Origin of the sequence: Streptomyces sp. RB17 (assembly GCF_009604455.1) — a bacterium.
Taxonomy (GTDB): Bacteria; Actinomycetota; Actinomycetes; order Streptomycetales; family Streptomycetaceae; genus Streptomyces.
This window is the reverse complement of the sequence record NZ_WEGL01000005.1, coordinates 336,218-390,637: the sequence shown is the minus strand read 5'-3', so window position 1 is coordinate 390,637 and position 54,420 is coordinate 336,218. Positions and strand designations below refer to the sequence as shown.

The 54,420-nt window shown below is 71.6% G+C and carries 58 protein-coding genes and 2 pseudogenes (1 of these 60 running past the window's edge); 30 read left to right on the top strand and 30 right to left on the bottom strand.

The genetic code is table 11. The annotated features are described in order from the left end of the window. Positions 1–35: 35 nt before the first annotated feature. Positions 36–341, bottom strand: coding sequence for a hypothetical protein (locus tag SRB17_RS23560; RefSeq protein ID WP_194294109.1), 306 nt, complete (start codon positions 339–341; stop codon positions 36–38). 111 nt (positions 342–452) lie between these two features. On the opposite strand from SRB17_RS23560, the gene SRB17_RS23555 reads away from it, so the two are divergent. From SRB17_RS23555 to SRB17_RS23545, 3 genes are all read left to right on the top strand, one after another. Further along, on the top strand, positions 453–905 hold the full coding sequence (locus SRB17_RS23555; RefSeq protein WP_153541917.1) for a YbhB/YbcL family Raf kinase inhibitor-like protein: 453 nt from the start codon (positions 453–455) through the stop codon (positions 903–905). A 14-nt stretch (positions 906–919) separates the two neighbouring features. Further along, positions 920–1,153, top strand: coding sequence for a hypothetical protein (locus SRB17_RS23550; RefSeq protein WP_153541915.1), 234 nt, complete (start codon positions 920–922; stop codon positions 1,151–1,153). A gap of 193 nt (positions 1,154–1,346) precedes the next feature. Then, positions 1,347–1,568, top strand: coding sequence for a hypothetical protein (locus tag SRB17_RS23545; protein ID WP_153541913.1), 222 nt, complete (start codon positions 1,347–1,349; stop codon positions 1,566–1,568). On the opposite strand, the gene SRB17_RS23540 is transcribed toward SRB17_RS23545, so the two are convergent. Then, positions 1,549–1,938 carry a DUF2267 domain-containing protein gene (locus tag SRB17_RS23540; RefSeq protein WP_153541911.1) on the bottom strand — a complete coding sequence of 130 codons (390 nt, stop codon included), beginning with the start codon at positions 1,936–1,938 and terminating at the stop codon, positions 1,549–1,551. The two genes, SRB17_RS23545 and SRB17_RS23540, sit on opposite strands and share 20 nt — an antisense overlap. Positions 1,939–2,192: 254 nt before the next feature. Here SRB17_RS23540 and SRB17_RS48520 point away from each other — a divergent pair. The 3 genes and pseudogenes from SRB17_RS48520 to SRB17_RS46510 form a co-directional block, all read left to right on the top strand. Further along, positions 2,193–2,720: pseudogene (locus tag SRB17_RS48520) on the top strand (alpha/beta fold hydrolase); the annotation flags it as partial. 55 nt (positions 2,721–2,775) lie between these two features. After that, on the top strand, positions 2,776–2,979 hold the full coding sequence (locus tag SRB17_RS46515) for an alpha/beta fold hydrolase (RefSeq protein WP_228396204.1): 204 nt from the start codon (positions 2,776–2,778) through the stop codon (positions 2,977–2,979). A 22-nt stretch (positions 2,980–3,001) separates the two neighbouring features. Then, complete coding sequence (locus SRB17_RS46510) at positions 3,002–3,520, top strand: hypothetical protein (protein WP_228396203.1); 519 nt, start codon at positions 3,002–3,004, stop codon at positions 3,518–3,520. Positions 3,521–3,876: 356 nt separating this feature from the next. On the opposite strand, the gene SRB17_RS23530 is transcribed toward SRB17_RS46510, so the two are convergent. Beyond that, positions 3,877–4,752 carry an NmrA/HSCARG family protein gene (locus tag SRB17_RS23530; RefSeq protein WP_153541907.1) on the bottom strand — a complete coding sequence of 292 codons (876 nt, stop codon included), beginning with the start codon at positions 4,750–4,752 and terminating at the stop codon, positions 3,877–3,879. A 22-nt stretch (positions 4,753–4,774) separates the two neighbouring features. Then, positions 4,775–6,229, bottom strand: coding sequence for an MDR family MFS transporter (locus tag SRB17_RS23525; protein WP_153541905.1), 1,455 nt, complete (start codon positions 6,227–6,229; stop codon positions 4,775–4,777). Positions 6,230–6,293: 64 nt separating this feature from the next. On the opposite strand from SRB17_RS23525, the gene SRB17_RS23520 reads away from it, so the two are divergent. After that, positions 6,294–6,983, top strand: coding sequence for a TetR/AcrR family transcriptional regulator (locus tag SRB17_RS23520; protein ID WP_153541903.1), 690 nt, complete (start codon positions 6,294–6,296; stop codon positions 6,981–6,983). Between the two features lie 58 nt (positions 6,984–7,041). Here the strand turns inward: SRB17_RS23520 and SRB17_RS23515 are convergent, their stop codons facing one another. Beyond that, the gene (locus SRB17_RS23515; protein ID WP_153541901.1) at positions 7,042–8,211 is read right to left on the bottom strand and encodes an acyl-CoA dehydrogenase family protein; all 1,170 of its coding nucleotides are present in this window, start codon (positions 8,209–8,211) and stop codon (positions 7,042–7,044) included. 345 nt (positions 8,212–8,556) lie between these two features. On the opposite strand from SRB17_RS23515, the gene SRB17_RS23510 reads away from it, so the two are divergent. The 5 genes from SRB17_RS23510 (at position 8,557) to SRB17_RS23490 (ending at position 12,917) form a co-directional block, all read left to right on the top strand. Next, entirely contained in the window at positions 8,557–9,825 is a 1,269-nt protein-coding gene (locus tag SRB17_RS23510; RefSeq protein WP_323376143.1) for a beta-ketoacyl-[acyl-carrier-protein] synthase family protein, read from the top strand. Continuing rightward, positions 9,822–11,054: a ketosynthase chain-length factor gene (locus SRB17_RS23505; protein ID WP_153541899.1), complete on the top strand. Its 1,233-nt coding sequence runs from the start codon at positions 9,822–9,824 to the stop codon at positions 11,052–11,054. The genes SRB17_RS23510 and SRB17_RS23505 overlap by 4 nt, the downstream gene beginning before the upstream one ends. An 82-nt stretch (positions 11,055–11,136) precedes the next feature. Further along, positions 11,137–11,397, top strand: coding sequence for an acyl carrier protein (locus SRB17_RS23500; protein ID WP_194294107.1), 261 nt, complete (start codon positions 11,137–11,139; stop codon positions 11,395–11,397). A 92-nt stretch (positions 11,398–11,489) separates the two neighbouring features. Further along, complete coding sequence (locus SRB17_RS23495; protein ID WP_153541897.1) at positions 11,490–12,440, top strand: aromatase/cyclase; 951 nt, start codon at positions 11,490–11,492, stop codon at positions 12,438–12,440. 60 nt (positions 12,441–12,500) lie between these two features. Further along, entirely contained in the window at positions 12,501–12,917 is a 417-nt protein-coding gene (locus SRB17_RS23490; RefSeq protein WP_323376142.1) for a PPOX class F420-dependent oxidoreductase, read from the top strand. Positions 12,918–13,003: 86 nt separating this feature from the next. Here SRB17_RS23490 and SRB17_RS23485 read toward each other — a convergent pair whose 3' ends face one another. From SRB17_RS23485 to SRB17_RS23465, 5 genes are all read right to left on the bottom strand, one after another. Continuing rightward, complete coding sequence (locus tag SRB17_RS23485; protein WP_153541895.1) at positions 13,004–14,041, bottom strand: LLM class flavin-dependent oxidoreductase; 1,038 nt, start codon at positions 14,039–14,041, stop codon at positions 13,004–13,006. Between the two features lie 101 nt (positions 14,042–14,142). Further along, positions 14,143–14,868, bottom strand: coding sequence for an SDR family NAD(P)-dependent oxidoreductase (locus tag SRB17_RS23480; protein ID WP_153541893.1), 726 nt, complete (start codon positions 14,866–14,868; stop codon positions 14,143–14,145). A 46-nt stretch (positions 14,869–14,914) separates the two neighbouring features. Then, positions 14,915–15,745 (bottom strand): TIGR03619 family F420-dependent LLM class oxidoreductase, encoded by an 831-nt coding sequence (locus tag SRB17_RS23475; RefSeq protein ID WP_153541891.1) that lies wholly within the window; start codon positions 15,743–15,745, stop codon positions 14,915–14,917. An 18-nt stretch (positions 15,746–15,763) separates the two neighbouring features. Next, positions 15,764–16,627, bottom strand: a complete 864-nt coding sequence (locus SRB17_RS23470; protein WP_153541889.1) for a DUF6081 family protein — start codon at positions 16,625–16,627, stop codon at positions 15,764–15,766. A gap of 124 nt (positions 16,628–16,751) precedes the next feature. After that, the gene (locus SRB17_RS23465; RefSeq protein ID WP_153541887.1) at positions 16,752–17,537 is read right to left on the bottom strand and encodes a 3-oxoacyl-ACP reductase; all 786 of its coding nucleotides are present in this window, start codon (positions 17,535–17,537) and stop codon (positions 16,752–16,754) included. Positions 17,538–17,746: 209 nt separating this feature from the next. Between SRB17_RS23465 and SRB17_RS23460 the strand changes: the two genes are divergently transcribed. Genes SRB17_RS23460 through SRB17_RS23450 form a run of 3 tightly spaced genes read left to right on the top strand, consistent with a single transcriptional unit; the run spans position 17,747 to position 19,787 of the window. After that, positions 17,747–18,184, top strand: coding sequence for a nuclear transport factor 2 family protein (locus SRB17_RS23460; RefSeq protein WP_153541885.1), 438 nt, complete (start codon positions 17,747–17,749; stop codon positions 18,182–18,184). After that, complete coding sequence (locus tag SRB17_RS23455) at positions 18,184–19,035, top strand: hypothetical protein (RefSeq protein ID WP_153541883.1); 852 nt, start codon at positions 18,184–18,186, stop codon at positions 19,033–19,035. Before SRB17_RS23460 ends, SRB17_RS23455 begins: the two co-directional genes overlap by 1 nt. Then, positions 19,032–19,787, top strand: a complete 756-nt coding sequence (locus SRB17_RS23450) for a 4'-phosphopantetheinyl transferase family protein (RefSeq protein ID WP_153541881.1) — start codon at positions 19,032–19,034, stop codon at positions 19,785–19,787. The genes SRB17_RS23455 and SRB17_RS23450 overlap by 4 nt, the downstream gene beginning before the upstream one ends. Here the strand turns inward: SRB17_RS23450 and SRB17_RS23445 are convergent, their stop codons facing one another. Next, the gene (locus tag SRB17_RS23445) at positions 19,788–20,606 is read right to left on the bottom strand and encodes an AfsR/SARP family transcriptional regulator (protein WP_323376141.1); all 819 of its coding nucleotides are present in this window, start codon (positions 20,604–20,606) and stop codon (positions 19,788–19,790) included. A 154-nt stretch (positions 20,607–20,760) separates the two neighbouring features. Continuing rightward, positions 20,761–21,369, bottom strand: coding sequence for a response regulator transcription factor (locus SRB17_RS23440; protein WP_153541879.1), 609 nt, complete (start codon positions 21,367–21,369; stop codon positions 20,761–20,763). Positions 21,370–21,616: 247 nt separating this feature from the next. On the opposite strand from SRB17_RS23440, the gene SRB17_RS23435 reads away from it, so the two are divergent. Beyond that, positions 21,617–22,549, top strand: coding sequence for an MBL fold metallo-hydrolase (locus tag SRB17_RS23435; RefSeq protein ID WP_323376140.1), 933 nt, complete (start codon positions 21,617–21,619; stop codon positions 22,547–22,549). A 104-nt stretch (positions 22,550–22,653) separates the two neighbouring features. Here SRB17_RS23435 and SRB17_RS23430 read toward each other — a convergent pair whose 3' ends face one another. Together SRB17_RS23430 and SRB17_RS23425 are read right to left on the bottom strand one after the other, a co-directional pair. Beyond that, a complete protein-coding gene (locus tag SRB17_RS23430; RefSeq protein ID WP_153541877.1) occupies positions 22,654–23,166 on the bottom strand; it encodes a flavin reductase family protein in 513 nt (170 codons plus the stop codon). Positions 23,167–23,338: 172 nt separating this feature from the next. Next, positions 23,339–24,676, bottom strand: a complete 1,338-nt coding sequence (locus SRB17_RS23425; protein WP_153541875.1) for a sensor histidine kinase — start codon at positions 24,674–24,676, stop codon at positions 23,339–23,341. A gap of 536 nt (positions 24,677–25,212) precedes the next feature. Between SRB17_RS23425 and SRB17_RS23420 the strand changes: the two genes are divergently transcribed. The 3 genes from SRB17_RS23420 to SRB17_RS23410 are packed head-to-tail and all read left to right on the top strand — an operon-like array spanning position 25,213 to position 27,983. Continuing rightward, positions 25,213–25,422: a ferredoxin gene (locus SRB17_RS23420; protein ID WP_153542390.1), complete on the top strand. Its 210-nt coding sequence runs from the start codon at positions 25,213–25,215 to the stop codon at positions 25,420–25,422. Further along, complete coding sequence (locus SRB17_RS23415) at positions 25,412–26,767, top strand: NAD(P)/FAD-dependent oxidoreductase (protein ID WP_323376139.1); 1,356 nt, start codon at positions 25,412–25,414, stop codon at positions 26,765–26,767. The genes SRB17_RS23420 and SRB17_RS23415 overlap by 11 nt, the downstream gene beginning before the upstream one ends. A 31-nt stretch (positions 26,768–26,798) precedes the next feature. Further along, the gene (locus tag SRB17_RS23410) at positions 26,799–27,983 is read left to right on the top strand and encodes a cytochrome P450 (RefSeq protein WP_153541873.1); all 1,185 of its coding nucleotides are present in this window, start codon (positions 26,799–26,801) and stop codon (positions 27,981–27,983) included. Positions 27,984–28,091: 108 nt separating this feature from the next. Here SRB17_RS23410 and SRB17_RS23405 read toward each other — a convergent pair whose 3' ends face one another. The 3 genes from SRB17_RS23405 to SRB17_RS23395 form a co-directional block, all read right to left on the bottom strand. Next, on the bottom strand, positions 28,092–29,231 hold the full coding sequence (locus SRB17_RS23405) for an ABC transporter substrate-binding protein (protein ID WP_323376138.1): 1,140 nt from the start codon (positions 29,229–29,231) through the stop codon (positions 28,092–28,094). Between the two features lie 228 nt (positions 29,232–29,459). Beyond that, positions 29,460–32,285 carry a SpoIIE family protein phosphatase gene (locus SRB17_RS23400; protein WP_153541871.1) on the bottom strand — a complete coding sequence of 942 codons (2,826 nt, stop codon included), beginning with the start codon at positions 32,283–32,285 and terminating at the stop codon, positions 29,460–29,462. 94 nt (positions 32,286–32,379) lie between these two features. After that, the gene (locus SRB17_RS23395) at positions 32,380–33,387 is read right to left on the bottom strand and encodes a LacI family DNA-binding transcriptional regulator (RefSeq protein ID WP_153541869.1); all 1,008 of its coding nucleotides are present in this window, start codon (positions 33,385–33,387) and stop codon (positions 32,380–32,382) included. Positions 33,388–33,497: 110 nt separating this feature from the next. On the opposite strand from SRB17_RS23395, the gene SRB17_RS23390 reads away from it, so the two are divergent. The 4 genes from SRB17_RS23390 to SRB17_RS23375 all read left to right on the top strand — a co-directional run bounded on the left by SRB17_RS23390 (position 33,498) and on the right by SRB17_RS23375 (position 35,905). Beyond that, entirely contained in the window at positions 33,498–34,652 is a 1,155-nt protein-coding gene (locus SRB17_RS23390) for a Gfo/Idh/MocA family protein (protein ID WP_153541867.1), read from the top strand. A gap of 18 nt (positions 34,653–34,670) precedes the next feature. Then, positions 34,671–35,162, top strand: a complete 492-nt coding sequence (locus tag SRB17_RS23385; protein ID WP_153541865.1) for a DUF3592 domain-containing protein — start codon at positions 34,671–34,673, stop codon at positions 35,160–35,162. A 146-nt stretch (positions 35,163–35,308) separates the two neighbouring features. Beyond that, positions 35,309–35,551, top strand: a complete 243-nt coding sequence (locus SRB17_RS23380; protein WP_323376137.1) for a hypothetical protein — start codon at positions 35,309–35,311, stop codon at positions 35,549–35,551. 138 nt (positions 35,552–35,689) lie between these two features. Further along, entirely contained in the window at positions 35,690–35,905 is a 216-nt protein-coding gene (locus SRB17_RS23375) for a hypothetical protein (RefSeq protein WP_153541862.1), read from the top strand. Positions 35,906–35,957: 52 nt separating this feature from the next. Here the strand turns inward: SRB17_RS23375 and SRB17_RS23370 are convergent, their stop codons facing one another. From SRB17_RS23370 to SRB17_RS23355, 4 genes and pseudogenes are all read right to left on the bottom strand, one after another. Continuing rightward, on the bottom strand, positions 35,958–36,353 hold the full coding sequence (locus SRB17_RS23370; protein WP_153541860.1) for a hypothetical protein: 396 nt from the start codon (positions 36,351–36,353) through the stop codon (positions 35,958–35,960). Positions 36,354–36,474: 121 nt separating this feature from the next. Beyond that, on the bottom strand, positions 36,475–37,086 hold the full coding sequence (locus SRB17_RS23365; protein WP_323376136.1) for a TetR/AcrR family transcriptional regulator: 612 nt from the start codon (positions 37,084–37,086) through the stop codon (positions 36,475–36,477). A 55-nt stretch (positions 37,087–37,141) separates the two neighbouring features. Beyond that, positions 37,142–38,055: pseudogene (locus SRB17_RS23360) on the bottom strand (3-hydroxybutyryl-CoA dehydrogenase). A gap of 43 nt (positions 38,056–38,098) precedes the next feature. After that, a complete protein-coding gene (locus SRB17_RS23355) occupies positions 38,099–38,326 on the bottom strand; it encodes an acyl-CoA dehydrogenase family protein (RefSeq protein WP_416237078.1) in 228 nt (75 codons plus the stop codon). A gap of 13 nt (positions 38,327–38,339) precedes the next feature. Between SRB17_RS23355 and SRB17_RS23350 the strand changes: the two genes are divergently transcribed. Both SRB17_RS23350 and SRB17_RS23345 read left to right on the top strand, forming a co-directional pair. Then, the gene (locus SRB17_RS23350) at positions 38,340–38,435 is read left to right on the top strand and encodes a hypothetical protein (RefSeq protein ID WP_416237077.1); all 96 of its coding nucleotides are present in this window, start codon (positions 38,340–38,342) and stop codon (positions 38,433–38,435) included. Between the two features lie 190 nt (positions 38,436–38,625). Continuing rightward, the gene (locus SRB17_RS23345) at positions 38,626–39,063 is read left to right on the top strand and encodes a VOC family protein (RefSeq protein ID WP_153541856.1); all 438 of its coding nucleotides are present in this window, start codon (positions 38,626–38,628) and stop codon (positions 39,061–39,063) included. Positions 39,064–39,183: 120 nt separating this feature from the next. Here SRB17_RS23345 and SRB17_RS23340 read toward each other — a convergent pair whose 3' ends face one another. The 5 genes from SRB17_RS23340 to SRB17_RS23320 form a co-directional block, all read right to left on the bottom strand. Continuing rightward, the gene (locus tag SRB17_RS23340) at positions 39,184–39,948 is read right to left on the bottom strand and encodes an SAM-dependent methyltransferase (protein WP_153541854.1); all 765 of its coding nucleotides are present in this window, start codon (positions 39,946–39,948) and stop codon (positions 39,184–39,186) included. Between the two features lie 97 nt (positions 39,949–40,045). Then, positions 40,046–40,501, bottom strand: coding sequence for a MaoC family dehydratase (locus SRB17_RS23335; protein ID WP_153541852.1), 456 nt, complete (start codon positions 40,499–40,501; stop codon positions 40,046–40,048). A 15-nt stretch (positions 40,502–40,516) separates the two neighbouring features. Further along, positions 40,517–42,025 carry an o-succinylbenzoate--CoA ligase gene (gene menE, locus SRB17_RS23330; RefSeq protein ID WP_153541850.1) on the bottom strand — a complete coding sequence of 503 codons (1,509 nt, stop codon included), beginning with the start codon at positions 42,023–42,025 and terminating at the stop codon, positions 40,517–40,519. Between the two features lie 10 nt (positions 42,026–42,035). Next, positions 42,036–42,923 carry an amidohydrolase family protein gene (locus SRB17_RS23325; protein WP_153541848.1) on the bottom strand — a complete coding sequence of 296 codons (888 nt, stop codon included), beginning with the start codon at positions 42,921–42,923 and terminating at the stop codon, positions 42,036–42,038. Continuing rightward, positions 42,923–43,840 (bottom strand): SDR family NAD(P)-dependent oxidoreductase, encoded by a 918-nt coding sequence (locus tag SRB17_RS23320; protein ID WP_323376133.1) that lies wholly within the window; start codon positions 43,838–43,840, stop codon positions 42,923–42,925. The genes SRB17_RS23325 and SRB17_RS23320 overlap by 1 nt, the downstream gene beginning before the upstream one ends. A gap of 223 nt (positions 43,841–44,063) precedes the next feature. On the opposite strand from SRB17_RS23320, the gene SRB17_RS23315 reads away from it, so the two are divergent. From SRB17_RS23315 to SRB17_RS23300, 4 genes are all read left to right on the top strand, one after another. Further along, positions 44,064–44,489: a MarR family winged helix-turn-helix transcriptional regulator gene (locus tag SRB17_RS23315; protein WP_153541846.1), complete on the top strand. Its 426-nt coding sequence runs from the start codon at positions 44,064–44,066 to the stop codon at positions 44,487–44,489. 46 nt (positions 44,490–44,535) lie between these two features. Then, the gene (locus SRB17_RS23310) at positions 44,536–45,363 is read left to right on the top strand and encodes a PaaX family transcriptional regulator C-terminal domain-containing protein (RefSeq protein WP_323376206.1); all 828 of its coding nucleotides are present in this window, start codon (positions 44,536–44,538) and stop codon (positions 45,361–45,363) included. Between the two features lie 167 nt (positions 45,364–45,530). Then, positions 45,531–46,949 (top strand): alpha/beta hydrolase, encoded by a 1,419-nt coding sequence (locus SRB17_RS23305; RefSeq protein ID WP_153541844.1) that lies wholly within the window; start codon positions 45,531–45,533, stop codon positions 46,947–46,949. A gap of 15 nt (positions 46,950–46,964) precedes the next feature. Continuing rightward, positions 46,965–48,554 carry an MFS transporter gene (locus SRB17_RS23300; RefSeq protein WP_153541842.1) on the top strand — a complete coding sequence of 530 codons (1,590 nt, stop codon included), beginning with the start codon at positions 46,965–46,967 and terminating at the stop codon, positions 48,552–48,554. Positions 48,555–48,694: 140 nt separating this feature from the next. Here the strand turns inward: SRB17_RS23300 and SRB17_RS23295 are convergent, their stop codons facing one another. The 4 genes from SRB17_RS23295 to SRB17_RS23280 are packed head-to-tail and all read right to left on the bottom strand — an operon-like array spanning position 48,695 to position 54,120. Continuing rightward, positions 48,695–51,058, bottom strand: a complete 2,364-nt coding sequence (locus tag SRB17_RS23295) for a glycoside hydrolase family 3 N-terminal domain-containing protein (RefSeq protein ID WP_323376132.1) — start codon at positions 51,056–51,058, stop codon at positions 48,695–48,697. After that, entirely contained in the window at positions 51,055–51,873 is an 819-nt protein-coding gene (locus SRB17_RS23290; RefSeq protein ID WP_153541840.1) for a carbohydrate ABC transporter permease, read from the bottom strand. The genes SRB17_RS23295 and SRB17_RS23290 overlap by 4 nt, the downstream gene beginning before the upstream one ends. After that, on the bottom strand, positions 51,870–52,826 hold the full coding sequence (locus SRB17_RS23285) for a carbohydrate ABC transporter permease (RefSeq protein ID WP_153541837.1): 957 nt from the start codon (positions 52,824–52,826) through the stop codon (positions 51,870–51,872). Before SRB17_RS23285 ends, SRB17_RS23290 begins: the two co-directional genes overlap by 4 nt. Before the next feature lie 7 nt (positions 52,827–52,833). Further along, positions 52,834–54,120, bottom strand: a complete 1,287-nt coding sequence (locus tag SRB17_RS23280; RefSeq protein WP_153541834.1) for an ABC transporter substrate-binding protein — start codon at positions 54,118–54,120, stop codon at positions 52,834–52,836. A 132-nt stretch (positions 54,121–54,252) separates the two neighbouring features. Between SRB17_RS23280 and SRB17_RS23275 the strand changes: the two genes are divergently transcribed. After that, positions 54,253–54,420, top strand: partial view of a LacI family DNA-binding transcriptional regulator gene (locus SRB17_RS23275; RefSeq protein WP_416237076.1) — the 5' end (the start) only. 894 nt of this gene lie beyond the right edge of the window; only the first 168 of its 1,062 coding nucleotides appear in the window; the start codon lies at positions 54,253–54,255; the stop codon falls past the right edge of the window.

Genomic DNA, 54,420 nt, shown 5'->3' with positions numbered 1-54,420 from the left:
GCGCGCCGCTCGCATGGCTCGCGCCCGGGCGCTGGTCAGGCCCGGGTCCCGGGGCCCGGCGTCCCGCCGAGCGTCGTATGCCGCATCCGGCGCGGCCGGGAGCTCCGGTGCCGGCCGGCGTGTGCCATGCCGCTCACCATGATCGCCAGGCCCGCGCAGAAGATGAGCGCCAGCGCGAGTCCGGAGCTGAACAGGGCGAGGCCGCTCATGGTGGCGACGTCGTGATCCAGGACGGACACCGTGTAGTCGGGCCCGCCGGACAGGTTGCCCGCGATCGCAAGGGCCGTGAAGGCAGCCGCGCCCGCGAGAAGGAGCAGTCCGAAGAACCGCATCCCAGTCATCTCCTCGTCTCCTCGCACGGGGTGTGTCGATCGGGCGGGTACCCCACGGCGATCCGGTCATCCCGCGCCGCTGGGTCGTATGCCTGCGCCTGCTCGGGGTACTCCGGTCGCATGGCCGGTATCGAACTCAGAAGCGCAGCCTTCAGTGATCACAGCATGATCCCGCGCCACTACGCCCATGACGCGGACAACGTCTCCCCGCCCCTCGCCTGGTCCGGAGTACCGGACGACGCGGCGGAGCTGGCCCTGCTGTGCGAAGACCCGGACGCACCGTCGGGAACCTTCGTGCACTGGCTCGTGACGGGCATCGACCCCCGCACCGGGGGCCTGGACGCCGGCGAGGCACCCCGGGGCGGTCAGGCGCATCGCAACGGCTTCGGCGAACGCGGCTGGGGCGGTCCACAGCCCCCGGTCGGCGACGACGCCCACCACTACGTCTTCCGCCTCTACGCCCTCCCCGCCCCTGTCTCCCTCCCGGACCGGGCCACCGCCGACGACGCACACGCCGTCCTCGACCGGGAGCAGTTGGCCAGCGGCACCATCGTCGGGCTCTACCAGCGCTGACCACGACGGCAGACATGCCCGTCACCCCCGTCGGCGCCCGACCGTGCGGGGCCCTCCACGCCGCCGTGCCTGCGGACGCGCGGTACGGCGGTCGGGTCACGGCCGAGGCGTGGCAGGAACTCGCCACCCGCGGTATCAGCGGTACCAGGAGCACGGAGCGTCGGCTGCTCGGCGACGGCGAACGCACCTGGGAGGAGTTCTTGGACCGGATCGACCGGATCGACCGGATGCCGGTGCGCGCGGCGTGATGTGCCGTGACGCCCCTGGACCCGACCGGCCCGCCCTTCCCGGAGGACGTCGACACCGCCTTCCACCACGGGGTGTCGGGCGCATGCGCAGCCGTGCCGTCGGACGACCGCGGCCCCCGATGCCCGAGGTCGTCCTCGTGCCGGGCATGGGCGTGGCCGACGACCTGCTGTCCGGCCCGCCCGGACGCTGCTCATGGGGGACTCGAGCGGCACCGAGGTCGCCGCACGCGCGGCGTTGGCCGCGCCGAACGTCGTCGCGCTGGTACTGGCGAGCCCACGGTCTGCCCGGTCGCGCGCGCCCCTGCCCCGACTGCTGCTGCGTCGGCGGCTGGACTCCCGGCACGAGCCGTCCGGCCCGTCCGAGTCGCGCCACCGTACGGGACAGTCGGCGGGTGTCACCGGCCGGGCTGGGTGAACAGCGTGCCGAACTCGTCCGGCAGGGCGCCCTGCAGGTCCGCCGCCAGGTCCGTGTCCTCGGCCGTGAGCCCGGAGACCACCGTCTGCGCCAGGAACAGAGCCTGCTCCGGAGTGGCACCCACGGGCCGGGCCACATCGGCCAGCAGCTCGTCGAGCCGCATGGCGGAGTCGTCCGCCATGCGGCCGCCGTACTCCAGCGCCCCGCGTTCATGGGCCGGTACGGCCTGCCGCAGATGGTCACGGTGGGGCGCGTCCAAACGACTGCTCAACGCTGCGAGAACCAGGTGCACGGCTGCGTCGGCGGCCTCCGTGTCGCCGAGCCGGGCCCGCGACGCCACCTCTTCCACCAGATGCCGATGGCTGATCATGCTGCCTCCCGCTGGTGCGGACGGGGTCATACCGGAGGGATCCGAGCGGCGGCCCTGAGGGCCGCGTTCCCCCGGGTGCCCGTGGGACCGACGCGTACACGGGACGACGACGTCGCCGTATGCCGGCCGCGGACATCGGCGTGGCCCGGTGACGGACCGGGACCACCCTGCTCGTCGGTCCGGATTCCGGGTAGGTCCGGATTCCGGGTAGGTCCGGATTCCGGGTAGGTCCGGATTCCGGGTAGGGATGGATCATGCGACGGATCACGGTGGCGGTCGGTGGCCGCCCGACGGTGGCCTGGCGGATCGCCGGGCGACCGCCTCCAGTGGTGTGCGTCCACGGTCCCGGGGTCTCCAGCCGGGAGTTCCGGCCGTTCATCGAGGTCCTCGGCCGGCACCACGACACGTGGACCGTCGATCTTCCCGGGTTCGGCGCCAGCACCGGACCCCGGTACCCGCTGGGGTTGCGGGCGCCGGCCGACGCGCTCGTGGAGTGGCTGACCGCCGTCGGCCTCGACCAGGTGGTGCTCCTCGGCGGGTCCTTCGGCTGTCAGGTGGCCGTCGACACCGCCGTCCGGCATCCGGACCGCATCGCTGGGCTTGTGCTCGTGGGGCCCACCGTCGACCCGGCCGCCCGCGGCTTCATCCGTCAGCTGCTGCGCTGGCTGCGCAACGCGCCCCACGAGCGCGCGTCGATGGCCCCGCTCAACCTCGCCGACTACCGTGACGCGGGCGGACGCGGCATCGTCGGCGCCTTCACCGAGTCGCTGCGCGACCGTGTCGAGGACAAGCTGCCCCACGTCGTCGTGCCGACACTGGTGGTGCGCGGGGCGCAGGATGGTCCCCCAGGAGTGGGCCAAGGAGGTGACCCGGCTGCTGCCCGCGGGACGGCTGGCCGTGGTGGAGGAGTCCGGACACATGGTCCCCTACCGGCAGGCGCACCCACTGGCCGGGCTCGTCACCGGCTTCCTCGCTCACGAGTGCGTGGCCGCCGGTGCGGGTGGCAGGACGGGGCCGCCGGAGCAGGGGCCGGCGGGATGAAGGCGTCCACTCAGCCCCCGCAGTGGCCGATCTGTACCGATCCTGGTACGCCGGGCGTGGCCTGCCCACCGGACGACTCCTCGTCGAGTCGTTCCTGCTGCTCGAGCCCTGGTGGACCCTGCGCACCGGATCGGTGCCGTACTGGACGGTGTTCGGCACCGAGGCTTCACGCGCGCGCCTCGATTCCTGCCTGGACGCCTCCGCCCCTTACGACGAGATCCGGATCCTGCTGTCCAACGACGGCACCGACTCCATCGGCCTGGCCGACGCGCACGCCTGGCAGCGTACGGCCGCCCGCGCACGCAAGATCGGCCGGCTGACCGGCGTGGACGCCGCCGCCTACCCGCGTGACTTCGCGAGCTTCGTACGCTCACACCGGGAACTGAGCAAGATCCGCACCCGGTATCCACTGCCGCTGCCGCTCGACGCTGCCGACGCGATCACCGCACTTGCCGCCCGAGACGACATCCTCTGGCGCCCGGTGCGCTGGTCCACCACCGGTTCAGTGTCGCTCGAGGCCCGGCTGGGACGCTGCCTGTGACGGGCCGGGAACGAAACCGGCGTCCGGACCAGCAGGACGGTGATGCGTCAGCATGGAGGACAAAGCCGCTCTCTCGACAACCGCGTTCGACTTCGGAGTCGTTCACCGACATCCCGACATGCCTCGCGCTCCTCGGGAGCCGAGGTCCGACCCTCTCGCCTTCACGGCTCAGGCCGTGCTCCTCGGCCACATCCTGGATCTGTCGCTCACGGGCGCGCGTTCCCGGAGGGAGGCGGAGGCGGAGGCGTACGGCAGGTACCGGTTTCCGTACGCGGGTTGACGCCGCGCGGGAACGCGTGACGGCGCCGCCGGCCCGGACCGTCCGGGGCGGCGGCGCCGTCATGGGCTCGCGGTCGTCACGCCTGCAGGAGCTGCTCCCAGTCCACGGTGCGGGCCCACTGCTCGAAGGTGTGCCAGGACACCTCCGGGTAGGCGGCACGCAGCGCCGTCCGGTCCACGAAGTGGGTGTTCTCCTCGAAGCGCCGGAACATGGTGGCGACCTCGTCGCCGGCCCACTGCCGCACCTGCTCGAGGGGCATCTGCTGGTACGGGATCTCCTTGCCCAGCACCCTGCTGAGCGCAGCCGCGGCCTCCGTCCCGGTGACGCTGTCGGAGGCGAGGTCGATCCGCCGTCCGGCCAGGTCACCGGGGTTCTCGATGGCGTGCACGGCCAGGCCCGCGATGTCGAGCACCGTCACCTGGTCCAGTTTCTTGCCGGGCGACAGCGGCATGGCGAGCCGGCCGGCCGCCAGTCCGTTGAACCTGACGTTGAGCATGTTCTCCATGAAGTAGACGGGGCCGAGGACGGTGGCGCGCAGCCCGTCCTTCTCCCGCAGATACGCCTCGATCTGCTGCTTGCTGCCGGCATGGGCGACCTGGCTGTCGACGATCCGGTCGGCTCCGCGCAGCGAGGAGTACACCAGGTGCACGCCCGCCTGTTCGGCGGTGTCGGCCAACAGCCGTCCCTGGGCGACCTCCTGCTCCTTGCCCCCTGGACCGAACGGCAGCGAGAGACCGAACACCGCGTCCACTCCGGTGACGGCCTTGGACAGCGCCTCGGCGTCCGCCGGGCTGCCCGCGACCGGGCGAGCGCCCAGATCGGCCAGCGATCGGGCCGCGGGGGAACCCGGGTCACGGGTGAGGGCGAGAACGTCATGGCCTCGCCGCAACAGCAGTTCGGTCACCGCCCTGCCCTGCTTGCCCGTGGCGCCGATGACGAGAACCGTGGTCATGAGTACTCCTTGTCCGACGTGGTCAAGAGTGCTTCTCGTGCGCGGTGGAGGCCGCACGCTGTGCCCGCTCGGTGACGAAGAGCAGGATCGTGGGGACGATCGCCAAGACTGCGGCGACGATGACCCAGCCGAAGGTGTCCCCGAAGGCCTGGGCCCGGCCGGACGGACGTGTCCGACCGGCGAGTTGGTGGGAGAGGACGATGGTCAGGACTGCGGTGCCGATCGAACCGCCCACCCGCTGCAGGACGTTGAGCTGAGGTGTCGCGTCCTTGATCTTCTGCGCCGGCAGGGTGCGGTAGGCGGAGGTCATCACCGGGGTGAGGGACAGTCCGATGCCGGCACCTCGCGTGGCCATGGCGAGGGCGAGCAGCGGATAGGAGGTGCCGGCGGTGAGGAAGAGGAAGGGGATCGTGCACACCGCGGCGATGAGCCCGCCGAGCAGCGCGGTCGTACCCCCGCCCAGCTTGTCCGTCAGGGGCGCCGCCAGCCGGTTGGCGGCCAGCGCTCCGACTCCGCTGGGCACCAGCAGCAGCCCGGTGCTGACGACGTCCTCGCCCCGGACGATCTGGAAGTACAGCGGCAGCAGGATCATGCCGCCGAACAGGGCGACACCGAGGCTGAACATGGTCAGTGCCGCGGCGCTGAACAGCCGGTTGGCGTACAGCCTCATGTCCAGCAGCGGATGGGGCACGCGCAGCGAGCGCACGACGAACAGGACGAGGAACACGACCGCGGTCACGAGCACGGCGATCGACCGCGCGGTGGCCTCGGCCCGGGTGCCGATGTCGGCCAGGCCGTAGGTCAGGCCGACCAGTCCGCCGGCGGCGAGCACCAGGCCCGGTACGTCGAGCGGCCCTGCCTCTGATCCGTCGTCACGGGGCAGCAGCAGCCGGGCGAGTACGGCACCCACCAGGCCGAGGGGGATGTTGATCCAGAAGATGGACTGCCAGCCCGCCCCCTTGACCAGCAGCCCGCCGATGAGCGGGCCGATCATCGGGGCGAGCACGATCGGGATGCCGACCATGCTCATCACGCGCGCCATCTGCGACCGGTCGGCCATGCGGGTCCAGATGATCGTGCCGACCGGCATGATCGCCCCGCCGCCGAGGCCCTGCAGCGCCCGGCTCGCGACCAGTTGGCCGATGCTGTCCGACAGCGCGCAGCACGCGGATCCGAGGGTGAACACCAGCAGCGACACGAGGTAGAGCCGGGCGGCACCGAGCCGCTGGGCGGCCCAGGCGGTCACCGGGATGACCGCGGCGAAGGCCAGCAGATACGCGGTGACCGTCCACTGCACCTCGGTGAGCGGTACGGCCAGGTCGGCGGCGACGGTGTCCAGCGCCACGTTGACGACCGTGGAGTCGAGGAACGAGAGCGACGCGCCAATCATGATCACGCCTATGGCGCGCCGTAACGCGGGAGAGAAGGGCACCGGAACGGTGGACTGCGCGGTGCCTTGCGTGGGGACAGCGCTCATGCCGCCCATTGTTAGACAGCTGTCGAGCGATGTCAAACGACTGTCTAAGTCGTAATCTTGGCCCATGACGACCGCCGATTCCCGCTCCGCCGCCGCCTCGCCCCGCCGTACGCCACGGCGTGCCCGGACCCCCGAGGACCGGCAGGTCGACGCCGAGCGCACCCGTACGGCCCTGCTCGATGCCGCCCTGGAGGAGTTCGCGGCGCGTGGCTTCATGGGGGCCCGCGTGCGCGACATCGCCGCGCGCGCGGGTGTCAGCAAGGACCTCGTCAACTACCACTTCGACAGCAAGGAAGGGCTGTACCTGGCCGTGCAGCGCGCCTGGCTGCAACGCGAAGCGGCCTTCGCCGACCCGTCGCTGCCGCTCGCCGAACTCGCCGCCCGGTACCTGGACGACGCGCTCCGCGATCCGCGCCCCATGCGACTGCTCGCCTGGCGCGGACTCTCCGAACCCCAGGACAGCGCTGCCGCCCGGCCCCCTGCCGAGTCCGAGGACCTGTCCGGCGTACGCCGCCGTCAGGAGGACGGCGAGGTGGCCCCCGGTCTCGACCCGGCCTCGCTCCGCCTGGTGCTGCTCGGCGCGGTGGCGGCACCCGTGGTGTTCCCCGACATGGCACGCCGGTTGTTCGGCACCGGCATCGAGGACCCGGACTTCCGGACCCGGTACGAGCAGGGCCTGCGCGACCTCGTCCGCCAACTGGCCCCGGGCGGGGCGGGAGAGGAGGACGGCGAGACGGAGGGCGGCACGCCGTAGCGAGGCGCGCCGCCCTGCCGAGCTCGCCACGGACGAGCACCGCCGGTCGGAGCCGGCCTCAGCCTCCCTGTCCCGGGGACGCGTCGGCGAGGGCCAGTTCGGCGTAGGCGCGGGCGGCGGGCTCGAACTGCAGGACCGCGTGGGCCGCGCCGGTGTTGGCGTCCCGCCAGAAGCGGGCCAGGGAGCCCGTCTCGCTCGCACCGCTGGTTCCGGCGTTGCGGAACAGCTCGTTGACCGCGGTCACCGCGATGTCGGCCGCCAGGGTCTGGTCCCGATGGGCGCGGGCGGCCGCCAGCGGGGTGAGCGTGCCGCGGTCCGCTTCCGACGCCGCGCGTTCCAGGAGCAGTTGGGCCGCATCGAGCTGCCCGGCCGTGCGGGCCAGTACCGCGTCGGTGGCGGCCTCACTGACGCCGAGCAGCCGGTTCGTGGACGGCGCCGCCGCCCTCTTCCGGGCGACCCTGGCCGTCCACTGGGCCAGCGCTCCCCGGGCGGCGCCCAGCACCGGGGCGGCGAAGGAGAGCCCGCTCACCGCCCGCAGCGGCACCGCGTGGCAGGCGGGCGACGAGCCCGAAGACCGCCCGGAGATCACATCGTGCCGCGCCACGGAGTGCTCGACGGGGACGAAGGTGGGCTCCAGCACCAGCGTGTCGCTGCCGGTGGCCCGCATCCCCGTCATGAACCAGCTCTCCTCGACGGTGTAGGCCGCCCGCGGCACCAGCAGGAAACGCACCTCGTTGCCACCGCCGGCCAGGGGCACCGGGCAGCACAGCATGGCGTGGTCCGAGAAGTGGACCCCGCTCATGTACGGCCAGCGGCCACTGAGCAGCCAGCCGCCCGCCACGGGCTCCGCGGTACCCGCGGGCAACAGCGCCCCGACGAGGAAGGCGTCCGGCCCCTCGCCCCAGACGACGCGCTGCGCCTCCTCGGGCAGGAAGCCCGCCATCCGGCCGATGGTGGCCGCGATGGAGGCGCACCACGCGGCCGAGGGGTCCCCCTCGGCGACTGCGGCCACATCGCGCACACAGGCGCTGAACGTTCCCTCGCTGCCACCCCAGCGGGCGGGCACGAAGTGCCGGGCGAAACCGGCGCCCCGGATCGCCTCGTACGTCTCCGGGGACAGCCGGCGGTCGAGTTCCGCCTTCGCGGCGTGCACGGCGGCGAGTTCGGCCAGCGCGGCGACGGCGCCCTCGGCCGGCCGTGACGCCTCCTCGTTCGTTCGGCGTTCCATCAGGACTCCCTCCTCGTGACGGCGGCGGGATGCGCCGGCGGATCGCCACGGCGACGGCTTCGACGTCGCCGCTCGGCCGGCCGGCCTGCGGGCCCGCGCACGTGCGACGACGGTCGTCCGGTGCGCTCGAGGCTGCCTCGCCGACCGCTGGAATCCCCCCGGCCGGCCGCCGGGCGAGGGGCCCTACCACCCGGTTTCGAGCCGGGCTCGAGCCGCACGGCACAGGCTGCTCGACGCGGGCGGCGTTGCCCTACCACCGACGGTGGAGGACCCCGTCGGGCACAGGCGAAAGGAACGCACTGCGATGGTCTGCTCGAATGAACCCCGTCGTGCCGGAGGTGTGCGGTGACCCGGCGCGTCGTGATCACAGGTATCGGTGTACGTGCGCCCGGTGGGGCCGGAACGAAGGAGTTCTGGGATCTGCTGACCGCGGGCCGTACGGCCACTCGGCGGATCGACTTCTTCGACCCCGGCCCCTTCCGCTCCCAGGTCGCCGGCCAGGTGGCGTTCGACGCCGCGGCGGAAGGGCTGAGCCCCCGGCAGATCCGCCGGATGGACCGCGCCACCCAGTTCGCCGTCGCCTGTACCCGGGAGGCCGTGACGGACAGCGGGCTGGAGACGCAGGCGGGCGATCCGCAGCGGGTCGGTGTCGCCCTCGGCAGCGCGGTGGCATGCGCGACCAGCCTGGAGAACGAGTATCTGGTGATGTCCGACGCCGGCCGGGAGTGGCTGGTGGACCCGGCCTATCTCTCGTCCCACATGTTCGACTACCTGAGCCCCGGCATGATGCCCGCCGAGGTGGCCTGGGAGGTGGGCGCGGAGGGGCCGGTGACCATGGTCTCCGACGGCTGCACCTCGGGGCTGGACGCGGTCGGTCACGCCGTCCAGCTGATCCGTGAGGGTTCCGCCGACGTCATGGTCGCCGGTGCCACGGACACGCCCATCTCACCGATCGTGGTGGCCTGCTTCGACGCCATCAAGGCGACCACCACCCGCAACGACGATCCCGAGCACGCCTCCCGGCCGTTCGACGGCTCCCGCAACGGGTTCGTACTGGCCGAGGGCGCCGCGATGTTCGTGCTGGAGGAGTACGAGGCGGCGCGGGCCCGCGGCGCCCGGATCTACGCGGAGGTGACCGGGTACGCGACCCGCTGCAACGCGTACCACATGACGGGGCTGAAGAAGGACGGCCGCGAGCTGGCCGAGGCCATCCGGACGGCACTGGACGAGTCCCGCCTGGACCCCACCGCGGTGGACTACATCAACGCGCACGGCTCGGGCACCAAGCAGAACGACCGCCACGAGACCGCGGCGTTCAAACGGAGCCTCGGCCGGCACGCGTACGACGTGCCGGTCAGCTCCATCAAGTCCATGGTGGGTCACTCGCTCGGGGCCATCGGCTCCATCGAGATCGCGGCCTGCGCCCTGGCCATCGAGCACGGAGTCATCCCGCCCACGGCCAACCTGCACCAGCCCGACCCGGAGTGCGATCTGGACTACGTCCCGCTGACCGCGCGCGAGCAGCGGGTGGACACCGTGCTGACGGTGGGCAGCGGTTTCGGCGGGTTCCAGAGCGCCATGGTGCTCCGGCGTCCGGAAGGAGCCCGCGCATGAGCGCCACGGCGGTGGTCACCGGGATCGGGGTCACGGCACCCAACGGCCTCGGGACGCAGGAGTACTGGAAGGCCGTGCTCGACGGTCGCAACGGGATCAGCGAACTCACCCGGTTCGACACGTCGCGCTGTCCGGCACGGCTCGCCGGGCAGATCACCGGTTTCCGGGCCGAGGAGCATCTGCCGGCCCGGCTCCTGCCCCAGACCGACATCTCCACGCGCCTCGCCCTGGTGGCTGCCGACTGGGCCCTCGAGGACGCGGGTGTCGGCCCCGAGGCCCTGCCCGACTACGACATGGGCGTGATCACGTCCAACGCCATGGGCGGTTTCGACTTCACCCACCACGAGTTCCGCAAACTCTGGAGCCAGGGGCCGGAGTTCGTGAGCGTCTACGAGTCGTTCGCCTGGTTCTACGCGGTGAACACGGGCCAGATCTCCATCCGCAACGGCATGCGCGGGCCGAGCGCCGCCCTGGTCGGGGAGCAGGCGGGCGGTCTCGACGCGCTCGGCCATGCCCGCCGAACCGTCCGGCGCGGCACCCGGCTCGTGGTCAGCGGCGGTGTCGACTCCGCCTTCGACCCCTGGGGGTACGTCTCCCAGCTGGCCGGCGGACGGGTGAGCACCGTGCCGGACCCGGACCGCGCGTACCTGCCCTTCGACTCCCGCGCCTGCGGCCACGTTCCGGGAGAGGGCGGTGCCCTGCTCGTGGTGGAGGACGCGGACTCGGCGCGCGAGCGGGGCGTCACGGGCGCCGACGTGTACGGCGAGATCGCCGGCTACGCCGCGACCTTCGACCCCCGGCCCGGCTCCGGCCGTCCGCCGGGGCTGCGCAGGGCGGCGCAGGCGGCCCTGGCCGATGCCGCGGTCGCGCCGGGCGACGTGGACGTGGTCTTCGCGGACGCGGCGGGCAGCGCCGAGCTGGACCGGGCCGAGGCCGCGGCGATCCGCGAGCTCTTCGGTCCGGGCGGCGTCCCGGTCACCGCGCCCAAGTCGCTGACCGGCCGGCTCCACGCGGGCGGCGGCCCGCTGGACGTGGCGACGGCCCTGCTGTCCCTCCGCGACGGTGTCGTCCCGCCGACCGGCAACACCTCGGACGTCCCGGAGGAGTACGGACTGGACCTGGTCCTCGACGCACCGCGTGAACGGCCCCTGCGCACCGCGCTGGTGCTCGCGCGCGGCCACCGCGGCTTCAACGCGGCCCTGGTCGTCCGCGCCGTCCCCCGGTCCTGAGCGGTACGACGATCCGGCCGCTCGGCGCGGATGGCATCCCGCACGCCTGACAACCGGTCACCCGAACACCAGGAGAGATCTCATGACCACCATGAACCTTGACGACCTGCGGCGCATCCTCGTCGAGTGCGCCGGCTCCGAGGAGGGACTCGCCGCCCCTGAGGGGGACGTGCTCGACGCGTCCTTCGAGGACCTGGGCTACGACTCGCTGGCCCTGATGGAGACCGCGGCCCGGATCAACCAGGAGTTCGGCGTCAGCATCCCCGACGACGAGATCACCGAGGTGGAGACGCCCCGGGCGCTGCTCGCCCTGGTGAACGAGGGGATCACGGCCGCGGCCTGATCCCGTCCCGGCCCCGCAGATCCACCGGTGCCGCCGTCCCGGGACGGCGGCACCGGTCCACTTCCCGCATGGACCAGCCGAGGAGACCCACCATGACAGAGGGCAGGCAGCACAGCACCGAGCACACCGTCGTCGTCGCGGCTCCCCCGCGCGTCCTCTACGAACTGGTCGCCGATGTGACGTGCTGGCCGGCCGTCTTCGGCCCCAGTGTGCACGTGCACCACCTGGAGCGCGAGGAGCGTGCGGAGCGGTTCCGGATCTGGGCTCTCGTGGGCGGGCGGGTCACCAGCTGGGTGTCGCGCCGTACCTTCGACCCCGACGGGCTGCGCATCACCTTCCGGCAGGAGCACGGCCGGCCGCCGATCGCCTCCATGGGCGGCGAGTGGCTGTTCCGCTCGTTGCCCGGCGACCGTACCGAGATCGTGCTCCGGCACGACTTCACCGCGGTCGACGACGCGGCGGAGACGGTGCGGTGGATCACCGACGCACTGGACCGCAACAGTCCCGAGGAGCTCCGGGCGCTCGCCCGTACGGCGGAGTTCGGGCACCCGGTGGGCGACGTCGTCTTCTCCTTCACCGACACCGTGCGGCTCACCACCGGCGCCGAGGCCGCCTACGACTTCGTGTACCGGGCGGACCGCTGGGCCGACCGGCTCCCGCACGTGTCCCGGGTACGGCTCACCGAGGCCGAACCGGGCTTCCAGGAGCTGGAGATGGACACGGTGACCTCGGACGGCGCCGCGCACACCACCAGCTCGGTGCGCATCTGCGAGAGCGGGCAGTGGATCGCGTACAAGCAACGGCGGACACCGGAGCTGTTGCTGGGGCACAGTGGCCTGTGGACGTTCGCGGACGGGCCGGACGGCAGCTCGGTCACGGCACGGCACACGGTCGTGCTGAACCCCGCGGCCGTCGAGGAGGTGCTGGGTGCGGGCACCACCCTCGCCGAGGCCCGCACCCATGTCCGCGACGCCCTCGGCCGCAACAGCCGTGCCACGCTGGCCTCCGCGGCCGGCAACGCCGACGCACCGGCCGGCCGCTGACGGCGCCGGCGCACCACCGCAGCAGGACCGGAGAAGAGCAGAGGAAGGGAAGCCATCGTCGTGTCGCTGACCGAGGCCGAACTGGCCTATGTGAACAGCCAGTACCTGGGCCGTCTGTCGACGGTCGACAGCAAGGGCGCACCGCAGAACAACCCCGTCTCGTTCAGGTACAACACCGAGCTGGGAACCTTCGACATCGGCGGCCGCAATCTCGCGGAGAGCCGCAAGTTCAAGAACATCCTCGGCAATCCGCAGGTGGCCTTCGTCATCGACGACCTGGTCTCCGCCCGCCCGTGGACGGTACGCGGCATCGAGATCCGCGGCCGGGCCGAGGCCATCTCCGGGCACACGCCCACCCATGCGCACTTCAGCCAGGAACTCATCAGGGTGTACCCGCGCCGCATCCTGAGCTGGGGCATCGATCCGGAACTCCCGGGCATGCAGAAGCGCACCGTCCCGGAGGGTCCGTCCGCCTGACCCGTCTCGCGCTCCGACGCGCACCGGGACACGACGGCGGGTGCCGGCCGCACCGTGCGGCCGGCACCCGCCGCTGCGAGCGGGTCCTACTCCCCCACGCCCGAGCGCTCCCACGCCTCGGCCGCCTGCCGGAGCAGGCGCAGCCGGCCGTCGAGCGAGGTGGCCGCGGCCGAGACCATGATGCCGAGGGTGGTCACTCCGGCCTCCTGATAGGCCACCATCCGCTCGGCCAGCCGGGCCACGGGGCCGAGCAGCGCCGTCCGGTCGATGAACTCCAGCGGCACGGCGGCGCCCGCGCCGGCCCGGTCTCCGGCGGCCTGGCGCTCGCGCAGCTGTGTCACCTCCCGCTCGAAGCCCATCTGCCGGGCCATCGCGCAGTAGATGTTCCGGTCGGGATCGCCGATGCCGAGCATGTAGACGTAGTGGGAACGCAGGGCGTCCGCGGCCGTGGCCACGTCGTCGGCCACGGCCGTCGGCAGGCTCGGCAGGACGTCGAAGCCCGCCATGTCCGCGCCCGCCCGCTCGCGTCCGGCGCGGATCTCGGTGACCGACTTGGCCACCGCCTCCGGTGAGGTGAACACGCCGATCCAGCCGTCCGCGATCTCGCCGGCCAGCCGCAGGTTCTTCGGACCGACCGCGGCCAGGTAGACGGGGATGCGCGGGCGGGGCGACTCGGTGAGGACGTGGAGCGGTGCCCCGCCGCCCGGCCCGGAGGCGGGGAGCCGGAAGTGGCGGCCCTGGTACTCCACCGGGCCTCCGGCCATCGCCCTGCGGACGATCTCCACGTACTCCCGGGTGCGGGCGAGGGGCTGGTCGAACCGGGCGCCGTACCAGCCGTCGGAGACATCGGGGTTGGACACTCCGAGGCCGAGCCGGAACCGTCCGCCGCTGAGCGCGTCCAGCGTGGCCGCGGTCAGCGCGGCCAGGCCCGGCGGCCGGGCGGGGATCTGCATGACACCGGAGGCCAGCCCGATCCGCTCGGTCCGCCCCGCGATCAGTCCCAGCACACTGGCGGCGTCCGAGCGGTAGCCCTCGGGCGCGAGTGCCACGTCGTACCCGAGGTGTTCCGCGGCGCGGGCCAGCTCGCCCGCGCCCTGGTACACGAGATTCGCTCCCAGCTTCATGTCGGTGTCTCCTTGGACCTGGGGAGGGCAACGTCCCTGTGCGAGAGGGCGAACCGGCCGCGGGAGGTGTCCCCGCGGCCGGTGGCACGGCCCGCGGGCCGTCAGATCAGGTGGGCTCCGCCGTCCACCAGCTGCACCGTTCCGGTGGTGTAGGCGGCGCCGGCCATGGCCAGCACCGCCTCGGCGACGTCCTCGGGAAGTCCCACGCGGCGCAGCGGGGTGGTCTGCCGTACATGCTCGGCGATGTCGGTGAAGTCCCTGGTCCAGGGCGTCTCGATGAGCCCGGGAGCCACCGCGTTCACCCGGACGCGGGGACCGAGCACGCCGGCCAGCAGGCGTGTCAGATGCTCGATCGCCGCCTTGCTCACGGCGTAGGGGATCGAACTGCCGGCGGGCCTGCTGCCCGCGATCGAGGAGATGTTGACCACCGTGCCCGCCGTCTCCGTCAGGTGGGGTACGGCTGCCACGGTGGTCTGCCAGGTGCCGATCAGATTGACGTCGAGGATCTCCCGCCAGATCTCCGGCGTGACGGCGGTCAGGTCGGCGTGCGGGATACGGCGGGTGGTGCCCGCGTTGTTCACCAGGACGTCCAGCCGGCCGAAGTGCTCCACCGCTGTCGCGACCAGCCGCCGGGCGTCGGGCTCCTCGGAGATGTCGGCCTGCACGTACAGCGCGTCGGGCAGGGACTCCGCGAGCTTCCGCCCCGCCTCGGCCGACCGGGCGGAGTTGACGGCCACGCGCATCCCGGCGGCGGACAGCCGGCGGACCACGGCCTCACCGATGCCGGAGGAGGACCCGGTGACGAGGGCGACGGGCTTGTCGGTCATGTGCACCTCCGTTGTGGGGGCCGGGCGTGCCCGGTCCACGGTGTGGTCAGGCGTCCTGCGTCTTGGCCAGGGCCTCCGCGAACATCGTCATCCGGTCCACATAGCCGTCGGGGGCGCCGAACCAGACAACCAGGTCGTCCGTGCCGGCGGCCTGCCACGCCTCGATCTCCTCGACGGCCCGCTCGAAGGACGCCTCGGCGGCGGTGAACTGGATCCGGGCGCCCGCCGCGACCTTGCGGTCGGTCAGCTCGCGCATCCGGGTGAGGTTGGCGGCGAAGACGTCCGGCTCGGTCATCGCGCACAGCCAGGCGTCGCCGGTGCGCGCGGCGCGCTTCCAGGCGGCCTCGGTGCGGCCGCCGATCCAGATGGGCACCTCCGGCTGGACCGGCTGCGGGGCGAACACCGCTTCCTCGCCCAGCGGGTAGTGCGTCCCGTCGAAGGGGCCCCGGCCTTCCTTGAACAGGTGGCGTATCAGCCGGATGATCTCGTCGGTGCGTGCGCCGCGGGTGTGGAAGTCGGCGCCCATGTTCTGGAACTCCTTGAGCACGATGCCGACGCCGATGCCCAGGTCCAGCCGTCCGTGGGAGAGCCGGTCGATCGTCGCGGCCTGCTTGGCCACCGCGAAGGGATTGCGCATCGCCGCGACCAGGACGCCGCTGCCGAGCCGCACGGTGGTGGTGCGGGCGGCGATGTTCGCGAGCATGACCAGCGGTTCCCAGACACCGCCGTAGAAGTCCCGGTACTCGTAGTAGGGCAGGGGATGGTCCGGGAGCCAGACGCCGTGGTAGCCCAGGCGTTCGGCGTGCACCGCGACGTCCGCCGCCTCGACGGCGTCCTGTCCCGGGGTCTCGCTGGGGATGTAGGTGTGCAACCGCATGATCGTCGATCTCTCCTGTCAGTCGCTTGTGCGCGGGCCGGGCACCGAGGCGATGGTCAGCCGGCGTGCGGCGAGTCGGACTCCCTGGCCCCAGACCTTGCCGGTGAAGGTGGAGAGGCCGAAGTTGAGCCGGCGGGGGGTGGCGGTGCGCTCCTCGCCCTCGCTCTGCCAGATCAGCCGGGAGGCGTCGAGCACCTTGTGACCGATCTTGTCGACGGTGAGCACCTCTTCGCCGTCGAGGATCCAGCGCACCACTCCCGCATCGGCGTCCAGCTCCACCGAGCAGGTGTGGAACCGGTCCGGCTCCCGGATGCCGACGGGGACGGCGTACGAGAACGTGGCGTGCTCGGCGTCGGGCCTCGGCAGGCGTTCGTAGAGGGCGAGCACGGCGGTGTTGGTGAGCACGAAGTCGAACACCATGCCGGTCTCGCGGTCGATGCAGATCAGGGCGCCCGCGCCGAGCCGCATGTCGGCGTCGTGGTCGGTGACGGTGGCGCCGAGGGGGTGGGCGGCGGTGCCGTAGGTGCGGACCGCGAACTCCGTGGTGCCGGTGAGGACTTCGCCGGGCCGGGTGGCGAATCCGAATCCGCCGTCCTGCGTGGTGCGCTCCACGAACGCGGCCCAGCGCAGGAACTCGGTGGTCGCCCCGGGATCCTCGGGCCGTGCGAAGGCGGGCTCCCCGGTGGTTTCGTTGCGCCCGGTGGGGAGCACCACGAGCCCTTCGTCGGAGGTGCTGATCAGCCCGTCGCCCTCAGGCATGTCCTCCACCGCCCGCAGCTGCCAGCGCGCCTCGGGGCCGGCGTGGAGCAGGCCCTCGCGGAAGTCGTCGTGGAACAGCAGCCCGGGTGGGGCGGACGGCGTCGCCTCGTGCTGCGTGGTCATGATGCCTGCCTCCAGAACTGAGCGTCGGAACACGGGAGTCGGAGCCGGCCGGCGAGGCCGGTGCCGTGGCCGGCGCGGGCCCCGGCCGGTGATGTGACCGGCGCGGTCGCGCCGCCCGGCGGTCTCAGTAGTTGCCCAGACCGCCGCACACGTTCAGGGCCTGTGCGGTGACGGCCGCGGCGTCGTCGCCGGCCAGGTACTCGACCATGGCCGCGACCTCGCGGGTCTCCACGTACCGGCCCAGCGGCACGCGTGTGGTGATGCGGTCGTGCGCCTCCTGCTCGGTGACGCCCCAGATCCCCGCGTAGTGCTCGCGCACCCGTTCGGCCATGGGGGTCTCGACGAAGCCCGGGCACACCGCGTTGACGGTGATCCCGGTCCGGGCGAGCTCCAGGCCGAGGGCCTTGGTGAAACCGACCACTCCGTGCTTGGACGCCGAATAGGGCGCGGCGTGCACCACGCCCTGCTTGCCTCCGGTGGAGGCGATGTTGATGATCCTCCCCCGGTCCTTGGCCAGCATTCCGCCGGTGTTGAGGACTTCCTTCGTCATCAGGAACACGCTGTTCAGATTGGTGTTGATCACGTCGAACCAGAGGTCGTCGGCGATCTCCGCGGTCGCTCCGCCGCCGCTGCGGCCGGCGTTGTTGACCAGGATGTCCACCGGGCCGAAGCGGTCCACCGCGGCCCGGACGTAGGCGCGGATCTGCTCCGGCTCCGACACGTCGCAGGCGCTGCCGTCGACGTCGAGCCCCTCGCCCTGCAGGGACTTCACGGTGGCCGCCAGTTCCTCGCCGCGGCGGGCGCACAGAAAGACCCGGGCACCGAGCCCGGCCAGCCGCCTGGCCACCTCGAGACCGATCCCGCTCGTGGCACCGGTGACCAGCGCCACCGGCTTGACTGCCTCCGCCATGCTTCCTCCCTCACCGAACCTGGCCTGTCGCGCGACGGCAGCGCCGAGACTTCCGGTCTCCTCTCGAGCCTCGGTGGAACGCCGCTGGACCGCGCCGCCGGCCGGAGGATCCGCAGGTCGAGTCTTTCTCGAGCGGGCTCGTCCACTGTGCCCGTGCCACGGGGCGAGCACCGGGCCCCGGCTGTCCATCGCCCGCGCCGGAGGAAGCCATGACCACGACCGTGACCGCCCGCACCCTGACCGACCTGTACGCGCAGGTGCAGCACTTCTACGCCCACCAGATGCAGGCGCTGGACGGCCTCCGCTTCGAGGACTACGCGGCGACCTTCACCGAGGACGGCACCTTCCAGCACTCCCCGGACGCGGAGCCCGCGAGGACCCGGCCCGGCATCGTCCGCGAGCTGGTGGAGTTCCACAAGCGCTTCGAGAACGATCCGGTGCGGCGCCGGCACTGGTTCAACCACATCGCCCTGGAACCGCAGGAGGACGGCTCCGTCCGCTCCACCGTCTACGCGCTGGTGGTCACCGTCCGCCCCGGCGGCAAGCCGGAGATCGCCCCGAGCTGTGTCGTACACGACGTGCTGGAGGTCGTCGGCGACCAGGTGCTCACCCGGTCCCGGCTGGTGACGCACGACCAGATGTTCTGATGCGGCCGGACCTTCTTCTCGTACGGCCGGATGCTCCGGCGCAGGCCACCCGGGTACGGCAGCTGTCCGCGGCCCTCGGCAGGCTCGAGACCGCGCTGCGCTGTGCGGTGGCGAGCGCGGCGGTGGGGCGGACCGGAGTCCGGCCGCTCGGCAGCCGCTCCGCGTGCCGCACGCTGGGCGGTGTCTTCCTCGATGTGTTGTGCTGTCACTGCCTGCTGGCCGCCCCGCGGTCCACGGCGGCCGCGGCCTACCTGGTGCCTCGGCTGCTGCGAGAGGCCGCGGAGGAACTGGGCCTCTACTTCGGACCCCATGTGCCCGCCGGCTCGGGCGCGCGCACAGCCGTCGGACGTGAGCAACTGCACGCAATGGAAGACGAGTTGGCGCGGGCGCCGCTTGCCGTCGGGCCCGGCCGGCTGGACGCGGACCGCCTCGGTGCCGCTCTCGCCGCGCTGCGTTCGGCCACGGGCGGAGAACCGGGCACGGCCTGGCTGCGGTCGGCTGCCGGGGTGTTCCTGGACGAACTCGCCTCGATCGACGCCGAAGGGTTCGGACGGTCCCGTCCCGCGGTGGCCGTCCGGCGGACACCGCAGGGGACTGTCGCCGAGCGCCGCGCACTGCTCGTGGCGGCGGCGGTGTGCGCGGAGGTGTGGCTGGCGGCCCGTGCGCGGACGCCGTCGGCGTTCGCCGCCGACCCGGCCTGGCCGACCGGTGTCCTGCTGCGGACCTCGGCACGGCTCGGTGCGGCTCCGGTACCGGCGACGGCTCCGGATGCCGCCCGGCCCGCAACGATGGAGGTGCTGGTGCGCTGCGCCCAGCGCCGGGGATTCGACCCGCACGGGACACCCCTGTGAACGAGCGCATGCCGGCCGTGGCCGTGACCCGCGGCACGGGCTGGGCAGGCCTCCGGGAGTCCCTGGAGACCACCGGCTGGGCCGTGGTCTGGGGACACCTGGCCGACTGGCAGCCGGACCCGGCGGCCGGGCCGGTCCCGGAGCGGACGCCCAGGACCGAGGCACCAGGTCACCGTGGGCTGTCGGAGCGCGCGGCGGGACGCTCCTCCGCGGCGAGGACGCTGCTCAGGCGTGCGGTCGCGGTGGCGACGGGAATGGATCAGGACGTGCTGGAGGTGGCCCGGACGCCGAGCGGGCGCCCCTATCTGCGGGGTGTGGAGCGGCTGTCCGTCAGTCTCGGCCACACCGGCGATCTGCTCGTCGCCGGCATCAGCCGAGTGGGACCCGTCGGAGTGGACGTGGAACTCGGCACCCGCACCGTCCGTACCGACGCGCTGGCGCGGGAGTGCTGCACCGCGCACGAACGCACCGCGCTGGCACGGCTGCCGGACGAGGAGCGCCGTGCCGCACTGGTCCGGCTGTGGACGCTGAAGGAGGCGTACAGCAAGGCCATGGGCCTCGGACTGCGGCTGCCGTTCCGGGACTTCGGCTTCGCGCCGGTGGCGGCGCGGGAGAGCCGCCCGCCGACGCTGCGACACGCCGACGGCACTCCGGCCACGGCCGAGGGCTGGTGGTTCGGCACGCTCGCGCTGCCACGGCACGCCGTCCTCGCCGTGGCCGTCTCCCGCACCGCCGAGAAGCGCACCGGCTGATCAGCGGCTCATCACGAAGCTCTGCACGAGGGGCGCCGGTTCCGGGGTGAGCGCCGGATCGCCCGTCAGCATCGCCTGGTGCAGCCGCTGCAGCTGCCGGGACGGCTCGATGCCCAGTTCCTCGGTGAGCGTCCGGCGCAGGCGCTGGTAGGCCTCCAGGGCGCGCCAGGCGCTGCCCGACCGGTACAGGGCGAGCATGAACTGCCCGCACAAGGTCTCGTGCAGCGGATGCTGGGCGACGAGTACCCGCAGCTCGCGCAGGAGCACGGCATGGCGGCCGAGCCTGAGGTCCGCCTCCATGCGCTGGCTCAGCACCTGCATGCGCGCCTCCTCCAGGCCCTGCACCTCCAGGCCGAGCACGTGCCCGGCCTGGACGTCGACCAGCGCCGGACCACGCCACAGCCCGAGGGCCCTGGCCAGCAGGGTCGAGGCCGCCCGGGCGTCGCCGCTCTCCAGTGCGGTCGTACCGCGGGCCGCGAGCTGTTCGAACTCGACGACGTCGGAGCCGGCGCCGTCGGATGTCAGCCGGTATCCGCCGTAGCTGGTGGCGAGTATCTCCTTGCTGGAGCGGTCGCCACCGGTGCGTTCATGCGCGGCGGACAGTTTGCGGCGCAACTGCAGGATGTACGTCTGCAGTGTGGTGACGGCGCTCTGCGGGATGCGTTCGCCCCAGATCTCCTCCATGAGCGTGGGCACCGGCACCACACGGCCGGCGCGCAGAGCGAGCAGTGCGAGCACCTGGCGCGGCTTGCATGCGCTGGGTGCCACCGATATGCCGTTCTCCAGGACTTCCAGCGGTCCGAGAACCTTGATCTCCACTCTGAATCCCCCTGCTCGGTTGCGCCCCTGAGGAGGCTCCCCCAGGGGCCCGAATTCACTGAGCAAGAGACTTTCACTCGCAGGCCGATGGAGCCCAGTGCATGCGTCACCAGAACCGACGTGAAGAATCCACGTGACGCACCTCACTCGCGGGTTACAGAATCCAGCCCGATTCCCGTGCTATGCGAATGGCGTCCACGCGATTGCGCGCGCTCATCTTGGTCACTGCGGAGGTCAGATAATTGCGGACCGTGCCGGCCGAGAGGTGCAGCCGGGAAGCGATCTCCGGCACGTCCGCGCCCTCCGCGGCGACGCTCAGCACCTCCCGTTCGCGCTCGGTGAGCGGGCGGCCCCTGGCGTCCCAGGCCGACAGTGCCAGCTGCGGGTCGATCACGCGCTGGCCGTCCGCGACGCGCCGGATCGCCTCGGCGAGTTCCTCGGGCGGTGCCTCCTTGAGGAGGAAACCGGGCACCTGCAGCGCGAGCGCCCTGCGCAGCAGGCCCGCGTGACCCATGCCGGTGAGGATCAGAGGCCGGCAACTCGGCAGTCGCCTGCGCAGCTCCTCGACCGCGGACAGTCCGTCCTGGCCCGGCAGATTGACGTCGATGACCGCCACGTCCACGCGGTGTTGTACCGCCGCGGGCACGATCAGGTCGCCCCGCTCGACCGTGGCGACCACATCGAGGTCGCTCTCGAGACCGAGTAAGGCCTCCAGCGCATCGCGCAGCATGCGCATGTCCTCGGCAAGCAAAATCCTGATCAAGCTTCCCCCCGTGATGCTGTCCCTCAAGTCCCTTCAGGATCAAGCCAGTTGGCTGGACTTGGGTGCAGTCGAACGGTAACAAATCAGTGCCCTGCCAGACGTCCGTTCCCGATATCGGACAAGGCGTCGGATCTGCCTTCGAAGACCCCTGTTCCGGTCCCTCTCGACCCGGCCTCGACCGGGGATCTGCACGGTGAGTCCGGCGCCGCGGCCGGTCCGCGGCCGGACGACAGCGTCGGGAGGCCTGGTGAGCAGGACGAATACCGCGTACGGACCCATCGCACCGCCCCGGACGGAGGAGGTCGCGGACGGGGTCTTCGCCCATGTCCAGCCGGACGGCGGCTGGTGCCTGAACAACGCCGGGATCATCGTCGCGGACGGCAGCACCGCGCTGGTGGACACGGCCGCCACGCAGGCCCGCGCGCTCCTGCTGCGGGACGCCGTGACGGCGGTGACGCCGCATGCCCCGCGCGTCGTGGTCAACACCCATTTCCACGGCGATCACGCCTTCGGGAACTTCGTCTTCACCCCGGAGGCGGTCGTCGTCGGGCACGAGCTGTGCCGGACCGAGATGGCGGCGGCCGGACTGCACCTGACCACGCTGTGGCCGGACGTCCACTGGGGCGGGGTGACCCTCGAACCGCCCTCCGTCACCTACCGGGAGGCGCTCACCGTGCACATCGGTGACATCGAGGCGCAGTTGCTGCACGTGGGCCCCGCCCACACGACGAACGACACGGTGGTCTGGCTGCCGGGGCAGCGGGTGCTCTTCACCGGGGACCTCGTCATGTCCGGTGTCACCCCGTTCTTCCCGATGGGCTCACTGGCCGGCTCGCTCGCCGGGATCGCCCGGCTGCGGCAGTTCGACGCGCAGGTCCTGGTGACCGGTCACGGGCCGGTGGCCGGGCCCGAGGTGCTCGACGTCGCCGAGGACTATCTGCTCTGGGTGCGACGGCTGGCACGGGAGGGCATCGCGGCCGGGCTCACTCCGCTCGAGGTGGCCGGGGAGGCCGATCTGGGCGAGTACGCCGCACTGCTCGACTCCGAACGGCTGGTGCCCAACCTCCATCGCGCGTACGCGGAGGAGCGGGGTCTGCCGCCCGGGGCCCCGATGGACATCGGGGCGCTCTTCGGGGAGATGATCGAGCACCACGGCGGGCTGCCGGTGTGCCGGGCCTGAGGAGACGGCCGGCGGCAGCGGCACCGGGGACCGCGGGCGGGGCGCGCACGTCAGGCGGGAAGTCGCCGGAGACGGCCGGCCCGTCGGCCGTCCCCGGGCGCCGCTCAGCGGGCGAGGGTGGTGAGCTGCCCGGCCGGCGACCAGACCCTGTAGTGCCGCTGGTGATACAGCAGAGGCCGGCGCGGGAAGACCGCCGCGCCGTCCACCCGTGCGATGTAGATCCAGTGGTCGCCCGCCTCGACCCGCTGCACCACGCTGCACTCGGCGTACGCCAGCGCGATGTCCGCCAGCACCGGGGCGCCCTGTGCCACGGACGACGGCTTCCAGCCCCGTCCGGCGAACTTGCGCTCGGACTTCCCCGCGAACAGCTCCGAGGCCTCCTGCGCGCCCTCGGCGAGCACATGCACCACAAACGCTCCCGAATGCGCGAGCGCCGGCAGCGTCTGGGACCGCCTGTCCACACAGACCGACAGCAGCGGCGGTTCCGCCGACACCGCCGTCAGCGCGTTGCAGGTGAATCCGCGCGGCTCATTTCTCTCGTCCAAAGCTGTGACGATCGCAACCGCCGTCGGAAACGATCCGAAGAATTCCCTGAAACGATTCGTGTCTACCGCCATTCCCTCTCACCGCCACTGTCGGTCGGGCCCTCAGCTGAACCACCGAAATGTGCTTCGCGGAGCGCGCGAAACGGATCGGGTCTCGTTCGGCTTCAGATTCGTCCGGTGGGCTGGAGGTCCGGTGGAACCGGGCTGGAGGGTCTTCGCGGGCACGCCGACGGCGGGATCCCGCTCACGACGCCATCCGGGGTCCGGTGCGCGGGCCGCCGTCCCAGCCGGGGCGCGCCGTACGGCCAGGGAGGCGCGCCGCTCGTGGCACGACCACCCGCAGGCAGAACCAGGAACCGTTGTGGACGCCGGCGGTGAGCGTGCCGCCCACGGCACTGACTCGCTGGACCAGGCTCCCCAGCCCGCCTGTGCCGTCGTGGCCGGTCCCGTGCCTGCCGGGCTCCACCCCGTCGTTCGCCACGCACATCTCGACCACGCCGTCACGCTCCGCTCCGTGGATGACGCACTGGCGGGCGTCGCTGTGCCGCAGCATGTTGGTCACGCCTTCGCGCAGGACCGTGGCCAGCGTCGTGTCCGTCACATCCGGCAGCTCGCCCAGCTGGATGTCGACCGTGACCTTCACATCGGCCGCGGCGAGCAGGGACGCCACCGCGTCGGCCTCGTGCCCGAGCCGCATCTTCGGGTATCCCCGTGCCACGGCCCGCACGTCGGCGATCGACTGCCGCGAGATCGTGACGATCGAGGAGACCTCCTCCGACGCCCGCTCGGGGTCGCCCTGCATGATCCGGCGGATGAGTTCTCCCTTCACCGTGATGGCGCACAGGCTGTATCCGAGCAGATCGTGCAGGTCATGGGCGAAGCGCATGCGTTCGTTCGCCACCTCGAAATTCGCCAGCTGCTCGCGCGCGGCATGGACCCTGACGACCAGCTGCGCGAGCCACGACAGCCCGTACACCACCAGTCCCGTCAGCACGGTCGAACCGCCCAGGTACGCGGCCGAGACCGGTCCCAGACCTGTCGTCAGCGGATACACCACCATGCTCACGCCGATCGCCGCGAAGACGGCCCACGAGAGCACCGGAGGCAGGAGCAGCAGCACGGACCCGCTGAGGAAACCGGCCATGGCACCCCATTCGGCGTGCCAGGTGAGGAGCGGCACATAGGTCAGAACCGCCTGAGCGCCCAGCGACAGCCCCTTGCGCCAGACGGAAGCCCGCTGTGCTCCCGGAGTGCTGTGGGCCAGTTGCACGAGGAACACCGCGAACAGGTCGAGGAATCCGCACAGTTCGACGGGCACGCCGCGCAGGTCTCGCAGCATGTTCAGGGTGGTGATCAGCAGATGCGCGAACAGGCTGAGCCGCAGCACGAGCCGTGCCGTCCGCGGGGTGGGCAGGACGCCGGGCGGGTCACCGTCCCTGAACTCCGCCGTTCCCGCGTCCCCTTGTCCTCTCCCGGCCCCCGGATCCTGCTCCAGCCACAGCCGTTGTGCGCCGAGAGCGCCGGACGGGCTCTGCGGGATCTCGATACGACGTCGTGTGCTGGCAGTGGAGCGGCCGTCCATACGGAATACGCCTTCCCCGTTGCTCGGCAGTCTTCCTGTACGTTGCCTGTGCAGACGGCGGCCACCTTAGACAAGAAGGGTTACGGCCATGCGTTGGACGTGTATCGCCCTCCCGACGTCGCCGTCGCCGGCCTGACACATGGCTCTGCCGAACGAGGCCCTCCGCGTTCTCCCGCACTGCTGCCAGACCCCCGGTGGCCAGCGCGAAGGCACGGCCGAACCAGGAGATGCGGCTGGCCGTCGGCAGGCCGCAAGCCGGGCCGGCCACCGGTGGCCGTGCCGGGGTGAGGCTCGTCACTTCCGGACGGCGTCGCTTCAGCCGGTGAGGGCCGAGCCCGGCCCGCGGGACACGCTTCCACTGCAGGGGCCGGCCTCGCCCGGAGGGCAACCGGCCCCGCCGGCGGAGAGCAACCCCGTCCGGCGGCCTGTGTGCCGAGGAGGGCCGGCGGCACCCCTCGGGCTGTCACCGTGCGAGCCCTCGGCTCTCCGCCCATGCTGGAGGTGAGGGGGGTGTGACCACGGAGGAAGTGGTGACGATGCGGACCGTTGTCGACCTCACACGGTGCCAGGGCTACGCACAGTGCGTGTTCCACGCGCCGGAGGTGTTCGAGCTGCACGGCGAGGAGGGGCTGCTGTACGCCACGGGCGTGCCCGAGAACCAGGTCGAGCGCGTGCGCCAGGCCGCGGCCGCGTGTCCGGTGCAGGCGATCCTCCTGGGGGAAGAGGTGAGCGTCGGTGCCCGGTGACCTCAAGAACGGCCGTATCGTCATCGTCGGCGCGTCGCTGGCCGGGCTCAGGGCCGCGGAGGCCCTGCGCGACGAGGGCTTCACCGGCTCACTGACCGTGGTCGGGGACGAACCCCACGCGCCCTACGACCGTCCGCCGCTGTCCAAGCAGGTACTGCTCGGACAGGCGACGGCGGAGACCACCGAGCTGCCGATGCGCCGGGACCCGGACGCCGAGTGGCGGCTGGGTGTGCGTGCCACCGGGGTGGACCTGCTGGAGAAGCGGGTGCTGCTGGCCGACGGCGACTCGCTGCCGTACGACCGGCTGCTGATCGCCACCGGCACCCGGGCACGTCCCTGGCCCAACCCGGAGGAGGCCGCGCTGGACGGGGTGTTCACCCTGCGCACGAGCGAGGACGCGGCGGGGCTGAGCGAGCGGCTGGCGGCCGGGCCGGAGCGGGTCCTGGTGATCGGCGCCGGTTTCACCGGCTCGGAGATCGCCTCCGCGTGCCGGGAACTGGGGCTGCAGGTCACGGTCGCCGAGCGCGGCCCGGCGCCCCTGGTGGGCGCGCTCGGCGTCACGCTGTCGAAGCTCGCGGCCGTCATGCAGCGCAACCACGGCGTGGACCTGCGCACCGGGGTGACGGTCACCGCGCTCGACGGAAACGGCGCCTTCTCCGGCGCGGAGCTGTCCGACGGCAGCCGCGTCGAGGCCGACGTGTGCGTCGTGGCGCTGGGCGCGGTGCGCAACGTCGAGTGGCTGGCGGAGTCCGGGCTGGCGGCGGGCCCGCGCGGCATCGCCTGCGACGCCGGGTGCCGCGCGTTCACCATGTACGGGATCGTCACCGACGACGTCTTCGTGGCCGGCGATGTCTCCCGCTTCCCCCACCCGCTCTTCGGCTACCAGATGCTCTCCCTTGAGCACTGGGGCAACGCGGTCGAGCAGGCCGAGGTGGCCGCGCACAACATGGTCAACCCGGGACCGCTCCAGCGCCCGCACCTGTCCGTCCCGGTGTTCTGGTCGACCCAGTTCGGACTCAACATCAAGTCGGTGGGCGTGCCCACGTACTCCGACCACATCGTCATCGCCCAGGGCTCTTTGGAGGCGCGCCGGCTGGCGATGGTCTACGGCTACAGGGGCCGGGTCACCGCCGCCGTCACCGTCGACATGGCCAAGTCGCTCGACTACTACCGGCATCTGATCGAGACGGCGGCCCCCTTCCCGCCCCCGCCCGGCGCGGCCGACCGGGCGATCGCGGCCGACGTCCCCATCCCCTCCGAAGTGCCCGATCCGTCGGTGCTGTCCCACGGTCCGACCGTCGCGCTCACCGGTCATCTGCCCGACCGCCGGCTGGCGGTGGTGTGACCCACGTCCCGTTCAACGACGAGGAACCGCCATGGACTCCGAGACCTTGCTGGCACGGATCACCGACTACGCCAGCCGCCCCAACCCCTACCCGCTGTACGCGGAGCTCCGCGAGGCCGGTCCCGTGGTGTGGCAGGCAGACGGCAGCTGTCTGGTCGGCGGCTACCACCTGATCGCCGCTCTGCTGCACGACCCACGGATGAGTGCCGACCCCCGCACCCGCGGCGAGGTGACGCACGGACTGCCCTTCCTGCGGCTCGATGACCCCGAGCACCACAGACTGCGCACCCGGGCCATGCGCCCCTTCGGCCCCCCGCACAGCCCTGGCCGGGTCGACGGCATGCGCGGTGAGATCGACCGGATCACCAAGGACCTGATCGTCTCCTTCGAGGCGGGCCGGCAGATCGACGTCGTCGACGACTTCGCCTACCCCCTGCCCGTCACGGTCATCTGCCGCCTGCTCGGCGTGCCGCACGAGGACGAGCCGCTGTTCCGGGCCTGGTCCGACGCGATCGTCGCAGCCGCCGACGTCAGCACCGAGGTGGACACCGCCGAGACCGACAAGGCCGGTGAGCAGGCGCGGATGGAGATGGGCGGTTACCTGGTGAACCTCGCCGAACAGCGCCGTGGCAAGCCGAGCGACGACATGCTGTCCGCCTTCGTCAACGAGCCCGACCCGGCGATGCGGCTCTCCCGGGAAGACCTCGCGATGACAGCCGTACTCCTGTTGATCGCCGGACACGAGACCACGGTGAACCTCATCACCAACGGCGTGCTCACCCTGTTGCGCCGACCCGACCAGCTCGACCTCCTGCGCCGCGAACCCGAGCTGCTCCCCCGAGCGGTGGAGGAACTTCTGCGTTATGAACCCCCGGTCCACATGCGTGAGCGAATCCCACACGCCGACATCGACATCGCCGGAACTCGGATCCGCCAAGGCACGTCCCTCATCCTGGTACTGGCCTCGGGCAACCGCGACCCCAAGCGGTTCCACGAGCCCGACCGGTTCGACCCCACCCGCCCCGACAACCAGCACTTCGGCTTCGGCAGCGGCATCCACCTGTGCTTTGGGGCACCCCTGGCCCGCCTCGAAGCCCAGGCCGCACTCCGCGCGCTGCTCCCCCACCTCGGCACCGCACAACTCGTCCAGGACCCGCCCCCCTACCGCCAGAACGCCATGCTCCGCGGCCCCCGACACCTGCCCATCCAACTGTGAGGCGCGCGACGGCTCACGGCAGGCGGGAGTGACATCCCCACACGCCGGCTCCGTGGTGGGCGGTACACCACCTGCAGGCGACCCGATCGGGAGGGATCGGCGGGTCGGCTAGCCGGACATGGCCTTGGCCCAGCCCGCGTCGACCGTCTTCCTCGCCCGCTCCAGTTGCGTGTCCGTGGGGAACTGCGGCGTCCCCTCGACCGACGGCAGTCGTGCGGCGGCGGCCTTGTCGAGGGTGCCGTCCTGCCTCATGGCCTCCATGAGCACCGGGCGGGCGTAACCGCGCAGCCGGAGGTTCTGGCCCTCGGGGCTGAAGAGGTACTCCTGCCACAGGCGGGCGGCCGCCGGGTGCGGGGCGTGCTTGTTGACGGCCAACGCGAAGTACTGGGCGAAGCTGCCGTCGAAGGGGATCGCGACCTGCCAGTTGACGCCCTTGTGGCGGAGCTGGTCGGCGTAGTGGAGGTTGATGTAGTCCCAGTTGATGCTGATGGGGGTCCGTCCGTCCTCGACCGTCGCCGTGGTGGAGTTGAGCGGGTTGAAGTTGCCGATCCTCTTGAGCTCGGCGAAGAAGTCCAGGCCGGGCTGGATGTTGTCGAACGACCCGTTGTTCGCCAGCGCGGCGGCGTAGACGCTGTCGAAGGCGGTGGCAGACCGGGGCGGGTCGCCTTCGAGCGCGACCTTGCCCTTGTAGGCGGGCTTCAGCAGATCGGCGAAGGTCTCCGGACAGATGCTGACCCGGTCGGCGTCGCAGCCGATGGAGATGTAGCCCCCGTAGTTGTTGGCCCAGCGGGCTTTGGAGTCCTTCTGGTTGTCGGGGATCGAGTCGTAAGCGGCGACCTTGTACGGCGCGAGCAGGTCCTGCTGCGCCGCGCTGCGCGCGAACGTGTCGCCCACGTCGATCACGTCGGGGGCTGTCGGCCCGTTCCCCCTCTTCCGCACGGCGTCGATCTCGTCCTCGCTGTGGCCGTGCGGGTTCTCGACCGTGACCTTGATCCCGTACTTCTTCTCGAAGCCGTCGATCAGGCCGCCGTAGTTGGCCCAGTCACGCGGCAGGGCCATCGCGGTGAGCCTGCCCTCCCGTTTCGCTGCGGCGATCAGTGCGCGCAGGCCGCCCGCGTTCGCGGCGGAGGTGGCCGACGCCGGCTTCTGGGGTCTGGCGGGCGGTGGGTGCTCGCAGGCGCTCAGGCCCAGTGCCACGAGAGCGGAGCAGCCGAGGACGACCACTGCTCGGGCACGGGGTGCGGTCACGACTGCTCCTGGGGAAGTGGATGCGGTTGGTCCGAAGCGGCGGGCCTTCCGTCGTGCCTCCTGGCTTCCTTGGGTCTACTGCGTCGACCAAGTGGTCATCGAGGCCAGACTACCCGGCCGCCTCGATGGTGGATTCCCGCCCGGGAGCCTGCCATCAGTGTGTTTCCCGCAGAACGCGCTCTGCCCACTCCTTGGGCCTGTCTCCTCCCTCACCCGGGCGTGTCCGTCTCACAGCGCCGTGTCGTCCCACTGGTCGAGCAGGATGTCGCCGAGTCCTTCCATCTCCGGCGTGCCGCCGCCGCGGAGGGACTGTTCGGCCCAGATCACTTTGCCGGTGTGCGTGTAGCGGGTCCCCCAGCGTTCGGCGAACTGGGCGACCAGGAAGAGGCCGCGGCCGCCTTCGTCGGTGGCTTTCGCCCGGCGCAGCCGGGGCGAGGTGCTGCTGCCGTCGGAGACCTCGAAGATCAGGGAGCCCGCGGCGGGGCCGCCGACCGGCATCGTGCGGAGCAGCCGGACGGCGATGGGCTCGGCGCCGTAGCGGATGGCGTTGGTGATCAGCTCGCTGAGGATGAGTTCGGCGGTGAAGACGACGTGCTCCAGGCCCCACTCCGTCAGCCGGCGGGCGCAGGCGCTGCGTACCGGGGCCACCGCCGCCGGGTCGCGGGGCACGTCCCACGCGGCGACCTGCGCGGGTCCGAGTCGGCACGTGCGGGCCACCAGGAGGGCGATGTCATCCCTGGGCCGGTCGGACAGCATGGCCTCCATCACCGCGGCGCACGTGGCCTCCGGTGTGCGCTCGGGTCCTGACAGAGCCTCGCGCAGCGCCTCCAGACCGGCGTCCAGGTCCCGGGTGCGGTCCTCGATCAGTCCGTCGGTGAAGAGCACCAGCCGGGAGCCCTCGGGCACGGTGAGTTCGGCGGTCTCGACGGGCAGGCCGGCGCCGAGGCCCAGGGGTGGGGAGACGGGCAGCTGGGGGAAGTCGATGGTCCCGTCGGGCCGGACCACCGCCGGGCCCGGATGGCCGGCGGTGGCGAGGGCCAGCCGCCCGGAGGTGGGGTCGTAGACGGCGTACTGGCAGGTCGCACCGGTGATCGCGCCCTCTCCGTCCTCCGCGTCGGCGACCTCCTCGGCGTCGATCTGGGCCACCAGTTCGTCCAGCCGGACCAGCAGTTCCTCCACGGGCAGGTCCAGGCTGGCGAAGTTGTGCACGGCGGTGCGCAGCCGGCCCATGGTCGCCGCGGCATGCAGGCCGTGGCCGACGACATCGCCCACGACCAGCGCCACCCGGGTGCCGGACAGCGGGATGACGTCGAACCAGTCCCCGCCCACCCCGGCCTGGGCCGGCAGGTAGCGGTAGGCCACCTCGAGGGCGGACTGTTCGGGCAGCCCGCGTGGCAGCAGGCTGTGCTGCAGGGTGACGGCCATGGCGTGTTCGCGGGTGTAGCGGCGGGCGTTGTCGATGCACAGCGCCGCCCGGGCGGCCAGCTCCTCGGCGAAGGACACGTCGTCGTCCTCGAACGGCGGGGACCCCTCGGCGCGCCAGAAGTCCACCACGCCCAGCGCCACGCCGCGGGCCCGCAACGGAACCACGAGCATCGAGTGGATGCCGTGGTCGAGGATCCGCCGGGCACGTTCCGGGTGATAGGCCAGCCAGCTCTCGGAGGCGCTCAGGTCCCCGACCAGGACCGGTCGGCCCTCGGCCATCGCCGTGGAGACGGGGTGGTCCGGGACGAACCGCATCAGCTCGCCGGCGCGGTGGAGGATGTGGCCCGTGTCCGGGCCGGCCACGGCGCTGCAGCGCAACTCGGTGAGCGGGGCGGTCCTTCCGGAGGACTCCTCGCCGCGCAGGACCGGGTCCAGCAGTTCGACGGTGGCGATGTCGGCGAACCGGGGCACCGCCACCTCGGCCAGTTCCTCGGCCGTCCGTTTCACATCGAGCGTGGTGCCGATGCGCAGCCCGGCGTCGTAGAGCGACTTCAGCCGTTCGCGCGCCACCTCCGCCCGGCCGGCGAGGGCCTGCAGCTCGGTGGTGTCCCGGAGCGTCACCACGCTGCCGACCGATCCGTGGGGGGCGGTGAGCCGCTTGTTGACCGCGAGCAGCCGGTCGCCCGCCCGGTACACCTGGTCGGTGGCGGGGCGGTCGGAGGCCAGCAGCCCGGCGAGGTCCTCCTCCAGCCCCAGACCGGTGACGTGCCGCCCCTCCGCGTCCGCCGGCAGGTCCAGCAGCCGCCGTGCCTCGTCGTTGGCCAGCAGCAGCCGGCCGTCACCGCCGACGATCAGCACCCCTTCCCGCACGGCGTGCAGGACCGCGTCGTGGTGCTCGTACATCCGGGTCATCTCCACCGGACCCAGGCCATGGGTCTGCCGCCGCAGCCGTCGGCTCACCAGGGCCGACCCGCTCGCGGCGACGACGAGGGCGATGGCCGCACCGCCGAAGAGGACCGGCAGCTGCCGGTTCACCCTGTGCTGGACCTTCTCGACCGTGACCGGCACGGAGACGATGGCGATGACCGAGCCGTCAGGAGCCTTGACGGGGACCGCCGAGACCACGGAGAGCCCCAGGGACCCCTGGAAGGTGCTCGTGAACGGCTTGCCGTTCGCCGCCTGAGAGTAGGGCCCGATGACGCGCTTGCCGATCTGGTGCGGGTCGCTGTGGGTGAGGGTGACCCCGTTCAGCCCGTACACGATGATGGCGTCGACGCCCGCGGCCTTCTGGGCCGCCTCGGCATACGGCTGCAGCGCAGCGCTCGGGTGCGCGCTGCGCAGCGCCGCCACGATCCCCGGGGAGTGGGCGAAGGTCTGCGCGGTGGCCAGCGTCCGGGTCCGGGCGCCGGCCATGATGTCGCGTTGAGCCTGCACCACCAGGGCCAACAGGGCGGCGGCGACGAGCAGCACCACGACCGCCAGCTGCAGGAGGAAGACCTGTCCGGCGACGCTGCGCACGCTCAGCAGCGACCGCCAGGCCTCCCCCCGCCGGCGGGGCCGGTCCGGCCCACGAGCGCTCCTGGACGCATCAGGCACATCACGCCCGGATCGACCCGAAACTTCACCCATATCCCCTTTCTATCGTTTCTGGATGGCCACAACGAGGCGACCGCGACGACTGGTCCCCGCCGGGGCGGCGACGCGCGGCTCCGCTCGACCGCCGTCAGGCATCCGCGAGCGGTGGGGCCGTCGTGCCTCTCACTTCGAGGACGGGCGTGGCGAGATCGACCTCCCTCGGGCGGTCCGGCGCGTCGATCCGGTCGAGCAGCCGTTGCGCGGCACGTCGGCCCACCTCATGGCCGGCGCTGTCCACGGTGGTCAGCCACAGATGGCGCAGCCGGGAGAGGTAGGTGTTGTCGTAGCCGACCAGGGAGAGGTCGCGCGGCACCCGCAGGCCGGTCTCCTCGGCGGCGGACAGCGCGCCGACGCAGGTCATGTCGTTGACGGCGAAGACGGCGGTCGGGCGCGGCGCACGGCTCAGGAGCCGGACGGTGGCCCGGTAGCCGCCCTCCTCGGTGAGGTCGCCCTGCTCCACGACCGTCGTGTCGCCGAGGCCGTGCTCGCGCATGGTGGCCTCGAAGCTGCGCCGGCGCAGGTCGCCGACGGCGCCCCGGCCGGCGATGTGCGCGATGTGCCGGTGCCCGAGGCCGATGAGGTGCTCGGTGGCCAGGCGGGCGCCGTGCTCGTCGTCGTTGGCGACGATGTCCACGCCGGGCAGCACCGGTTCACGGGTGCTCGCGACGACCGTGGGGACCAGGCCGGCGGCGGAGCGCAGGGCCTGGGGGTCCTGGAGCGTGCCGACGGCGATCAGGCCGTCGACGCGGAGTTCGGTGAAGGTCCGGGTGAGGTCCTCGCCGAGGCGCCGGTTGAGGTGGCCGTCGGCCAGCAGCATGTGCAGGCCGTTGTCGTACAGCCGTGCGTTCAGGCCGTCGAGCAGTTCCACGAACCAGGGGTTGCGCATGTCGTTGAGCAGCACCCCCACCGTGCGCGTGCGCCGCTCGCTCAGGCTGCGCGCGGCCGCGTTGGGCCGGTAGCCGAGCGCTTCGACCGCCGCGAGGACGGCCTCGCGCTTCTCCGGCCGGACACCCTCCGAGCCGCGCAGCACGAGCGAGACCAGCGACTTGGACACGCCGGCCCGTTCGGCCACGTCACGGATGGTCGGAGTGCTCATGGCTGGACCGTTCCACAACGTGTCTCCTCGTGTAAAGGGCCTTGACACCCGCGAGAAGCAGGATCCATGGTGGGCGCCCAAGCTGTGGAACGGTCCAAAGAAGGGCGCTCATGGTGAATACGCTCGGCGTCGCCGTCGTGGGGTTCGGCTGGATGGGACGGGTGCACACCCAGGCGTACGCCCGCCTGCCGCACCACTTCCCCCAGCTGCCCGTGCGGCCGGAACTGATCGCCGTCGCGGACGAGGTGCCGGGCCGCGCGGAGGAGGCGGCCGGGCTGTACGGCTTCGCCGCCGCGACCCGCGACTGGCGGGAGGTGGCCGCCGACCCGCGCATCCAGGCGGTCAGCATCACCGCCCCGAACTTCCTGCACCGCGAGATCGGCGTCGCCATGGCCGGGGCCGGCAAGCACATCTGGATCGAGAAGCCGGTCGGGCTCACCGCCGACGACGCCCGCGCGGTCGCCGACGCGGCCGCCAAGGCCGGCGTGCAGGGCACCGTCGGCTTCAACTACCGCAACGCGCCCGCCGTCGAGGCCGCCCGCGATCTGATCGCCTCCGGTGAGATCGGCACGGTCACGCACGCCCGCATCCGCCTCTTCAGCGATTACGCCGCCCACCCCCAGGGCGCCCTGACCTGGCGCTACGAGCGGACACGCGGTGGCAGCGGGGTGCTCGGCGATCTGGCCTCGCACGGCGTCGACCTGGCCCGGTTCCTGCTCGGCGACCTCGCCTCGCTCACCGCCGACACCGCGATCTTCCTCCCCGAACGCGCCCGGCCGACCGGCGCCACCGCCGGCCACACGCTCGCCACCGGCGGCGAACCCGGCCCGGTCGAGAACGAGGACTACGTCAACTGCCTGCTGCGCTTCGCCTCCGGCGCCCGCGGCGTCCTGGAGGCCTGCCGGGTCTCGGTCGGCGAGCAGAACAACTACGGCTTCGAGGTGCACGGCACCAAGGGCGCCGTCTTCTGGGACTTCCGCCGCATGGGCGAACTCGCCGTCAGCCGGGGCACGACCTACCAGGACCAGCCGGTCAGCACGGTGTACGTCGGCCCCGGCCACGGCGAATACGCCGCGTTCCAGCCGGGGGCGGCCACCGGCATGGGCTACGACGACCTGAAGGTCATCGAGGCCTACCGGTTCCTGCGTTCCGTCACCGAGGGCACCGCCGTCGGCACCACTCTCAGCGATGCCGTGGCCAGCGCGGTGGCACTGGATGCGATGGAGCGCTCGGCCGAGCGGGGAACGTGGGTGAGCCTGGGGTGAGCGTCCGGCGCCGAGGTCGTGAGCGTCGCCGACATCGACGAGGAACGCGCCCCTGGTCCTCCACCCGGCCTCGAACGGTCGTCCCGGGTGCGCTATAGATACCTCATGGTGTGGTTGCTGGTGACAGCGGGAGTACTCGTGGCGTCGCTCGTCACCATGGCGCGCGAACTCCGTCGGAACGTGACGCTCCGACAGATTCGGCCGACGGCCCTCGAACTGTCGGCCGAGGTGATCGGCAACACCGCCACGCAGAGCGGGAAGCCGGGCGCGTACTTCCTCACACCGGTCGTGCGCTACTCCATCGACGGCAAACGCTACGAGACCGAGATCGCCAACGCCTCCTTCGGCCGCCCCGCCGACGTCGGCTCCTCGATGACCGTCCTCGTCTCCCCCGACCACCCCTACAGCCCGATGGACCCCTACGGCGGCCTCGGCGGCACACTCCGCGGCGCCATCGTCACCGCCGTGCTCAGCACACTGCTCCTCGCCTGGCAGATCGCCCTGCTGTAAGCCGCTCAGCAGTCGGACGATGGCGGGTGGTGCGGCGCGGTGCCGGCCCGGCGCAGTGCCGGAGTGCTGACCCTCCGCGGCTCGACCCGATCGGGCGGTGAGCGCGATGATGGAGGCGTCGGACGAGGCGTTGAGGATCCGTTGCCGTGGCAGAGCTCCCCGATGAGTTGATCAAGCTGGAACGCACCGCCGAGGAGGAGCGCGCGAAACTCGCGGGCCTCACCGGTGGCGAGTACGACGCCCAGCTGCGCCGCTGGCGCGAGGCGTCCGACGCCGTACAGGCGGCCATCACCGCGCACGCCGAGGCCACCGGGGCCGGCCCGCACGAGGTCGGGCAGGCCGTACAGAAAGCTGTGCGGGGCAGCCAGGAGGACCCGGCCGTCGAGTAGCGGACGCGGAGCGTACCGCCGGGCGGGCATGGGGCGAGCGCGTCACTCCCCTCGCCCCACCATGTCGAGCAGACAACACGGGCTGGTTCAGCGATGCTGGACAAGGGTGGCACCCCTCCATGCGACAAGGAGCACGGCATGGCCACAGATCCGCTCGTACGATTCCTGGCAGCCCTGGACCCCGGTCACCGGGACGAAGTCGGCGCCAAACCGCGCCAGGAGCAGGAACAGCTCGCAGCGGCCTGGGAACGGGAGCTGGAATCCGATGACGAGCTCGACACCCTCGACGAGCTGTCCCCGCCCGCCGCGGAAGCCGAGGCCGCCCGCCGCGTCATGGACCGCGCCACCGGCTAGATGCTGCTCATGGATGACCGTTCACCCTTCGCCACCCACCGCTGGAAGGACCTCACCTCCGCGGTCTCTGTCTCATCGAGGTGACAACGGCGGAGACGATGAGGGTCGTGACAAGACTGCCGATCATGACCAGTCCCACGCCGATGACGAAGAGTCCGCTGGAGTCGTCCGACCAGTCGGAATAGGCGGCGAGGGTGAGGCCGACCGTGGGGCCCAGTACCGTGCCGGCGAGGTGGTGCCGGGACGCCGTCCAGCACACCGGTACGAGGAGGGTGAGCACCAGCCCGATCACCTGCCACGCCTCGTACGGGCCGGTCGTCGAGCCATCGGGGTGCACGTCTCGGTGCTGGTCCCAGCCCAGCCATGCGGCCCACGCCGCGAGCGACACCCCCGCGAGTACGAGGGTCGGCAACAGGTGGGCAACGGGTCTCGTCAGTCTTTCGCGCATGGTCCGAGCGTGCCGTCCCGCGCCTGTGCCGAGCAGAGCGCAGGTACTCAGCTTCAGATGAGTACATTCCCTTGTGGGGGCATGCGCCGGTGCGCTGTGACGCATCGCCGGCGACAGACGTTCACTCCACCGGCAGCTCGTCCGGCAGGCCCAGTGCGGTGGAGACCTGGCGCCAGATGGCCGTGAGGGCCTTGTCCAGGGTGACCGTCGGGTCGCGGAGCATCAACCGGATGCCGTAGCCGTCGCTCAGTGACAGGATCAGCGTGCTCAGGTCGTCCACATCGACCGGCGTGAACTCGCCCGATGCGATGCCACGCCGCACCGCGTCGGCCACCCAGGCGTGCAGCTGCGCGTACAGGTCCACGGCGAAGGCCCGGGTCGTCTCTTCGCGCAGAGACCGGGCCCACAGCTCCTGCCACAGCCGCCAGTCCTGCTGCAGTTCGGGATCGGCCGGCAGCAGGCTGCGCAGGATGCGGGCCAGGACGACCGCGGCCGGGGCGGTCTGCGCGTCGCGCTCGACATCGAGGGCCGTGTGGGCGAAGGAATGGGTCATCGCCTCGGTGAACAGCTTCTCGCGCGTGTCGAAGTGGTAGTGCAGGAGCGCCGTCGACACCCCTGCCCGCTCAGCGACCATACGCATGCGGATCTTTTCGAAGCCGATGTCGGCGATCACTTCGCACGCCGCGGTCAGGATGCGCTCGCGCGTGTCTGCTGTGCGCACCTTGGTGGACACGCTGCCGCTCCCCTCGTTCGGTGGCCGTATGCCGGGGCCATCTTCCCTCACCGTGTCACCCGTGCGGCCCGGCCGGTGCCGCGGCAGCATCCTGCGGCTGTCCGTCGTAGGTGTGGAAGCCTCCTCCGGGCTTCCGCCCGAGCAGACCGGCCTCCACCATTCTCGACAGCAGCGGAGGCGGCGCGTACCGGGGTTCGCGGAACTCGGCGTACAGCGATTCGGCGATGGCACGGACGGTGTCCAGACCGATCAGGTCCGTCAGCGCCGGCGGGCCGAGCGGGTGGGCGCACCCCAGGACCATCGCGCGGTCGACGTCCTCGGCGCCGGCACCACCCGACTCCACCGTGCGGACCGCCTCCAGCAGGTACGGCACGAGCAGCGCATTGACGATGAAGCCGGCCTTGTCCCGGGTCCTGACGACCTCCTTCCCGACTTCCCGAGGGTGGCGGTCACGAAGCTCTCGGCCCGGGCGACGGTGTCGGGCGAGGTCAGCAGCGACGGGACGAGTTCGACCAGGCGCAGGACCGGTACGGGGTTGAAGAAGTGCACCCCGACGACGTTCTCGGGCCGTCCGGTCGCCGAGGCGAGCCGGACGACCGGGATGGAGGAGGTGTTGGTCGCGACGAGCGTGCGTTCGTCGGTGAGGACGGAGTCGAGGCGGGTGAGGACGTCGGCCTTGAGGCGCTCGTCCTCCGCCACGGCCTCGATCACCAGGTCACGGTCGTGCAGGGCCTCGATCCGGTCGACCACGGCGATCCGGGCGGCGATGGCCTCGCGCCGCTGCTCGGTGAGCCGGCCCTGGGCGGTGGCCCGGTCGAGCGAGCGGGCGATCCGCAGGCCGCCCGAGAGGGCCGCCTGCGCGTCGCGTTCCACCACGGTCACCGGCAGGCCGGCGCGCGCGCAGACCTCGGCGATGCCCGCACCCATCAGGCCGCGGCCGACGACTCCGACGCGTTCGATGCCGGTCATTCGAGCTTCCCTTCGATCGGTGTCGGCCGTTGCGGCGTATGCGTCAGGCGGTGGGCAGGTCCAGGACGCCCGTACCGCGCTTGGTCAGCTCGCCCGCGATGATCAGCCGCTGGATCTCGGAGGTGCCCTCCCAGATCCGGTCGACGCGCAGCTCGCGGTACATGCGCTCGACGGGGTAGGTGCGGTCGTAGCCGCGGCCGCCGAAGATCTGCAGACAGCGGTCGGCGACCCGGCCCGCGGCCTCACTGGCGGCGAGCAACACGCACGGCACGACCGTTTCGGAGATGCCGCACGGCGGGGTACGTCACTCGGGCTACGGCAGCGACCTGTCCCTCACCGGCCTGCTGGACTACACACAGGTCAAGCACATCATGCTGTGAGGTCTGCCCGGCCGGTCTCGAGGATCTTCTGGAGAGTGGCGCGTTCGGTTGTCGCGACAACGATTGTCAGGGCAACTCCATGGGAGCTCCGCGCTCCATACCGATCCGGCCCTCGCATCACGGCGCAGGTCTCCGGTCGTAGGCCCATGGCCCGATCCGCCCCGTGAAGGAAGCGTGTCAGCATCGACTCATGACCCACTCCTGGCCCAGCCACCTCGAGGTAGGAGCGGTCCGGTTCGCCCGGCCGACCGCGAAGTACGACGACGTTCTCGTCTTCTACCGCGATGTCCTCGGGCTGCCGGTACTCGCCCAGTGGCGCGGCCACCACGGTTACGACGGCGTCGTCCTCGGCCTGCCGGGCACACCGGTGCACATGGAGCTTCTGCAGCACGGCGACCCACCGCACATCCCCGAGCCGCACCCCGAGAACCAGCTGGTGCTCTACCTGCGTGGCCCCGAAGCCGTGGCCGCCGCCGTCCGACGCCTCGCCGAGCACGGGCACAGCCCCGTCCCTTCGGCGAACCCGTACTGGCCGGAACACGGCGCGGTGCTCTTCCAGGACCCGGACGGCTGGCAGGTCGTGCTGGCCCCCTGGGTCTTCGGCGAAGAGCCCCCACCGACCGCTTGAACGCCTGCCGAAAACCCGGTGTGGAACGTGCTCACCGGCAGGCCCGCCACCAACGGCATCAAGGGCTACGACATCTTCGTCGGCGGGTCGGGGCCGGTGAGCTGCCGGCCCCCACATCGGTCAGCGGCGCATGAGCGCGAAGACGCCCCAGCCCAGGTACTCGCGTTCATAGCGGGTGTAGCGGACAGGGGCGGTGCTGAGCTCCTCCCGGAAGGCGGGGGCGAGTTCGTCCTCGGGGTTGCTGTCGAGCCAGCGGCGGATGTTGAGCCACTGGGCGGCGCGGTAGCGGTCCCAGCTGTCCTGGTCCGCGAGCACCATCTCGACCACGTCGTAGCCGAGTGCGCCGAACCGCTCGATCAGCCCGGCCAGCGGGAGGAAGTCCTCACGGCTGCCGGCGTGGCAGGCTTCGACGGCCTCCTGACTCGGCGGCTCGCGCCGCCAGAACGGCTCGCCGATCAGGATCGTCCCGCCGGGGCGGAGGCTGCTCTGCAGCAGGCGGACCGTGCCGGGGACACCGTCGCCGATCCAGGTGGCGCCGATGCAGGCCGCGACGTCCACGGGCTCCTCGGCGACATGACCCGAGGCGTCGCCGTGGAGGAACGTGATCCGGTCGGCGACACCGAGTTCCGAGGCCCGGGCGCGAGCGCGGGCGGTGAACACCGTGCTGATGTCCACCCCGGTCCCGCTGATCTCGTGGTCGCGGGCCCAGGTGCACAGCATCTCCCCCGAACCGCAGGCCAGGTCGAGCACGCGCGCCCCGGGCGGCAGCCCGAGCGCCCGGCCGAGGACGGCAAGCTTCTCGCCGGTGAGGGGGTTGTGGATGCGGTGGCTGCTCTCGCGGATGGTGAAGCTACGTGGAAGATCCGCTTCGGGGATTCCTTCCATCGGTCACGCACCCCACTCACTCGGACGGTCACCAACGCGGTCAAGCTATGCGACGGCGCACCCCGAGTCCAACGACTTTCCCACTGACCGGCCCAGGTCAGGCGTAGAACCGCGACAGACTCTGCAGAACCGCCGCGGGCTTGCTCGCGCCTTCCACCTCGATCGTTCCGTCGACGGTGATCTGGACACCGCCGGGCACGTCCTCGGCCGAGGTGAGCCGGGCGGCCAGCCGGATGCGCGATCCGACCTTCACCGGCGCGGGGAAACGCACCTTGTTCAGGCCGTAGTTGACCTTGGTGGTCACGCCCTGCACGTCCAGCAGTTCGGTGAAGAGGGGAATGAAGAGGGACAAGGTGAGGTAGCCGTGGGCGATCGGCGCGCCGAAGGGGCCCTGGGCCGCCCGCTCCGGGTCGGTGTGGATCCACTGGTGGTCGCCGGTGGCGTCGGCGAAGGTGTCGATGCGCTCCTGTGTGACCTCGATCCACTCGCTGGTGCCGAGGTCACTGTCGGCGAGCTTCTTCAGTTCGTCCAGGCCGTTGACGGTGATGCTCATAAGTAGCCTTCCTTTTCAGGGGGTTGGGGTGCCGTAGCGATTGCGCACCCGGGACTTGAGGAGTTTTCCGGAGGCGGTGCGCGGGAGTTCGTCCGTGACCACCACCGACTTGGGGATCTTGTACTTGGCCAGCCGCCCGGACAGTGAGGCCAGCACCTCGTCCGGATCGAGGTCGGCGCCCGGGGCGGGGACGACGACCGCGCGGGGCACCTCGCCCCATTTGTCGTCCGGGACACCGATCACCGCGCACTCGGCGATGCCGGGGTGGCCGAGGAGGAGGTCCTCGATCTCGGCGGGGTAGACGTTCTCGCCGCCGGAGATGATCATGTCCTTGATCCGGTCGACGACGTACACGTAACCGTCTTCGTCGACCCGGGCCGCGTCCCCGCTGCGGAACCAGCCGTCCGCGAAGGCGGCCTCGGTCTCCTCCGGCAGCCCCCAGTAGCCGGGCATGACATGCGGTCCGCGCACCACGACCTCGCCGGTCTCGCCGACGTCGACCGGGGTGAGGTCGGGCCGCACGACCCGTACGTCGCTGAAGAAGTGCGGTACGCCCGCCGAGCCCGCCTTCTCGACCGCGTGCTCCGCGTCCAGGAAGAGCGTGCCGGGCGCGGCCTCGGTCATGCCGTAGCCCTGGAGGAAGGTGAGCCCGCGCTGCTGGTAGGCGGCGATGAGCGGGGTCGGCACCGGTGATCCGCCGCAGGTGAGGATGCGGAGGGACGACAGGTCGGCGTCCGCCCAGCGGGGGTGCCGGGCGACCTGGTCGAACATCGTCGGGACCCCGAACATGAAGGTGATCCGGTGCCGTTCGATCAGGTCGAGGGTGGTCTCCGGGTCGAAGGACTCGACCAGGACGCAGGTGCCGCCCTTGAGCAGTACCGGCAGGGCAAGCATGTTGAGGCCCGCGGTGTGGAACAGCGGGGCGGAGACCAGGGCGCGTTCGCCGGCGATCAGATCGTGGTCGACCAGGACGTTGACGGCGTTCCAGGTGAGGTTGCCGTGGGTGAGCATGGCGCCCTTGGGGCGGCCGGTCGTCCCCGAGGTGTACATGATGATGCAGGTGTCGTCGGGGGTGACCGGTTCATCGATCGGCTCCTGCGACACGGACGCCAGGGCCTCTTCGTATGCGTCGCCGATCTCGAGGAAGGTCCGTACGTCCGTCTCGCCCGGCAGTCCGGCGACGAGCCCGGCGTGCGCGGGACCGTAGATCAGGGCCTTGGCGCCGGAGTCGGCGAGTTGGAAGGCGATCTCGGGGCCGGCGAGGCGGGTGTTGAGGGGGACGAAGACGGCGCCGAGGGTGCCGGCGGCGAACAGGGTCTCCAGGTAGGCGGGGTGGTTGGGGCCGAGGTGGGCGATGCGGTCGCCGCGCCTGATACCCCGGGCGCGCAGGGCGTGGGCGAGGCGGGTGACGCGTGTGTGCAGGGTGCGGTAGTCGGTGGACCGCTGGTCATGGATCAGGGCCGTGCGGTGGGGGGTCTTGCGGGCCCGGCGTGCGGGCCACGACCCCAGTCCCTCGTTGCGCATCTGGCACCCCTTACGGTTTGGTCAGCCCGAGCAACCGGGCCGCGTTCTCCTTGAGGATCTTCGGCCTGACCTCGTCCTTGATGGACAGCTTCGCGAAGTCGGCCAGCCACCGGTCGGGGGTGAGCACCGGGAAGTCGGAGCCGAACAGGACCTTGTCCTTCAGCAATGTGTTGGCGTACTGCACCAGCTGCGGCGGGAAGTACTTCGGCGACCAGCCCGAGAGGTCGATGTGCACCCCGGGCTTGTGGGTCGCCACCGCCAGGGCCTCGTCCTGCCAGGGGAACGACGGATGCGCCAGGATGATCTTCAGATGCGGGAAGTCGGCGGCCACGTCGTCCACATGGAGCGGGTTGGAGTACTTCAGGCGGATGCCGCCCCCACCGGGGACGCCGGCGCCGATGCCGGTCTGGCCGGTGTGGAAGAGCGCGATGGTGCCGGTCTCCTCGATCACCTCGTACAGGCCGTACGCCACGGAGCGGTCGTCGGGGAAGAAGCCCTGGATGCTGGGGTGGAACTTGAAGCCCCGCACCCCGTACTCCTCGACCAGCCGGCGGGCCTGCCGTACCCCCGCCTTCCCGCGGAAGGGGTCGATGGAGGCGAACGGGATCAGCACGTCCGGGTTCGCGGCGGCGGCTTCGGCGACCTCCTCGTTGGGGACGGGCTCGGTGCCGGTCGCGGACTCGGCGTCCACCGTGAAGACGACGGCGGCCATCCGCCGCTCACGGTAGTACGCGGCGGTCTCCTCCAGGGTGGGCTTCCGTTTGCCCTCGATCTTGAAGTAGGCGGAGGAGGCGTCGTGCAGGTCGTCGTCCAGGGAGGAGTGGCCCTTGGCGGACACCTCCGCGTGGGTGTGGACGTCGATCGCGACCAGGTCGTCCAGCCTCGGCGCGGGTGCCATCACGCCTCCGGGATCTTCGGTGCGGGGATGCCCACGGTCTGCGGCTCGGCGCCGACCGACGTGGGCCAGGCGTCGGCCAGGGTGTCGGGGGTCCAGCCACCGTCGGCGTAGGCGGCCCGGATCTCCTGCGGATGTGACCACAGTGCCACCTTGTCGCCGCCGATACCGATGCACTGGCCGGTGATGCCGCGGGCGGCCTCGGAGGCCAGGAAGGGGACGAGGGCCGCGCAGTCCTCGGGGGTGCCGAAGCCCTCCCCCTTGCGCAGGAACGCCGGCAGCGGTTCGCCGTTCCTCATGGCCTCGACGTACGGGGCGAAGGCGGGGATGGTCTCGGTCATCGCGGTCGCGGCGACCGGCACGATCGCGTTGACGGTGATGTGCGCGCGGGCCAGTTCCATGGACCAGGTGCGGGCCATGGCGGCGATCCCGGCCTTGGCGGCGGCGTAGTTGGTCTGGCCGAAGTTGCCGCGCTGCCCGGCCGGGGAGCCGACGAGGACGAGCGTGCCGCCCTCGCCCTGCTCACGCATGCGGACGGCGGCGGCGCGGGCGCAGGTGAAGGTGCCCCGGAGATGGGTGCTGATGACCGCGTCGAAGTCGTCGTCGGTCATCTTCCACAGCACCTTGTCGCGCAGGATGCCCGCGTTGGTGACCAGGACGTCGAGCCGCCCGAACTCCTCGACGGCACGGTCGACCAGCCGGTCGGCGGCCTCGGCCGTGCCGACCGGGACCACCTCGGCGACGGCGGTGCCTCCGGCCTCGGTGATGGACTTGACGGCCTGCTCGGCCACGGCTTCGTCGATGTCGTTGACGACCACGGACGCGCCGTGGGCGGCGAGGGCGTGCGCATAGGCGAGGCCGAGGCCCCGGCCGCTTCCGGTGACGACGGCGGCCTTGCCGGTCAGATCGATGGTGGGCACGGGCGGTCCCTTCGCATGGGGTGCGGTCGTGAGGAGATCGAAGCTAAGAGCAATAATTGTTGTCGTCAATAGTTGTTGCCGTCCTTCCGGTGCGTCATGCTGGACTCCGCACACGAGAAGCCCTCCCCGGGGAGCCCAGCGCCCGGGGACCGAGACCAGGGAGCCCGCCATCGCCCGCCAGCACATCGACGACCCGGCCCCCATCGACGCGGACGAGCCGTGGATGCGGGCGCTGCACGCGGACACGGGCTATCTGCTGTACCGCCTGGGCCTGCGCTCCGGTCAGTTGTTCAACACGTTCCTGCAGGAGTCGGGGCTGCGACTGCGGCACTACGCCGTGCTGCGCTTCCTCGCCACCACCGAGGGCGCGCTCCAGCGGGAGCTCAGCGCCCGGCTCGGTTATGACCCGAGCGCGATCGTCGGCCTGGTGGACGACCTGGAGAAGCTGGGCTTCGCCGAGCGCCGGCCGGCCCCGGAGGACCGCCGCAGCCGCATCGTCGTCCTCACCGAGGACGGCCGGGCCTTCCTCCGCGACACGGACCAGGCGGGCCAACGCGTGACCGACGAACTGCTCACCCCGCTCGCCCCCGCCGAACGGGAGACGCTGCACACCCTGCTGCTGCGTGTCGCCGGCAACGGGCTCACCTGACGCGCCGGTCGCCGCGTACCCGCGGGCGGACGCGGCCTCGTACTGTATCCGCGTGACCGTTCCTGTCCCCCGCCCCCAGTCCCTCCTGCTCAGTTTCCTCGGTGACGAGGTGCTGGGCCGCGGGGTGTGCGTGTACACGGGCAGTGTCATCGAGGTGTTCCGGCGCGCCGGCGTCGGAGAGCAGGCCACCCGGTCCACGCTCACGCGTATGGTCGGTCGCGGTCTGCTGAGCCGCAGGCGCGAGGGCCGGCGGACCTATGTCGGACTCACCGACCGCTCGGAGGCGATCCTGCGCGACGGCGAGCGGCGCATCTGGACGACCGGCGCGGTCAACCGGGACTTGGACGGCACCTGGACCCTGCTCGGCTTCTCGCTGCCGGAGTCCTGGCAGCGCCAACGGCACGATCTGCGCTCCCAGTTGACCTGGGCGGGCTTCGGCGCTCTGTTCAGCGGGCTGTGGATCGCGCCCGGCGCAGTCGACGTCTCCGAGATCGTCGCCGAGCTGGGCCTGGAAGCGCATGTGAAGGTCTTCCGGGCGCATGCTGACGCCGGTACGGACATCGCCGAGATGATCGACGACACCTGGGATCTGGGCGAACTGGCCGCGCATTACCGGGAGTTCGAGGCGACCTGGCGGCCGTACGCGTCGGGCGCTGCGGACCCGGACGCCGAGGACGCCCTCGCGCTGCGCCTCCGGCTGACCGCCGAATGGCTCCAAACCATCCGCGCCGACCCCCGGTTGCCCGTACGGCACCTGCCGGCGGACTGGCCGGCGGCCGCTGCGGAGAAGACGTTCCGCACGGTCCACGCCCTGCTGGAAGCGCCTGCCCGGGACGCGGCGCGCCGACTGATCGAGACGATGCCGGCGGCGTAGGGCCGTTCGTACGTGCCACCTCCGCAGCGGTCCCGCCCTCAAACCGATGTTGTGCATTGTCTTGACCGCCGCAAGAATTCGGCCCTACATTCCTCCACACCTTCGTTCAGTGCACTGAGCATCTTCCCGGGTCTCCGCTCCGCAGCCGCCCACAAGGAGCCACCTCCATGCCTGCCAGCACCAGCACCCGCCCCCGAACTCCCCGAATCCGTCTGCGCATCGCCCTGGCCGCCCTGGCCATGTCGGCGTCCGCGGCCCTCGCGACCTTTCCCGCGCCTGCCGCGCAGGCGGACACACCGGCCGCCCGCCACCTCACCGGCACCCTCTCCGACGGCGCCACCTGGATCGCGGACGTTCCCGCCCACTGGAACGGCACCCTGCTGCTGTTCAGCCACGGCTTCGGCCCCACCGTCGCCGCGGACGCGCCCTCGGACGCCGTACGCACCGAGTTGCTCGCCGAGGGCTATGCGATGGCTGGGTCGTCGTACGACCCCCATGGCTCGATGTGGGCCCTGAACAGCGCCGAACGCGACCAGTTCGCCACGCTCGACGCCGTCACCACCCAGACCGGAACACCGCGGCGCACCCTTTCCGTCGGTCAGTCCATGGGCGGGCTCGTCAACGCGCAGATCGCCCGCGACGGCGCCGGCCGGATCGACGGCGCCCTCGGCCTGTGCGGCCTGGTCGCGGGCGGCACCGACCTGGACAACTACCAGCTCGACGCCGAGTACACCATCGCCCGGCTGCTCCTGCCCGGACAGCGCCCCGGCCTGGTCCGCTTCGGTTCCGCCGACGCCGCGGCCGCCACCGCCAAGAGGCTCACCGACGCCGTCGCCGCGGCCCAGACCAGCGCGCAGGGCCGCGCCCGGATCGCGCTGGCCGCGGCCTTCCTCAACCTGCCCGCCTGGGCGCCCGGACAGCAGAAGCCGGCGCCGACGGACTGGGCGGGCCAGGAGGAGCAGCAGGACGCGTGGTTCGCGCAGGGCATCCTGTCGTTCGTCGAGGGCGGCCGGTACGCCGTCGAGCAGTCCGCCGGCGGCAACACCTCCTGGAACGCGGGGGTCGACTACGCCCGCCTGCTCGCCGGATCCGTCCACGCACCGCAGGTCCGGGCGCTGTACCGGGCGGCCGGACTCGACCTGCGCGCCGACCTGGCATCCCTGAACCGGGGCGCCGCGATCACCGCCGACCCCGCCGCGGTCCGTGCCGCGCAGCGCACCTCCTCCGCCGGTCAGGGCCTCGGCGTACCGCTGCTGGACGTGCACACGATCGCCGACAACCTGGTCCCGGTCGAACAGGAGCGGCAGTTCGGCGACCGGGTGCGCGCGGCCGGGGACGGAGCGCTGCTGCGGCAGGCCTACGTCGAACGGCAGGGCCACTGCACCTTCACCACCGCCGAGACCGTGGCCGCCCTGCACGCGCTGGACCACCGTGTCACCACCGGCGACTGGGACGACGCCGCGACCCCGGCCGCGCTGCAGCGGTCCGCCACCGCGCTCGGTCCGGACGGGGCGGCATACGTCCCGTACCGGCCGGCACGCCTGACGGTCGGCCGCGACCGCCCGGCGCACCCCACCCACCACTGAGATCGGGACCCTCCCATGTCCGACGCATCCGCCGCCCCACGCAGAACCCTCCCCCTCGGCACGCTCGTCGCCGGCTGTCTCGCCGTCTGCCTCGCGCAGATCGGTCTGGCCATCCCCGCCACCCTCAACGGTCTGTTCCAGGAACACCTCCACCCTGTCGGCTCCCAACTCACCTGGATCTCCGACGCCTTCCTGCTGCCCGTCGCCGTGCTCGAACTCACCTTCGGCGTGCTCGGCGACCTGTTCGGCCGCAAACAGCTCCTCGTCGGCGGCGCCGCGCTGCTGTGCGCGGGCGAGGTCGTCGCCGCGAGCGCCTCGGGCATCCATCAGCTGTGGCTGGGGCAGGTGCTGGCCGGTCTCGGCGCCGCCGCGCTCTTCCCCACCTCGCTCGCCATGATCGCGGCCGGCACGCACACCGGGCCGCAGCGCGCCCGTGCCATCGCCGTGTGGGCCTCCAGCCTGTCGGCGGGCGGCTTCCTCGCTCCGCTGCTCGGCGGGATCACCGGGACCTACGGCTCGTGGCGCTCGGCGTTCGTGGTGGTCGCCGTGCTCGCCGCGGTGAGCGCCCTGGCGAGTCTGTGGCTCGCCACCAACTCCCGGGCACCGGAAGGTCGTTCACCCGACGTCGGCGGCCAGATCACCATCGGTGTCGGTCTGTTCGCCCTGCTGTACGCCGTCATCCAGGGGCCGACGGACGGGTGGGGTTCGGCTCCGGTGGTCATGGCGTTCGTGATCGCCGTGGTGTTCGTGGGCCTGTTCGTGGCCGCCGAGAGCCGGGCCCGCTCCCCGCTGCTGCGCCTGGACCTGTTCCGCAACCGTTCCTTCGCGATCGCGTCGGTCGTCGCGGTCGTGGGCATGTTCAGCTTCCTGGGCACGGCGTACGCGGCGAGCATCCGGCTCGGTCCCATCCAGCACCAGAGCCCGATGCGTACCGCGTTCGCGTTTCTGCTGCTCAACGGCATCGCCCCGGTGCTCACCCCGCTGACCTCCCGGCTGCTGCACCGACTGCCCGCGCGGGCGCTGCTCAGCGCCGGGCTGGCGCTGATCGCCGCGGGCGACTTCCTGGCCGCCGGGCTCGACGTCGGCGACCGGAACCTGGCCTCGCTGATCCTGCCGCTCGGGCTGGTCGGCATCGGCTTCGCGTTCACGGTGTCGTCCATCACCGCGACCGCCGTCAACACGGTGCCGCTGCCGCTGGCCGGCATGGCGAGCGCGGCGACCAACCTGCTGCGCGACTTCGGCTTCACCCTCGGTCCGGCGGTCATCGGCGCGGTCGCGCTGAGTCAGGCGGCGTCCCGGGTGACCTCCTCGCTGGCCACCTCGTCGTCCCTGAACGCAGAGTCGCAGGCGGCGGCGCACGAGGTGCTGAAGGAGGGCGGCCCCCTCGCCCTCAACTCCGTCCCCGCCGCCTCCCCACCGGGCGCGGCCCGTGCGTACGCCCTGGACGCCCTCGGCCACGGCTACGCGATCGGATTCGTGGTGTGCGGCGCGGCCGCCCTGTTCTCGGCACTGCTGGTGGTGACGGCGCTGCGCGGGCGTGCGGCGCAGGAGAGCGCGTCGCCGGCGCAGGACGGCACGGAGCGAACCGCCCTGACCACGGGATGACCCGCTCGGCCGGCCCCGGGGCTCGCCCGGGGCCGGTCAGTGCGTGGCCGGGCAGATCCCGGTGATGGACGGTGCGCTCGCCGCCGGCGGCTGCGCCGCGGCCCGCTCCCCGTCCGGGGAGCGGGCCGCGGCGCGATGCGTCAGACGTCGAAGCGCGCGTGGAACCGACGGGTGTGGTCCACAGTGCGTTCCGGGCCGGTCAGGGTGACCGCCGCCGTCAGGCGGACGTCGGCGCTGGAGGCCGCCAGACGCAGCTGCAGCTCGCCCGGTTCGACCACCCGCCGTCCGTCGCGGCCGGCGAAGGAGGCGAGGTCGGCCGGCACGGTGACCCGCAGGCGGCGGGCCTCGCCCGGGTCCAGCGGGACGCGGGTGTAACCGACGAGGCGCTGCACCGGCTGGACGACCGCGGCGACCGGGTCGTGCAGATAGAGCTGGACGACCTCGGTGCCGTGCCGCTCCCCTGTGTTGCGCACCGTGAAGGCGAGGTGGAACTCGCCCCCGGTGTCCGCCTCCGGCTCGTCGACCGTCAGCTCGCCCCAGTGGAAGGACGTGTAGGACAGGCCGTGCCCGAAGGAGAAGGCCGCGGTGGGGTCGATGTTCGACACATCGCTGGCCTGGGCGAGCCGGGCGCCGAGATAGGTGGCGGGCTGGGCACCGGAACCGCGCGGCACGCTGATGGGCAGCCGTCCGGAGGGATCGGTCCGGCCACTGAGCACCCCGGCGATGGCGGTGGTCCCTTCGGCGCCCGGGAAGAAGGACTGCACGATCGCGGCGGCCTTGTCCACGGCGCGGCCGAGGGCGTAGGGCCGGCCGGCGAGCAGGACCGCCACCACCGGCCTGCCGGTGTCGAGCAGGGCGTCCAGCAGCTGCTGTTGTGCTCCCGGCAGACCCAGCGATTCGGTGTCACAGCCCTCGCCGCTCGTACCGCGCCCGAAGAGGCCCGCCCGGTCTCCCAGCGCCGCGATGACGACGTCGGCCTCGCGCGCGGCGCGGACCGCCTCGGTGATGCCGGCGAGGTCACCGTCGTCGACGCCGGTTCCGCGTACGACGGTGAGTTCCGCGTCGGGGAACTCGCCCCGGAGGGCGTCGTGCAGCGTGGGCAGGTCGATGCCCGGCGGGGTCTGCGGATGGTGCACTCCGACGTGCTGCGGGAAGGAGTAGCAGCCCAGTACGGCCGTGGCTTCGGCGCCGTTGGGGCCGACCAGGGCGATACGGCGCGGCCGGTCCAGGGGCAGGGTGCCGTCGTTGGTCAGCAGCACGACCGCTTCCTCGGCGACGGTGCGGGCCAGTTCCCGGTTGGCGGGCGAGTCCAGGTCGATCGTGCCGCGCAGGGCGTCCGGGTCGTCCGGGTCGGCCCCTGCGAGCGTGGCCGGGACCGGGTTCCAGCCGGCGTCGAGCAGGCCGAGCCGGGCCTTCTGGGTGAGCACCCGGCGCAGGGCCCGGTCGATGAGCGACTCCGGCACCCGCCCCTCCTTGACGGCGTCGGTGAGGGGCGTGCCGAACGTCTTCACGGTGGGCAGTTCCACGTCGACGCCCGCCCGCAGGGCCGCACCCGCGGCCTGCGCCCAGTCACCGGCGATGCCGTGCAGCGTCTTGAGGAAGGCGATGCCGAAGTAGTCGGCGACGACCGTGCCGTCGAACCCCCAGGTGTCGCGCAGCAGCCCGGTGAGCAGGTCTTCGTCGGCGGCCGAGGGCATGCCGTCGGTGTCGGTGTAGGCGTGCATGACGGAGCCCGCGCCGCCCTCCCGCACGGCCATCTCGAAGGGCGGCAGGATGATGTCCGCCCGTTCACGCGGCCCCATCCCGACGGGTGCGAGGTTGCGGCCGGCGCGGGAGGCCGAGTAGCCGGCGAAGTGCTTGAGGGTGGCGACCACGCCGGTGGACTGCAGGCCCTGGACGTAGGCGGTGCCGATGCTGCCGACGAGGTAGGGGTCCTCTCCGATGGTCTCCTCGACCCGTCCCCAGCGTGCGTCGCGGACCACGTCCAGGACGGGTGCCAGGCCCTGGTGGACGCCGACGGACCGCATGTCGCGGCCGATGGCGGCGGCCATCCGGCGGATCAGGTCGGGATCGAAGGTGGCGCCCCAGGACAGCGGGACGGGGTAGGCGGTGGCACCCCAGGTGGCGAATCCGGCCAGGCACTCCTCGTGCGCCAGGGCGGGGATGCCGAAGCGGTTGGCCGCGGCGATCCGGCTCTGGGTGCGCGCCAGGGAGAGCGCGCCGAGCGCGGGATCGACGGGCGCCGTGCCGAAGGGGCGGGTCAGTTGTCCCAGGCCGGCCGGGAGCAGGGCGTCGAGGTCGACCGCCTCCTCCATGTCGTGCTGGTGCGGGGCGACTTCACCGCCCTCGTCCGAGGCGCCGACCCACACGCCGTACAGCTGGGCGATCTTCTCGTCCAGGGTCATCGCGTCCATCAGTGCGGACACGCGGACGGCGAGGTCCTGGGTCGGGTCGTTCCAGAGAGGGGCTTCGGGGGTGGTCTCTACGGCCACGTTGGCGGTCACTTTCCTCCCACGCCCATCAGGCCCTGGACGAGGGACCTGCGGGCGAACAGGTAGACGAGCAGGACGGGCACCATGGACAGCATCACGGCTCCCAGCAGGCCGGGGATGTCGATGCCGTGTTCGGTCTGGAAGTTGTACAGACCAAGGGTGATCACCTTGGTCGAGTCGGACTGGGTCAGGACCAGCGGGAACAGGAAGCCGTTCCACGCCTGGAGCGCGGAGAACACCACGATCGTGGACAGGCCGCCGCGCGAGAGCGGGACGACGAGCTGGAAGAACATCCGCCGCGGGCTCGCTCCGTCCACCGTCATGGCCTCGAACAGCTCCGGGGAGATGTCGCGCATCGCCCCGCTGAGGATGAGCGCCGACATCGGCAGGCAGAAGGCGGCGGTGGGCAGGATCACCCCGAGGAGGTTGTCGTACAGGCCCGCCTCGCTGATCAGGTAGAACATCGGGACGATGACGGCCTGGGCGGGGATGGCGAGGCCCAGCAGGAACAGCCGGAAGATCTGTGAGGTGACCCGGCTGCGGCTGCGGACGATCGCGTAGGCCAGCGGCGGTACGAGCAGCAGCACCACGCCGACGACGCAGACGCTGACGATGACGGTGTTGAGGAAGTACCGGCCGAATCCCGAGTCGAAGGCGCCGGTGTAGTTGTGCAGGGTGAAGTCGTGCGGGAAGGACAGCGGTCCGTTCTTCGCGTAGTCCTGCCGGGTGCGCAGGGTGGCCGCCAGCATCACGTACAGCGGCAGGCCCACCAGGACCAGCCAGAGGATCGAGCCGGTTCCCGCCAGGTAGTTGGGACGGCGCCTCATGAGACACCCTCCATGGAGCTGCGCATCTTGTCGTAGCCGGAGACGCGGACGACGACCAGAGAGATGATCGTGGCCGCGACGACCAGGCAGAGGGCGATGGCCGAGCCGGCGCCGAAGTCGAAGCCCTGGAAGGCCTTTTGGTACATGTAGTAGGCGCTGATCGTGGTGTCGGTGCCCGGTCCGCCCTGGGTGAGGATGAGCACCGTCTCGAAGGTGGTGAGTCCGCCGACGACCATGAGGATCATCGAGGTGATCATCGAGTTGCGCAGCTGCGGCAAGGTGATGTGGAAGAACTGGCGGTAGCGTCCCGCGCCGTCGATCTCGGCCGCCTGGTACAGCACCTGCGGGATGGCGCGGGCGGCGCCCTGGTAGATCAGGGTGTGGAACGGGGTGAACTGCCAGGTGCTGACGAAGGCCAGCACTCCGATGGCCGTGGCTTGCTTGCCGAACAGGTTGCCGTCACCGAAGAGCCAGGTCATCCGCGCGGGAATGCCGAAGTTCGGGTCGAGCAGCGCCCGCCAGAGCACCGACACGGCGGTGGAGGACAGCAGCAGCGGGACGAAGTAGATCGCCGCCAGAACGGCGCGGTTGCGCTGGTGTCCGGCGGCCCACACGCCGAGCACGATGCTCAGCGGTGTCTGCAGGACCACACCCAGGGTGGTGAGCAGGAGGGTGAGCCAGATGCTCTTGATCATCACCGGGTCGTCGAGGATGCGGTTCCAGTTGTCCATGCCGACGAACTGGGGTGATCCCAGGCCGTTCCAGCTCATGAAGGACAGCACCGCCACGAAGACGAGCGGGACGATGGCGAAGAGGGCGAAGAAGACGGTGGCGGGCAGCGCCCAGAGGAAGCTCGGGCGTGTGCCGGGGGCGGCGTGCGCGCCCTCCGGCCGCCGCCGGGCCCTCTTCGGGGCCGTGGCGGCGGGCGGGGCGCTCGTGATGTGCGTGGTCATGACCGGATCACTTGGCCGGGAGGGCCTGCATGGCCTTGATGAAGCCGTCGGCGTCGAGCTGCCCGTTGAAGAACTGCTGGACGGCCTGGTGGATGGGCGTGATGGCGGCCGGCGGGTAGGCCTGGTCCCACGACAGCTGGAAGGACTTGGCCTTGGCGACGAGGTCGTACTGGAAGCGGGAGTACGCGGGGCTGGCCGAGGTGCCGAGGAACTGCGGGGTGTTGGTCGTCGTCGGCAGGTTGCCGATGGCCAGCTGGGCCTTGACGAACGTGTCGGAGTACATGAGCTTGAGGAAGTCGGCGACGGCCTCGGGGTGCTTGGTCTTCTTCAGCACGGAGTAGAAGTTGTTGGTGTTGCCGACCACGTCCGAGGTGTCGCCCTTGCCGCCGGCGATGGTCGGGAAGGTGGTGTAACCCAGGCCCTTGGCCGCGAAGTCCTTCGCGTCCTGCTGCTGCTGTGCGTAGTACCAGGACCCCATCAGCTCGAAGCCGGCCTTGCCGGAGGCCACGAGCGCCGGTGAGGCGCCGTTGGTGTACTTCACCGAGTCGTAGTTCTTGCCGAAGGCTCCGGCGTCGACCAGTTGCTTGAGCATGCCGAGCGCCTTCTTGCTGTCCGCGCTCGCCCACGCCGCCTTGTCCCCGTCGAGGGCCTTCTGGAACAGCCCCGGGCCGGCGACACGGTCGTAGACGTACTCGAACCACATCAGGGTCGGCCACTGGTCGCCGCCGCCGAGGGCGATCGGCGTGACGCCCTTGGCCTTCAGCTTCTGCACCACGTCGAGCAGCTGGTCCCAGGTCTGGGGCGGCTGGACACCCGCCTTGTCGAGCACGTCCTTGTTGTGGAACAGCAGGACCGGCTGGGTGCCACGCATGGGTATGCCGTAGGACTTGCCGTCGATTACGGCGCTGTTGAAGACGGCGGGCAGGAACTTGTCCTTCAGGCCGGGGTCCTTCTTGATGAAGTCGTCGAGCGGCGTGAGCAGACCGGCCTTGACGAACGGCTGGATGCTGCCGCCGCCCCAGTTGAAGAAGATGTCCGGCGCCTGCGGGGTGTTGATGATCGTCTGCAGTTTCTGCTGGTAGTCGGCGCCGGGGATGGTGTCGAGGACGGCCTTGACGTGCGAGGTCTTGTTGAAGGTGTCGACGATCTGCTTCTCGACCTTGTTGCTCGCGTCCCCGTAGACCAGGACGTGGATCTTGCCGTCGTTCGAGGAACCCCCGCCGCTGCCGTTCCCGCAGGCCGCGAGACTCGCCGCGAGGGCGAGCGTCGTCGCGCAGACAAGCACCCGGGACATCCGTGTACGCATCATCTTCCCTTTCGAAAGTTTCGGCGGCATTGCCGAAAGTACTGCGGCTGGACAGTAGGGGCAGAGCGCAGAAATGGTCAACAGTCGTGCATCCACGCAGCCAAACCGTTACGGCTCGCCATGGCCTATGCTGCGGCCATGCGCGTAAAGGACCAGGCTGGCCGTGGAGTCACGCTGGCGACCGTGGCAAGGGAGGCCGGCGTCTCGCTTCCGACAGTTTCGAAAGTGCTCAACGGTCGTTCGGATGTCTCGCCGGCGACGCGGGCCAAGGTCGAACGCCTCCTGGAG

What these genes read in the sequence shown, in the direction of transcription:
- SRB17_RS23560 (WP_194294109.1), bottom strand. Translation starts at nt 341, where the DNA reads ATGACTGGGATGCGGTTCTTCGGACTGCTCCTTCTCGCGGGCGCGGCT.
- SRB17_RS23555 (WP_153541917.1), top strand. Translation starts at nt 453, where the DNA reads ATGGCCGGTATCGAACTCAGAAGCGCAGCCTTCAGTGATCACAGCATG.
- SRB17_RS23550 (WP_153541915.1), top strand. Translation starts at nt 920, where the DNA reads ATGCCCGTCACCCCCGTCGGCGCCCGACCGTGCGGGGCCCTCCACGCC.
- SRB17_RS23545 (WP_153541913.1), top strand. Translation starts at nt 1,347, where the DNA reads ATGGGGGACTCGAGCGGCACCGAGGTCGCCGCACGCGCGGCGTTGGCC.
- SRB17_RS23540 (WP_153541911.1), bottom strand. Translation starts at nt 1,938, where the DNA reads ATGATCAGCCATCGGCATCTGGTGGAAGAGGTGGCGTCGCGGGCCCGG.
- SRB17_RS46515 (WP_228396204.1), top strand. Translation starts at nt 2,776, where the DNA reads ATGGTCCCCCAGGAGTGGGCCAAGGAGGTGACCCGGCTGCTGCCCGCG.
- SRB17_RS23530 (WP_153541907.1), bottom strand. Translation starts at nt 4,752, where the DNA reads ATGACCACGGTTCTCGTCATCGGCGCCACGGGCAAGCAGGGCAGGGCG.
- SRB17_RS23525 (WP_153541905.1), bottom strand. Translation starts at nt 6,229, where the DNA reads ATGAGCGCTGTCCCCACGCAAGGCACCGCGCAGTCCACCGTTCCGGTG.
- SRB17_RS23520 (WP_153541903.1), top strand. Translation starts at nt 6,294, where the DNA reads ATGACGACCGCCGATTCCCGCTCCGCCGCCGCCTCGCCCCGCCGTACG.
- SRB17_RS23515 (WP_153541901.1), bottom strand. Translation starts at nt 8,211, where the DNA reads ATGGAACGCCGAACGAACGAGGAGGCGTCACGGCCGGCCGAGGGCGCC.
- SRB17_RS23505 (WP_153541899.1), top strand. Translation starts at nt 9,822, where the DNA reads ATGAGCGCCACGGCGGTGGTCACCGGGATCGGGGTCACGGCACCCAAC.
- SRB17_RS23500 (WP_194294107.1), top strand. Translation starts at nt 11,137, where the DNA reads ATGACCACCATGAACCTTGACGACCTGCGGCGCATCCTCGTCGAGTGC.
- SRB17_RS23495 (WP_153541897.1), top strand. Translation starts at nt 11,490, where the DNA reads ATGACAGAGGGCAGGCAGCACAGCACCGAGCACACCGTCGTCGTCGCG.
- SRB17_RS23485 (WP_153541895.1), bottom strand. Translation starts at nt 14,041, where the DNA reads ATGAAGCTGGGAGCGAATCTCGTGTACCAGGGCGCGGGCGAGCTGGCC.
- SRB17_RS23480 (WP_153541893.1), bottom strand. Translation starts at nt 14,868, where the DNA reads ATGACCGACAAGCCCGTCGCCCTCGTCACCGGGTCCTCCTCCGGCATC.
- SRB17_RS23475 (WP_153541891.1), bottom strand. Translation starts at nt 15,745, where the DNA reads ATGCGGTTGCACACCTACATCCCCAGCGAGACCCCGGGACAGGACGCC.
- SRB17_RS23470 (WP_153541889.1), bottom strand. Translation starts at nt 16,627, where the DNA reads ATGACCACGCAGCACGAGGCGACGCCGTCCGCCCCACCCGGGCTGCTG.
- SRB17_RS23465 (WP_153541887.1), bottom strand. Translation starts at nt 17,537, where the DNA reads ATGGCGGAGGCAGTCAAGCCGGTGGCGCTGGTCACCGGTGCCACGAGC.
- SRB17_RS23460 (WP_153541885.1), top strand. Translation starts at nt 17,747, where the DNA reads ATGACCACGACCGTGACCGCCCGCACCCTGACCGACCTGTACGCGCAG.
- SRB17_RS23455 (WP_153541883.1), top strand. Translation starts at nt 18,184, where the DNA reads ATGCGGCCGGACCTTCTTCTCGTACGGCCGGATGCTCCGGCGCAGGCC.
- SRB17_RS23430 (WP_153541877.1), bottom strand. Translation starts at nt 23,166, where the DNA reads ATGGCGGTAGACACGAATCGTTTCAGGGAATTCTTCGGATCGTTTCCG.
- SRB17_RS23425 (WP_153541875.1), bottom strand. Translation starts at nt 24,676, where the DNA reads ATGGACGGCCGCTCCACTGCCAGCACACGACGTCGTATCGAGATCCCG.
- SRB17_RS23420 (WP_153542390.1), top strand. Translation starts at nt 25,213, where the DNA reads ATGCGGACCGTTGTCGACCTCACACGGTGCCAGGGCTACGCACAGTGC.
- SRB17_RS23410 (WP_153541873.1), top strand. Translation starts at nt 26,799, where the DNA reads ATGGACTCCGAGACCTTGCTGGCACGGATCACCGACTACGCCAGCCGC.
- SRB17_RS23400 (WP_153541871.1), bottom strand. Translation starts at nt 32,285, where the DNA reads ATGGGTGAAGTTTCGGGTCGATCCGGGCGTGATGTGCCTGATGCGTCC.
- SRB17_RS23395 (WP_153541869.1), bottom strand. Translation starts at nt 33,387, where the DNA reads ATGAGCACTCCGACCATCCGTGACGTGGCCGAACGGGCCGGCGTGTCC.
- SRB17_RS23390 (WP_153541867.1), top strand. Translation starts at nt 33,498, where the DNA reads ATGGTGAATACGCTCGGCGTCGCCGTCGTGGGGTTCGGCTGGATGGGA.
- SRB17_RS23375 (WP_153541862.1), top strand. Translation starts at nt 35,690, where the DNA reads ATGGCCACAGATCCGCTCGTACGATTCCTGGCAGCCCTGGACCCCGGT.
- SRB17_RS23370 (WP_153541860.1), bottom strand. Translation starts at nt 36,353, where the DNA reads ATGCGCGAAAGACTGACGAGACCCGTTGCCCACCTGTTGCCGACCCTC.
- SRB17_RS23350 (WP_416237077.1), top strand. Translation starts at nt 38,340, where the DNA reads ATGCCGCACGGCGGGGTACGTCACTCGGGCTACGGCAGCGACCTGTCC.
- SRB17_RS23345 (WP_153541856.1), top strand. Translation starts at nt 38,626, where the DNA reads ATGACCCACTCCTGGCCCAGCCACCTCGAGGTAGGAGCGGTCCGGTTC.
- SRB17_RS23340 (WP_153541854.1), bottom strand. Translation starts at nt 39,948, where the DNA reads ATGGAAGGAATCCCCGAAGCGGATCTTCCACGTAGCTTCACCATCCGC.
- SRB17_RS23335 (WP_153541852.1), bottom strand. Translation starts at nt 40,501, where the DNA reads ATGAGCATCACCGTCAACGGCCTGGACGAACTGAAGAAGCTCGCCGAC.
- menE (WP_153541850.1), bottom strand. Translation starts at nt 42,025, where the DNA reads ATGCGCAACGAGGGACTGGGGTCGTGGCCCGCACGCCGGGCCCGCAAG.
- SRB17_RS23325 (WP_153541848.1), bottom strand. Translation starts at nt 42,923, where the DNA reads ATGGCACCCGCGCCGAGGCTGGACGACCTGGTCGCGATCGACGTCCAC.
- SRB17_RS23315 (WP_153541846.1), top strand. Translation starts at nt 44,064, where the DNA reads ATGCGGGCGCTGCACGCGGACACGGGCTATCTGCTGTACCGCCTGGGC.
- SRB17_RS23305 (WP_153541844.1), top strand. Translation starts at nt 45,531, where the DNA reads ATGCCTGCCAGCACCAGCACCCGCCCCCGAACTCCCCGAATCCGTCTG.
- SRB17_RS23300 (WP_153541842.1), top strand. Translation starts at nt 46,965, where the DNA reads ATGTCCGACGCATCCGCCGCCCCACGCAGAACCCTCCCCCTCGGCACG.
- SRB17_RS23290 (WP_153541840.1), bottom strand. Translation starts at nt 51,873, where the DNA reads ATGAGGCGCCGTCCCAACTACCTGGCGGGAACCGGCTCGATCCTCTGG.
- SRB17_RS23285 (WP_153541837.1), bottom strand. Translation starts at nt 52,826, where the DNA reads ATGACCACGCACATCACGAGCGCCCCGCCCGCCGCCACGGCCCCGAAG.
- SRB17_RS23280 (WP_153541834.1), bottom strand. Translation starts at nt 54,120, where the DNA reads ATGTCCCGGGTGCTTGTCTGCGCGACGACGCTCGCCCTCGCGGCGAGT.